General features: G+C 69.9%; 59 protein-coding genes, 1 tRNA gene and 1 riboswitch (2 of these 61 running past the window's edge). Of the genes, 39 read left to right on the top strand and 21 right to left on the bottom strand.

Features of this window, described 5'->3' with window-relative positions:
• Together fmt and truA are read left to right on the top strand one after the other, a co-directional pair.
• Positions 1-314 carry the 3' end of a methionyl-tRNA formyltransferase gene (gene fmt / locus A3862_RS16435; RefSeq protein ID WP_043758416.1) on the top strand. 616 nt of this gene lie to the left of the window's left edge, so only the last 314 of its 930 coding nucleotides appear in the window; its start codon lies beyond the left edge, outside the window; its stop codon occupies positions 312-314.
• A complete protein-coding gene (gene truA / locus A3862_RS16430; protein WP_043758419.1) occupies positions 314-1,075 on the top strand; it encodes a tRNA pseudouridine(38-40) synthase TruA in 762 nt (253 codons plus the stop codon). Before fmt ends, truA begins: the two co-directional genes overlap by 1 nt.
• Here truA and dapE read toward each other — a convergent pair.
• The 3 genes from dapE to A3862_RS16415 all read right to left on the bottom strand — a co-directional run bounded on the left by dapE (position 1,057) and on the right by A3862_RS16415 (position 5,942).
• A complete protein-coding gene (gene dapE / locus A3862_RS16425) occupies positions 1,057-2,235 on the bottom strand; it encodes a succinyl-diaminopimelate desuccinylase (protein ID WP_043758421.1) in 1,179 nt (392 codons plus the stop codon). The genes truA and dapE overlap by 19 nt on opposite strands.
• 82 nt (positions 2,236-2,317) lie before the next feature.
• Positions 2,318-4,663 (bottom strand): amylo-alpha-1,6-glucosidase, encoded by a 2,346-nt coding sequence (locus A3862_RS16420; protein ID WP_043378625.1) that lies wholly within the window; start codon positions 4,661-4,663, stop codon positions 2,318-2,320.
• Between the two features lie 148 nt (positions 4,664-4,811).
• On the bottom strand, positions 4,812-5,942 hold the full coding sequence (locus A3862_RS16415) for a glycosyltransferase family 4 protein (protein ID WP_043378628.1): 1,131 nt from the start codon (positions 5,940-5,942) through the stop codon (positions 4,812-4,814).
• A 646-nt stretch (positions 5,943-6,588) separates the two neighbouring features.
• On the opposite strand from A3862_RS16415, the gene rpmI reads away from it, so the two are divergent.
• The 5 genes from rpmI to A3862_RS16390 all read left to right on the top strand — a co-directional run bounded on the left by rpmI (position 6,589) and on the right by A3862_RS16390 (position 11,870).
• The gene (gene rpmI / locus A3862_RS16410) at positions 6,589-6,792 is read left to right on the top strand and encodes a 50S ribosomal protein L35 (protein ID WP_007561407.1); all 204 of its coding nucleotides are present in this window, start codon (positions 6,589-6,591) and stop codon (positions 6,790-6,792) included.
• Between the two features lie 51 nt (positions 6,793-6,843).
• Entirely contained in the window at positions 6,844-7,221 is a 378-nt protein-coding gene (rplT, locus tag A3862_RS16405; protein ID WP_043355811.1) for a 50S ribosomal protein L20, read from the top strand.
• Positions 7,222-7,377: 156 nt separating this feature from the next.
• Positions 7,378-8,460, top strand: coding sequence for a phenylalanine--tRNA ligase subunit alpha (gene pheS, locus A3862_RS16400; protein ID WP_043355813.1), 1,083 nt, complete (start codon positions 7,378-7,380; stop codon positions 8,458-8,460).
• 98 nt (positions 8,461-8,558) lie between these two features.
• The gene (gene pheT, locus A3862_RS16395) at positions 8,559-10,979 is read left to right on the top strand and encodes a phenylalanine--tRNA ligase subunit beta (protein ID WP_043758425.1); all 2,421 of its coding nucleotides are present in this window, start codon (positions 8,559-8,561) and stop codon (positions 10,977-10,979) included.
• A 9-nt stretch (positions 10,980-10,988) separates the two neighbouring features.
• Positions 10,989-11,870 carry a DUF1186 domain-containing protein gene (locus tag A3862_RS16390; RefSeq protein WP_043758428.1) on the top strand — a complete coding sequence of 294 codons (882 nt, stop codon included), beginning with the start codon at positions 10,989-10,991 and terminating at the stop codon, positions 11,868-11,870.
• Here A3862_RS16390 and A3862_RS16385 read toward each other — a convergent pair.
• The 3 genes from A3862_RS16385 to A3862_RS16375 form a co-directional block, all read right to left on the bottom strand.
• Positions 11,859-12,644 carry a HesA/MoeB/ThiF family protein gene (locus tag A3862_RS16385; protein ID WP_043758429.1) on the bottom strand — a complete coding sequence of 262 codons (786 nt, stop codon included), beginning with the start codon at positions 12,642-12,644 and terminating at the stop codon, positions 11,859-11,861. The two genes, A3862_RS16390 and A3862_RS16385, sit on opposite strands and share 12 nt — an antisense overlap.
• Positions 12,645-12,747: 103 nt before the next feature.
• Entirely contained in the window at positions 12,748-13,269 is a 522-nt protein-coding gene (infC, locus tag A3862_RS16380; protein ID WP_020092802.1) for a translation initiation factor IF-3, read from the bottom strand.
• Positions 13,270-13,477: 208 nt separating this feature from the next.
• Positions 13,478-14,764, bottom strand: a complete 1,287-nt coding sequence (locus A3862_RS16375; RefSeq protein WP_236961350.1) for a glycosyltransferase family 4 protein — start codon at positions 14,762-14,764, stop codon at positions 13,478-13,480.
• 107 nt (positions 14,765-14,871) lie between these two features.
• Between A3862_RS16375 and A3862_RS16370 the strand changes: the two genes are divergently transcribed.
• Positions 14,872-15,639, top strand: a complete 768-nt coding sequence (locus tag A3862_RS16370) for an alpha/beta hydrolase (RefSeq protein WP_043758431.1) — start codon at positions 14,872-14,874, stop codon at positions 15,637-15,639.
• Between the two features lie 21 nt (positions 15,640-15,660).
• Here the strand turns inward: A3862_RS16370 and A3862_RS16365 are convergent, their stop codons facing one another.
• Both A3862_RS16365 and A3862_RS16360 read right to left on the bottom strand, forming a co-directional pair.
• Positions 15,661-15,945, bottom strand: a complete 285-nt coding sequence (locus A3862_RS16365) for a DUF1150 family protein (RefSeq protein WP_043354930.1) — start codon at positions 15,943-15,945, stop codon at positions 15,661-15,663.
• Between the two features lie 98 nt (positions 15,946-16,043).
• Positions 16,044-16,472 (bottom strand): Hsp20 family protein, encoded by a 429-nt coding sequence (locus A3862_RS16360; protein WP_012320108.1) that lies wholly within the window; start codon positions 16,470-16,472, stop codon positions 16,044-16,046.
• A gap of 407 nt (positions 16,473-16,879) precedes the next feature.
• On the opposite strand from A3862_RS16360, the gene A3862_RS16355 reads away from it, so the two are divergent.
• The 7 genes from A3862_RS16355 to A3862_RS16325 all read left to right on the top strand — a co-directional run bounded on the left by A3862_RS16355 (position 16,880) and on the right by A3862_RS16325 (position 21,173).
• On the top strand, positions 16,880-17,371 hold the full coding sequence (locus A3862_RS16355) for a hypothetical protein (RefSeq protein WP_170861845.1): 492 nt from the start codon (positions 16,880-16,882) through the stop codon (positions 17,369-17,371).
• A gap of 74 nt (positions 17,372-17,445) precedes the next feature.
• Complete coding sequence (locus tag A3862_RS16350; RefSeq protein WP_043354914.1) at positions 17,446-17,919, top strand: hypothetical protein; 474 nt, start codon at positions 17,446-17,448, stop codon at positions 17,917-17,919.
• Positions 17,920-18,051: 132 nt separating this feature from the next.
• Positions 18,052-18,741, top strand: a complete 690-nt coding sequence (locus A3862_RS16345) for a MotA/TolQ/ExbB proton channel family protein (RefSeq protein ID WP_043354911.1) — start codon at positions 18,052-18,054, stop codon at positions 18,739-18,741.
• A 53-nt stretch (positions 18,742-18,794) separates the two neighbouring features.
• The gene (locus tag A3862_RS16340) at positions 18,795-19,277 is read left to right on the top strand and encodes an ExbD/TolR family protein (protein WP_043354910.1); all 483 of its coding nucleotides are present in this window, start codon (positions 18,795-18,797) and stop codon (positions 19,275-19,277) included.
• Between the two features lie 4 nt (positions 19,278-19,281).
• Positions 19,282-20,277 carry an energy transducer TonB family protein gene (locus tag A3862_RS16335; RefSeq protein WP_043354908.1) on the top strand — a complete coding sequence of 332 codons (996 nt, stop codon included), beginning with the start codon at positions 19,282-19,284 and terminating at the stop codon, positions 20,275-20,277.
• 299 nt (positions 20,278-20,576) lie between these two features.
• On the top strand, positions 20,577-20,906 hold the full coding sequence (locus A3862_RS16330; protein WP_052083634.1) for a hypothetical protein: 330 nt from the start codon (positions 20,577-20,579) through the stop codon (positions 20,904-20,906).
• 6 nt (positions 20,907-20,912) lie between these two features.
• Entirely contained in the window at positions 20,913-21,173 is a 261-nt protein-coding gene (locus A3862_RS16325; RefSeq protein WP_043378655.1) for a BrnA antitoxin family protein, read from the top strand.
• 31 nt (positions 21,174-21,204) lie between these two features.
• Here A3862_RS16325 and A3862_RS16320 read toward each other — a convergent pair whose 3' ends face one another.
• From A3862_RS16320 to A3862_RS16310, 3 genes are read right to left on the bottom strand one after another with little or no spacing between them, the layout of a single operon-like run.
• Positions 21,205-21,711, bottom strand: coding sequence for a YaiI/YqxD family protein (locus A3862_RS16320; RefSeq protein WP_043758436.1), 507 nt, complete (start codon positions 21,709-21,711; stop codon positions 21,205-21,207).
• Positions 21,708-21,911: a hypothetical protein gene (locus tag A3862_RS16315; RefSeq protein WP_043378658.1), complete on the bottom strand. Its 204-nt coding sequence runs from the start codon at positions 21,909-21,911 to the stop codon at positions 21,708-21,710. The genes A3862_RS16320 and A3862_RS16315 overlap by 4 nt, the downstream gene beginning before the upstream one ends.
• Positions 21,911-22,984, bottom strand: a complete 1,074-nt coding sequence (locus A3862_RS16310) for an adenylate/guanylate cyclase domain-containing protein (RefSeq protein WP_043758438.1) — start codon at positions 22,982-22,984, stop codon at positions 21,911-21,913. Before A3862_RS16310 ends, A3862_RS16315 begins: the two co-directional genes overlap by 1 nt.
• A gap of 281 nt (positions 22,985-23,265) precedes the next feature.
• On the opposite strand from A3862_RS16310, the gene A3862_RS16305 reads away from it, so the two are divergent.
• Entirely contained in the window at positions 23,266-24,105 is an 840-nt protein-coding gene (locus A3862_RS16305; RefSeq protein WP_043758440.1) for an aldo/keto reductase, read from the top strand.
• A 13-nt stretch (positions 24,106-24,118) separates the two neighbouring features.
• Here the strand turns inward: A3862_RS16305 and A3862_RS16300 are convergent, their stop codons facing one another.
• The 3 genes from A3862_RS16300 to A3862_RS16290 form a co-directional block, all read right to left on the bottom strand.
• Positions 24,119-25,669: a sensor domain-containing diguanylate cyclase gene (locus tag A3862_RS16300; RefSeq protein ID WP_043758443.1), complete on the bottom strand. Its 1,551-nt coding sequence runs from the start codon at positions 25,667-25,669 to the stop codon at positions 24,119-24,121.
• A gap of 252 nt (positions 25,670-25,921) precedes the next feature.
• Positions 25,922-28,114: a transglycosylase domain-containing protein gene (locus tag A3862_RS16295; RefSeq protein ID WP_111473809.1), complete on the bottom strand. Its 2,193-nt coding sequence runs from the start codon at positions 28,112-28,114 to the stop codon at positions 25,922-25,924.
• Positions 28,115-28,254: 140 nt separating this feature from the next.
• Positions 28,255-28,638, bottom strand: a complete 384-nt coding sequence (locus tag A3862_RS16290) for a hypothetical protein (protein ID WP_043758447.1) — start codon at positions 28,636-28,638, stop codon at positions 28,255-28,257.
• A 184-nt stretch (positions 28,639-28,822) separates the two neighbouring features.
• Here A3862_RS16290 and A3862_RS16285 point away from each other — a divergent pair, with 184 nt between their 5' ends.
• Positions 28,823-29,320, top strand: coding sequence for a hypothetical protein (locus tag A3862_RS16285; protein ID WP_111473808.1), 498 nt, complete (start codon positions 28,823-28,825; stop codon positions 29,318-29,320).
• A gap of 115 nt (positions 29,321-29,435) precedes the next feature.
• Positions 29,436-29,681, top strand: coding sequence for a pilus assembly protein PilZ (locus A3862_RS16280; protein ID WP_111474360.1), 246 nt, complete (start codon positions 29,436-29,438; stop codon positions 29,679-29,681).
• 11 nt (positions 29,682-29,692) lie between these two features.
• On the opposite strand, the gene A3862_RS16275 is transcribed toward A3862_RS16280, so the two are convergent.
• From A3862_RS16275 to A3862_RS16265, 3 genes are all read right to left on the bottom strand, one after another.
• A complete protein-coding gene (locus A3862_RS16275; protein WP_111473807.1) occupies positions 29,693-30,763 on the bottom strand; it encodes an acyltransferase family protein in 1,071 nt (356 codons plus the stop codon).
• A gap of 107 nt (positions 30,764-30,870) precedes the next feature.
• A complete protein-coding gene (locus tag A3862_RS16270; RefSeq protein WP_111473806.1) occupies positions 30,871-31,245 on the bottom strand; it encodes a restriction endonuclease in 375 nt (124 codons plus the stop codon).
• 13 nt (positions 31,246-31,258) lie between these two features.
• Entirely contained in the window at positions 31,259-32,089 is an 831-nt protein-coding gene (locus tag A3862_RS16265) for an alpha/beta hydrolase (protein ID WP_043378682.1), read from the bottom strand.
• Positions 32,090-32,208: 119 nt separating this feature from the next.
• Positions 32,209-32,314, top strand: a riboswitch (TPP riboswitch).
• 71 nt (positions 32,315-32,385) lie between these two features.
• Between A3862_RS16265 and thiC the strand changes: the two genes are divergently transcribed.
• From thiC to A3862_RS31100, 14 genes are all read left to right on the top strand, one after another.
• Complete coding sequence (thiC, locus tag A3862_RS16260; protein ID WP_111473805.1) at positions 32,386-34,272, top strand: phosphomethylpyrimidine synthase ThiC; 1,887 nt, start codon at positions 32,386-32,388, stop codon at positions 34,270-34,272.
• Positions 34,273-35,015: 743 nt separating this feature from the next.
• Complete coding sequence (locus A3862_RS16255; protein WP_111473804.1) at positions 35,016-35,354, top strand: hypothetical protein; 339 nt, start codon at positions 35,016-35,018, stop codon at positions 35,352-35,354.
• Positions 35,355-35,881: 527 nt separating this feature from the next.
• Positions 35,882-35,956 (top strand) — tRNA-Gly (locus tag A3862_RS16250).
• A 372-nt stretch (positions 35,957-36,328) separates the two neighbouring features.
• Positions 36,329-36,622, top strand: a complete 294-nt coding sequence (locus A3862_RS16245) for a hypothetical protein (protein ID WP_111473803.1) — start codon at positions 36,329-36,331, stop codon at positions 36,620-36,622.
• Between the two features lie 5 nt (positions 36,623-36,627).
• Positions 36,628-37,152 (top strand): hypothetical protein, encoded by a 525-nt coding sequence (locus A3862_RS16240; RefSeq protein WP_111473802.1) that lies wholly within the window; start codon positions 36,628-36,630, stop codon positions 37,150-37,152.
• 84 nt (positions 37,153-37,236) lie between these two features.
• Positions 37,237-39,816, top strand: a complete 2,580-nt coding sequence (locus A3862_RS16235; protein ID WP_111473801.1) for an AAA family ATPase — start codon at positions 37,237-37,239, stop codon at positions 39,814-39,816.
• Between the two features lie 9 nt (positions 39,817-39,825).
• Positions 39,826-40,062: a hypothetical protein gene (locus tag A3862_RS31110; protein ID WP_124262987.1), complete on the top strand. Its 237-nt coding sequence runs from the start codon at positions 39,826-39,828 to the stop codon at positions 40,060-40,062.
• Positions 40,063-40,088: 26 nt separating this feature from the next.
• Positions 40,089-40,607 carry a hypothetical protein gene (locus A3862_RS31105; protein WP_124262986.1) on the top strand — a complete coding sequence of 173 codons (519 nt, stop codon included), beginning with the start codon at positions 40,089-40,091 and terminating at the stop codon, positions 40,605-40,607.
• Between the two features lie 141 nt (positions 40,608-40,748).
• Complete coding sequence (locus A3862_RS16225) at positions 40,749-41,120, top strand: hypothetical protein (RefSeq protein WP_111473800.1); 372 nt, start codon at positions 40,749-40,751, stop codon at positions 41,118-41,120.
• Positions 41,117-41,365 carry a hypothetical protein gene (locus A3862_RS16220; RefSeq protein ID WP_111473799.1) on the top strand — a complete coding sequence of 83 codons (249 nt, stop codon included), beginning with the start codon at positions 41,117-41,119 and terminating at the stop codon, positions 41,363-41,365. The genes A3862_RS16225 and A3862_RS16220 overlap by 4 nt, the downstream gene beginning before the upstream one ends.
• On the top strand, positions 41,362-41,589 hold the full coding sequence (locus A3862_RS16215) for a hypothetical protein (RefSeq protein ID WP_111473798.1): 228 nt from the start codon (positions 41,362-41,364) through the stop codon (positions 41,587-41,589). The genes A3862_RS16220 and A3862_RS16215 overlap by 4 nt, the downstream gene beginning before the upstream one ends.
• Positions 41,590-41,796: 207 nt before the next feature.
• Positions 41,797-42,240, top strand: coding sequence for a hypothetical protein (locus A3862_RS16205; RefSeq protein WP_111473796.1), 444 nt, complete (start codon positions 41,797-41,799; stop codon positions 42,238-42,240).
• 38 nt (positions 42,241-42,278) lie between these two features.
• Complete coding sequence (locus A3862_RS16200; RefSeq protein WP_111473795.1) at positions 42,279-42,629, top strand: hypothetical protein; 351 nt, start codon at positions 42,279-42,281, stop codon at positions 42,627-42,629.
• Positions 42,630-42,674: 45 nt separating this feature from the next.
• A complete protein-coding gene (locus tag A3862_RS31100; RefSeq protein ID WP_124262985.1) occupies positions 42,675-42,878 on the top strand; it encodes a hypothetical protein in 204 nt (67 codons plus the stop codon).
• A 71-nt stretch (positions 42,879-42,949) separates the two neighbouring features.
• Here A3862_RS31100 and A3862_RS16195 read toward each other — a convergent pair whose 3' ends face one another.
• A complete protein-coding gene (locus tag A3862_RS16195; protein ID WP_111473794.1) occupies positions 42,950-43,270 on the bottom strand; it encodes a hypothetical protein in 321 nt (106 codons plus the stop codon).
• A gap of 530 nt (positions 43,271-43,800) precedes the next feature.
• Between A3862_RS16195 and A3862_RS16190 the strand changes: the two genes are divergently transcribed.
• Positions 43,801-45,963 (top strand): hypothetical protein, encoded by a 2,163-nt coding sequence (locus A3862_RS16190; protein ID WP_111473793.1) that lies wholly within the window; start codon positions 43,801-43,803, stop codon positions 45,961-45,963.
• A 41-nt stretch (positions 45,964-46,004) separates the two neighbouring features.
• Complete coding sequence (locus A3862_RS16185; protein WP_111473792.1) at positions 46,005-46,517, top strand: hypothetical protein; 513 nt, start codon at positions 46,005-46,007, stop codon at positions 46,515-46,517.
• Between the two features lie 112 nt (positions 46,518-46,629).
• Here A3862_RS16185 and A3862_RS16180 read toward each other — a convergent pair whose 3' ends face one another.
• On the bottom strand, positions 46,630-47,037 hold the full coding sequence (locus A3862_RS16180; RefSeq protein ID WP_111473791.1) for an AAA domain-containing protein: 408 nt from the start codon (positions 47,035-47,037) through the stop codon (positions 46,630-46,632).
• Between the two features lie 691 nt (positions 47,038-47,728).
• On the opposite strand from A3862_RS16180, the gene A3862_RS16175 reads away from it, so the two are divergent.
• Positions 47,729-50,734: an N-6 DNA methylase gene (locus A3862_RS16175; RefSeq protein ID WP_111473790.1), complete on the top strand. Its 3,006-nt coding sequence runs from the start codon at positions 47,729-47,731 to the stop codon at positions 50,732-50,734.
• Positions 50,734-51,393: a hypothetical protein gene (locus A3862_RS16170; protein WP_111473789.1), complete on the top strand. Its 660-nt coding sequence runs from the start codon at positions 50,734-50,736 to the stop codon at positions 51,391-51,393. The genes A3862_RS16175 and A3862_RS16170 overlap by 1 nt, the downstream gene beginning before the upstream one ends.
• Positions 51,394-51,899: 506 nt before the next feature.
• Here the strand turns inward: A3862_RS16170 and A3862_RS31835 are convergent.
• Complete coding sequence (locus tag A3862_RS31835; RefSeq protein ID WP_205782293.1) at positions 51,900-52,082, bottom strand: hypothetical protein; 183 nt, start codon at positions 52,080-52,082, stop codon at positions 51,900-51,902.
• Positions 52,083-52,127: 45 nt separating this feature from the next.
• Positions 52,128-52,604, bottom strand: coding sequence for a hypothetical protein (locus A3862_RS16165; RefSeq protein WP_205782291.1), 477 nt, complete (start codon positions 52,602-52,604; stop codon positions 52,128-52,130).
• Here A3862_RS16165 and A3862_RS16160 point away from each other — a divergent pair.
• From A3862_RS16160 to A3862_RS32125, 3 genes are all read left to right on the top strand, one after another.
• Entirely contained in the window at positions 52,603-52,815 is a 213-nt protein-coding gene (locus A3862_RS16160) for a hypothetical protein (RefSeq protein ID WP_111473788.1), read from the top strand. The two genes, A3862_RS16165 and A3862_RS16160, sit on opposite strands and share 2 nt — an antisense overlap.
• 140 nt (positions 52,816-52,955) lie before the next feature.
• The gene (locus tag A3862_RS16155) at positions 52,956-53,153 is read left to right on the top strand and encodes a hypothetical protein (RefSeq protein WP_111473787.1); all 198 of its coding nucleotides are present in this window, start codon (positions 52,956-52,958) and stop codon (positions 53,151-53,153) included.
• Positions 53,146-53,964 carry the 5' portion of a PAS domain-containing protein gene (locus tag A3862_RS32125; protein ID WP_236961348.1) on the top strand. The gene runs 72 nt beyond the window's last position, so only the first 819 of its 891 coding nucleotides appear in the window; it begins with the start codon at positions 53,146-53,148; the stop codon falls past the right edge of the window. Before A3862_RS16155 ends, A3862_RS32125 begins: the two co-directional genes overlap by 8 nt.

Raw genomic sequence — 53,964 nt, 5'->3', positions numbered from 1 at the left:
ACGACGAGGCGCGGATCGACTGGTCCCGGTCGGCCTGTGAAATCGCCAATCGGATCAACGGGCTGTCGCCCTTCCCCGGCGCCTTCTTCGAGGTCGATCTCGGCAAGGGACCCGAGCGCGTGAAGGTGCTGCGAGCCGCCCCGGCAGAGGATGCGGGCACACCCGGCACGCTGTGCGACACCGATTGCACCGTCGCGTGCGGCGACGGCGCCGTGCGGCTCATGGAGCTGCGACGCGCCGGGAAGGGCGGCAGCGCGAGCGGGGCCGAGTTCGTCCGCGGCGCCCGCCTGACGCCCGGCGCCCGCCTCGGCTGATGCCCCGCTACAAGCTCGTCATCGAGTACGACGGCAGCCCGTTCTGCGGCTGGCAGCGGCAGGCCGACGACCTCACTGTCCAGGGCGCGATCGAGACGGCGGTCACGCGCTTCTCGGGAGAGCATGTCCGACTCACCTGCGCGGGCCGGACCGATGCCGGCGTGCATGCCATTCATCAAGTCGCCCATCTCGACCTCGCCAAGGACTGGCGGACCGACACGGTACGGGACGCGCTGAACGCGCATCTCCGGCCACAGCCGGTGGCGGTGCTGTCCGCGGAGATCGTGCCGGAGAGCTTCGACGCCCGCCACTCGGCGATCCGCCGGCACTACCGCTACCGCATCCTCAACCGGCGCAGCCCCGCGGCGCTGACGCGGGCTCATGTCTGGCACGTGCCGTGGCCCCTCGATGTCGGTCTCATGCACGCCGCCGCCCAGCGCCTCGTCGGCCGCCACGACTTCTCGGCGTTCCGGGCCGCCGAGTGCCAGGCGAACAGCCCGATCCGCACGCTGGAGCAGCTCGACGTCGCCCGGGCTCCGATGGCGTTGCACGACGAGATCGTGGTGGCGACCGCGGCGCGCTCCTTCCTGCACCATCAGGTGCGGGCGATGGTGGGCACGCTGATGCTCGCGGGCTGTGGACGCCTCTCGGCGGACGACGTGGCCGAGATCCTCGCTTCGGGCGAGAAGCGCCGGTGCGGACCGCTGGCTCCAGCCGCAGGGCTGACCTTCGTGGGCGTCGACTACGCGTTCGGGAAATAAGCCTCGAGCACCCGCTCGTAGATCGCCGTGAGCCGCTCCAGATCGGCGACGGCCACGCATTCGTCGATCTGGTGCATGGTCTCACCGACGAGCCCGAACTCGATCACCGGGCAGGCATCCTTGATGAAGCGCGCATCGGAGGTGCCGCCCGTGGTCGAGAGCGTGGGCGTCAAGCCGGTCTCCGCCCGGATCGCCTCGGAGACGAGATCCACGAAGGCGTCCGGCCGGGTGAGGAAGGCCGGGGCGTTCGAAGGCTGAAGGTCGAGGCTGAAGCGCACCGCGTTCCCGGCCGCCTGCTCCAGGCGCCGGCGGATCTCGGCCCCGAGCGTTTCGGCCGTCCAGTCGTCGTTGAAGCGGACGTTGAAGGTCGCCCGCGCGGTCGCCGGGATCACGTTGCTGGCCGGGTTGCCCACGTCGATCGTGGTGAATTCCAGGTTCGAAGCATCGAAATGCGCGGTCCCACGATCCAGCGGCTCGCCGACCAGCGCCGAGGCGAGGCGCAGCAGGCCCGGGATCGGGTTCTCGGCCTTATGGGGGTAGGCGACGTGGCCCTGCCGCCCCATCACGGTGAGCTTGCCGGTCAGCGACCCGCGCCGGCCGATCTTCATCATTTCTCCGAGCCGGCCAGGATTGGTCGGTTCCCCGAGCACGCAATGGTCGAACCGCTCGCCCCGCGCGCGCGCCCAGTCGAGCAGCTTCACGGTGCCGTTGACCGCAGGCCCCTCCTCGTCGCCGGTGATCAGGAAGGCGATGGAGCCGGCGAAGCCGTCGCCCCGCCGCTCCAGGAAGGCGAGCGTCGCCGCCAGCATGCAGGCGACGCCGCCCTTCATGTCGGCGGCGCCCCGGCCGTACAGCATCCCGTCGGCCACCTCGCCCGCGTAGGGTCCGTGGCGCCAGGCGCCCTCGCCTTCCGGAACGACATCGGTATGGCCGGCAAAGACGAGGCAGGGACCGTCCCGTCCGATGCGCGCGTAGAGATTCGGCGTGTCGGGATAGCCGGGCTCCGAGAAGACCGGCCGCTCGACGGCGAAGCCGGCAGGCCGGAGCGCGTCGGCGACAACGTCGAGGGCGCCCCGGTCCTCCGGCGTCACGGACGGGCACCGGATCAGGGCCTGTGCAAGGCGCAGGGCCGCGTCGGGGGCGTGATGATCAGCCGGCATGAACCCGTCCTCGGCGGCGTGACGTGCCGCGCGGCCCGCTTACCCCGAAGCGGGCCGCCCCGGAACTCCCGTGTGCCCGGCCCTACTTGGTCACCACCACCTGCACGTCGCCGTGGCGACGCTGCACCGAGACGGTGACATCGTCGTCGTAGCGCTGAAAGCGGAGATCCAGGCGCGAACCGCCGAGCTTGACGTTGTAGAGCGTCACACCGTCGAGGAACGCCGGGAGGATCGGGTTCTTGAGCCGGACGCGGTTGCGCTCGTGGTCGAGTTCGAGACCGAGGCAGGCCGCCAGGAAGGCGAAGGGCGCCGCCGCCGCCCAGGCCTGCGGGCTGCAGGCCACCGGATAGGAGACCGGCCCGCGCTGCTTGCGGCGCATGAAGCCGCAGAACAGTTCCGGCAGGCGCTTCTGGTCCTGGTAGAGCGAGGTGTCGAACATGCCCTGGAAGATGCGGGCGGCCTCGTGCTTGCGGTCGTAGCGCGCCAGACCCATTGCGATCAGCGCGTTGTCGTGCGGCCAGATCGAGCCATTGTGGTAGGACATCGGATTGTAGCGCGCCTCGCCCTTGGCGATGGTGCGCACCCCCCAGCCGTTGAAGCCGTCCTTGCCGAGCAGGGTCTCGGCGACCCGTGACGCCCTCTCGGGCTTGGCGATGCCGGTGAACAGGGCGTGGCCCGCGTTGGACGAGCGCACCGCGCATTGCTTCTTCGCGCCGTCCAGGGCCAGGGCGTAGGTGCCGATCTCCTCGTTCCAGAACGCCGCGTCGAAGTTCTCGCGAAGCGCCACGGCTTCCTGCGTGAGACGCTCGGCCATCGGGTCGTGCCCCAGCAGAGCCGAGAGCTTCGCCATTCCGTTCTTGGCCGCGTAGACGTAGCCCTGCACCTCGCAAAGGGCGATCGGGCCCTTGGCCAGGTGACCGTCGGTGTGGAAGATCGAATCGTGGCTGTCCTTCCAGCCCTGATTCTCCAGGCCCTTGTCGGTGTCGCGGGCGTACTCGACGAAGCCGTCGCCGTCCCGGTCGCCGTAACGGTCCATCCATTCCAGGGCGAGTTCCAGCGCGGGCCAGATCGCCCGAACGGTGTCGAGATCGCCCGTGACGGCGTAGTACTCCCAGGCCAGCATCACAAAGAGCGGGGTGCCGTCGATGGTGCCGTAATAGTGCCGGAACGGCACCTCGCCGAGCATCGCCATCTCGCCGCGCCGGGTCTCGTGCAGCACCTTGCCGGGCTGGGCGTCGGCGGCCGGATCGACCGCCTTGGCCTGCGTCGAGGCGAGGTAGCGGAGCACGCCCCGGGCGAATTTCGGGTCGATCCAGAGCGCCATCATCGCCGTGATGATGCCGTCGCGGCCGAACACCGTGGAGTACCAGGGGATGCCGGCGAAGGGGTAGATGCCCTCCGGGGTGCGGCTCGCCAGCATGTAGAGGTCGGCCGTGGCCCGGCACAGGCCCTCGTTGAACTGGTCGTTCGACGAGATGATCGTGGTGATCCCGGCTGTGAGGCTGCGGAGGTCGCGCCGCGAGTCGCGATAGGCGCGGGCGAAGATCGTGCCCTCGGCGAGGTCCTTCGGCTCGCGCCGGGCGCCTCCGGCATTGGCCGCGAGCGTCAGTTTGGCGGCCGCGTCCTCCCCGACCATCGTGTCGGTCGGCGGCTTGGTGAAGGCCCGGTGCGCCTCGAAGGTCACGCGGATGAACAGCGAGGCCCGGCCCTCCGGCGGGAGCGAGACATCGAAAACCACCTTGCCGGGTTCGATCGAGTTGGGCTTCGGGCCGAAATGCAGCGCCGTCGTCCGGACGATCTCGTCCAGGCCGACATAGCGGAACTGCACCTCCCGATCGCTTGCCACCAGGACGCCGCGCTTGCCGCGCTCCTGGCGGTCGGTCCCGCGGACTTCGAACAGGTCGCGGAAATCCGCATCGAACGTCACGACGATGCGCAGGCGGCGGTGCTTCGAATCGTAGGAGCGCAGACCGATCCGGTCGTAGCAGGCCCCGCGGAACAGGAACTTGGTGCGCTCGATGGCGATCGTCTCGCGCGGGATCGAGGTCTCGTCATGGGCATCGAGACGGATGTCGGGCGTCGTCATGTCGACGCTGAGCGCGCCGTTGTCGTCCTGCATCACCGAGGAGAGCATCAGCGGGCGCTGACCCTCCACCGTCACTTCCAGACGCGACAGGTAACGCGTGTCCTGGAAATACAGGCCCTCCGGGCCGGGCTGGACGCCGATATCGCCGTAGGAATCGAGAACGCCGAAGGCCTCGCCGAACTTCAGCGAGCGGAGGGGCCGCTCCACAAGCGAGGTGTGCGCCTCGATGTGATAGGTCGGCAGGACGTCGTCCGCGTCCTGGAAACCGTGCGCCACGCTTCCGGCGCTCTCCGCGGTCCGGGCCTTCGCATCGTGGGCCGCTGCCGTGTTGTCCGCCGCCATGCAGGGCATCTCCGGGTGCAAGTGAGAGGTGCGAATCGAGAGGGCTGCCGCATCCATCCGATGCGGCAGCCCCTGTTCATCCTACGGATGAGTCGCCTTTAAGACGCTAGGCCGAGCCGGACCTGCCTCGCAAGCCCGGGGCCGGATTTCAGGCCGGCATGGCGGCGACCGGGATCGCCGGCCGTGCGGAGCCGTTCACCTCGCCGTATTGCGCCTTGTAGCCGGACTTCGGCAGCTTGATCACGTCGGCGCCACGGCCGAGCAGGTCCTCGTAGGCAGCGACGTACTTCTTCACCATGCACTCGGCGGTGAAGGCGCTCTCGAAGTGGCGGCGCACGCCGGCGCGGCTCATGGTCTTGACCTTGGCGACGGCCGCGACGGCATCGTCCATGTTCTCGCAGAGAACGCCGCCGACACCGTCCTTGATCACCTCCGGCACGGAGCCGTTGCGGAAGGCGATCACCGGGGTGCCGGCCGACATGGCCTCGATCATCACGAGGCCGAAGGGCTCCGGCCAGTCGATCGGGAAGGCGAGCGCCAGGGCGTTACCGAGGAAGTCCTTCTTCTGCTCCTCGTTGATCTCGCCGATATACTCCACGAGCGGGTGATGGATCATCGGCTCAATGACCTCGTCCCAGTAATCCTGGTCGGCCTTGTCGACCTTCGCGGCGATCTTGAGGGGCGTGCCGGAGCGGATCGCCATCTCGATCGCGCGGTCGGGGCGCTTCTCGGGCGAGATGCGGCCGAGGAAGGCAAGGTAGCCGCCCTTGGCGTCCGGGTAATACGGGCAGTTCTCGGCCGGCAGGCCGTGATGGATCGTCGCCAGCCAGTTGGAGGTCGGCGGCATGGGCAGGCGCTGGTTGTCGGAGATCGAGACCAGCGGCATGCCCGTGAAGGTGCGGTAGACCGGCATGAAGTCCGGCACGTCGAGGCGACCGTGCATCGTGGTGATGCACTTGTGGTTCAGATCCTCGAACATCGGATACTGAAGCAGGTCGATGTGGAAGTGCAGGATGTCGAATTCGTGCGCGCGGCGGTGCACCTGATGCAGCATCGCCAAGTGACTGGCGGTGTGATCCCGGTAGCCGAGCAGGCGCAGGCCCTCGGGCGTGCAGGCTGCGAGCTTGGCAGACGTCTCGGAGTCACCGCTGGCGAACAGCGTGACTTCGTGACCCTGGCGGACCAGTTCCTCTGTAATCCAGCTGACGACGCGCTCGGTGCCGCCGTAGAACTTCGGAGGGACGGCCTCCGACAACGGAGCGATCTGGGCAATGCGCACGAAGTGTCTCCTGGTTGGCCGAATTTGACGGGGGGTCTAACCCTGCCGGCCTGAGCGGGACATGAATGAAACAGACGGCCAAGGTTATGGTTCCTGGCGACCCCCGTTGTCGCTCACCGTTTTGTGCAGCGCGCTCGCTGTCCCCGAATTCCTCCGAATCAGCGGCCGCGACATGGTCATAGGCGCCCCTTCCGCTGCTGGCGGGCAGTCGCGCGGGGTTGGCCCCTCTCCGGTCTGGACACGCGCATCGCCTCCATGCGCCACAGGATCACGAACGCCGGCTATCGGGATCAGGTTGCGCCCGGACCCGACAAACCCGTACTCCGGGACGGCGCAGCAGATCCCGGACCTGGATACGGACCGGGCGCTGAAAAGGCTGTGTCGGCGCTTCTGGATCCCGGGCTCGCTCGCTGCGCCCCGGACCGGCGACGCGGATGTCCAGGGCCATCCGAACCCTCCGGCCCGCGTCCCGCCCCACGGGCGTTGCCGCCGCGTCAGCTTTCTGTCATAAGCCGCACCGCGTCGAACCGCCCGGCCGATAGGGCTGCCGTGGCGGCTCGTGCTGCTCCACCAGAAGCATCAGCGCGCGAACCCCATCCGACCCTTGCGGGGCGGTCCGGGATCATTTCGCGCAACGGAGAGCCAAATGCCCAAGTTGAAGACGAAATCGGGCGCGAAGAAGCGCTTCAAGATCACCGGCACCGGCAAGGTGATGTACGCCCAGGCCGGCAAGCGCCACGGGATGATCAAGCGGACGACCAAGCAGATCCGCAACCTGCGCGGCACCACGACCCTGTTCGAGGGCGATGCCGCCAACGTGAAGAAGTACTTCCTGCCGAACGCGCGGTAAGTCCTTCAACACCCGTTGCCACTGTCTTTCGTCGAATCCAGGAGATAACCGATGGCCCGCGTCAAGCGCGGCGTGACCAGTCACGCGAAGCACAAGAAAGTTCTGAAGGCCGCCAAGGGCTATTACGGCCGGCGCAAGAATACGATCCGGATCGCCAAGCAGGCGGTCGAGAAGGGCATGCAGTATGCCTACCGCGACCGCAAGAACAAGAAGCGCACGTTCCGCGCCCTCTGGATCCAGCGTCTCAACGCGGCGGTCCGCGAGCACGGCCTGACCTACTCGCGCTTCATCGACGGTCTGGCGAAGTCCGGCATCGTCGTCGACCGCAAGGCCCTGTCGGAGCTCGCGATCCACGAGCCGGCGAGCTTCGCCGCCGTCGTCGAGAAGGCGAAGGCCGCACTGCCGCAGACCACCGCCAAGGCCGCCTGATCCAGGCCTGAGGCGAGACGTACGGAAGGCGCGGTTCCCCGGGGAGCCGCGCCTTCGTCGTTTACGAGGTCCCCTGCCCCGCGCTTGCGTGCGGGCGCACAACGCGCGAGAGCACGGCCCGACGGCCGACTCCGCCAACCCTGCTCGAAGACAGCGATGACCGATCTCGATACCCTCGAACGCGATCTCCTGGCCCAGGTGAGCGCGGCGTCCGACGAGGCGGCCCTCGACGCGGTCCGCGTCGCCGCGCTCGGCAAGAAGGGCAGTGTCTCGGATCTGCTGAAGACCCTCGGTGCGATGACGCCGGAGGAGCGCAAGGAGCGCGGCCCGCTGATCAACGGCCTGCGCGACCGGGTCCAGGGCGCCGTCACCGCGCGCAAGACCGCCCTCGCCGAGGCCGCCCTGGAGGCCCGCCTCGCCTCCGAGCGGGTCGACGTGACGCTGCCGGTCCGCGAGGCCCCCGAGGTGCGCGGCCGGATCCATCCGATCTCCCAGGTGATCGACGAGATCACCGCGATCTTCGCCGATATGGGCTTCGCGGTGGCCGAGGGTCCGGACATCGAGACGGACGAGCTGAACTTCACCGCGCTCAACTTCCCGCCCGGGCACCCGGCCCGCGAGATGCATGACACCTTCTTCCTGGCGCCGGACCGCGACGGGAAGCGCAAGGTGCTGCGCACCCACACCTCGCCGGTCCAGATCCGCACGATGCGGGCGCAAACCCCGCCGATCCGGGTGATCATCCCGGGCCGGACCTACCGGCACGATTCCGATCAGACCCACACGCCGATGTTCCATCAGGTCGAAGGGCTGGTGATCGACAAGGCGGCCAACATCGCCAACCTGAAATGGGTGCTGGAGGAGTTCTGCAAGGCGTTCTTCGAGGTGGAGGGCGTGAAGATGCGCTTCCGCCCGTCCTTCTTCCCCTTCACCGAGCCCTCCGCGGAGGTCGACATCCAGTGCTCGCGCAAGGGCGGCGAGATCCGCTTCGGCGAGGGCGACGACTGGCTGGAGATCCTGGGCTGCGGGATGGTGCATCCGAACGTGCTGCGCAATTGCGGGCTCGACCCGGATGCCGTGCAGGGCTTCGCCTTCGGTGTCGGCATCGACCGAATCGCCATGCTGAAATACGGCATGCCGGACCTGCGGCCGTTCTTCGAGGCCGACGTCCGCTGGCTCGACCATTACGGCTTCCGCCCGCTCGACGTTCCGAGCCTCGTGGGCGGCCTCACGGGCTGAGCCGCACCGGCCTCACCGGGGCCCTCCGGCTCCGGTGACGGCCCCGCCATCCTGTTCCTCCGACGGTCGAGCCGATATCGGGCTCTCGAAGGTCCATCATGAAATTCACCCTCTCCTGGCTCAAGGACCACCTCGACACCGAGGCCACCCTCGACACCGTCGCCGAGACGCTGACGCGGATCGGCCTGGAGGTGGAGGGCGTCGAGGACAAGGCCGCCGCGCTGAAGCCCTACGTGATCGCGAAGATCCTGACGGCCGAGCAGCACCCGAACGCCGACCGGCTGCGGGTCTGCTCCGTCGAGACGGGCACGGGCGCGCCCGTGCAGGTGGTCTGCGGAGCGCCGAACGCCCGGGCCGGTCTCGTCTCGGTCTTCGCGCCGCCGGGCACCTACGTCCCGGGCAAGAACATCACCCTGTCGGTGGGCACGATCCGCGGCGTGGAGAGCCGCGGCATGCTGTGCTCGGGCGCCGAGCTCGGCCTCGGCGACGACCATGACGGCATCATGGAGCTCCCGACCGACGCACCGATCGGCCAGGCCTACGCCCTCTATGCCGGGCTCGACGATCCGGTCATCGAGATCAACCTGACGCCGAACCGGTCGGACTGCACCTCGGTCCACGGCATCGCCCGCGATCTCGCGGCCGCCGGCCTCGGCACGCTCAAGCGCGAGACGCTGCCGGGCGTGCGCGGCGAGGGCCCCTGCCCGGTCGCGGTGGAGCTGGCCTTCGAGCCGGCCGACCGGCACCTCGCCCCGCTCTTCGCCCTGCGGCTCGTCCGCGGGGTCACGAACGGGCCGTCGCCGGGCTGGATGCAGGCCCGGCTGCGGGCCATCGGCCTGCGCCCGATCAATGCGCTCGTCGACATCACCAACTACGTGACCTTCGATCGCGGTCGCCCGCTCCACGTCTTCGACGCCGCCAAGGTCGCCGGGCCGCTCACCGTGCGCCGTGCGCGCGAGGGCGAGAGCCTGCTCGCCCTCGACGGCCGGACCCACGCGCTCACCGACGACATGGTGGTGATCGCAGACCGGAACGGCGTCGAATCCATCGCCGGCATCATGGGCGGCCAGGACTCCGGCTGCGACGCCGGCACCACGGATGTGCTGATCGAATCGGCGCTCTGGGACCCGGCCAACATCGCCCAGACGGGCCGCCGCCTCGGCCTCATCACCGACGCGCGCTACCGGTTCGAGCGGGGTGTCGATCCGGCCTTCACGCTGCCGGGCCTCGATCTCGCGACGTGCTTGGTGGTGGACCTGTGCGGCGGTACGCCGACCGAGGCGCACATCGTCGGCGAGCCACCCGAATCCGAGCGGATCATCGACTTCCCGTGGACCGAGGTCCGCCGCCTGGCCGGCCTCGACGTGCCGCGTGTCGAGATGAAGGTGATCCTGGAGACTTTGGGCTTCCACATCTCGGGGACCGGCGACCGGGTGAAGGTGCTGACGCCGTCCTGGCGGCCCGATGTCGAAGGCAAGGCCGACCTCGTCGAGGAGGTCGTGCGCATCGCCGGGCTGGACCGGATCGAGGCCAAGCCGCTGCCCCCGCTCGAAGGAATCGGCCGTCCGTTGCTGACGGTGATGCAGAAGCGGACCCGCACCGCGAAGCGGGCCCTGGCGAGCCGGGGCCTCATGGAGGCGGTCACGTGGTCGTTCGTCCCGCATGGCGATGCCGAACTGTTCGGCGGCGGCGGTGCCGATCTGGTCCTGGCCAATCCCATTGCCGCGGAACTGTCGGACATGCGGCCGAGCCTGCTGCCGGGGCTCCTGCGGGCTGCGCAGCGCAATGCCGACCGGGGTTATCCGGACGCGGCCCTGTTCGAGGTCGGCCAGTGCTTCGCCTCCGATGCGCCGGAGGGTCAGACCATCCGGGCGGCGGCGGTCCGGCGCGGCAGTGCCGGTCTGTCGGGCGCCGGGCGCCACTGGCACGGCATGGCCGGGACCGTCGACGCCTTCGACGCCAAGGCCGACGCTCTGGCCCTGCTGGGCAGCCTCGGCGTTCCGACCGGCGGCCTCCAGATCACCGCCGGCGGCCCGTCCTGGCTTCATCCCGGCCGCTCGGGCACCCTGCGCTTCGGTCCGAAGACCGAGATCGGCTGGTTCGGCGAGGTGCATCCGCGGACGCTCCAGGCCCTCGATCTGAAGGGTACCCTCGTGGCCTTCGAGATCGTCCTCGACGCCCTGCCCCTGCCCAAGCACAAGCCGACCAAGGCCAAGGCAGCCCTGGTGCTGTCGGAGCTCCAGCCGCTGTCGCGGGACTTCGCCTTCGTGGTTGGCCGCGACGTGCCGGCGGGTGACCTCGTGAAGGCCGCACAGAACGCCGAGCGCAAGCTCGTCACCGGCGTCGACGTGTTCGATTTGTACGAGGGACCCGGCGTGCCGGACGGCGCGAAGTCGGTGGCGATCGCGGTGCGCCTGCAGCCCGTCGAGCGGACCCTCACCGACGCGGAGATCGAGGCGGTGAGCGCCAGGATCGTCGCCGAGGTGTCCCGCAAAACCGGCGCGACCCTTCGGACCTGAGGCGCCGCCATGGACCGGATCGCCCTGCTGATCGAAGACCTCGCGGCGGCCGAATACCGGCCGAAGGCAGCGTTGCGGGAAGCGCTCAAGCACCCGTCCGCCGTCGCGGAGGCGACGCTGCCGCTGCTGGAGGGCGCGGCCGACGGACGTGAGCTGACGCCGGAGGAGACGAACCTCCTCTTCTGGGGCCTGCACGTCCTGGCCCATGCCCGGGATACGCGCGCCCTGGCACCGCTGCTGAGGCTGCTCCGGCACGACGAGGAAACCCTCGACGCACTCCTCGGCGATGCCGTCACGGCGACCCTTGCCAAGGTGTTGGCGAGCCTGTTCGACGGCGATCCGCAGCCGCTGTTCCGCCTGATCCTGGACAGCACGGTGGACGATTACGTGCGCATGGCGCTGCTCAGCGCCTGCACCTTCCTGACCCTGGAGGGTCGGATCGACCGGGCCGCGATGCACGACCTGCTGGTCCGGTTCGACGACGCCCAGGCGGCCGTGGAAGAGGCGCCGGCCTGGGTCGGTTGGGAGGAGACGATCGCCCATCTCGGCTTCCGGGACCTCGCGCCCCGGGCGGCTGCGGCCCGTGCCGACGGACGCCTCACCGACGAGATCAGCGACGCCGGGTGGTTCAAGGACGCGCTGCGCAAGGCCGAGGCCAATCCGGACGACCGCGACCGGCTCGGCCCCTACCAGTACGGCTACCTCGACGAGCCGGTGGAAGCCCTCGACTGGGCCGAGGAGGGCGCGGGGGAGCCGCAGCGCAATCCGCTCAAGGACGTCGGCCGCAACGATCCGTGTCCCTGCGGCTCCGGGAAGAAGTTCAAGAAGTGTTGCCTCGGTGCCGAGACCGTCGAGGGCCCGTGGATGCCGCCGGGTTCCCTAGGCCGCTGAGGCGCCGGTGCCGCTGAGCGGGTTGTCGGGATCCCAGCCGTAGCTCAGCGTCTCGAACCGCATGGCGCGGGCATCGACCATCAGGAGGCGCCCGACCAGGGGCTCTCCGAAGCCCGCCACCGCGCGGAGCAGCTCCATGGCCATCAGCGAGCCCATCACCCCGGCCAGGGCTCCCAGCACGCCGGCCTCCGCGCAGGCCGGCACGCTGCCGGGCGGCGGCGGGTTCGGGAAGAGGCAGCGATAGGTCGGGTTCGGCGTCCCGTCCGGCCCGGTCTCGTGGGCGCGGATCGTTGTCAGCGTCCCGTCGAAGCGGCCGAGCGCCGCCGTCACCAGCGGGCGGCGCGCGCGGAAACAGGCATCCGACACCGCGTAGCGCGTGGCGAAATTGTCGGATCCGTCGGCCACGAGGTCGTAGCCGGCGATCAGGTCGACGGCGTTGTCCGGATCGATCCGGACCGGATGTGGGACGACGGCCACGTGCGGGTTGAGCCGGGCCACGGCGTCGGCGGCGCTCTCGACCTTCGGCCGGCCGAGATCGGGGGTCCCGTGGATTACCTGCCGCTGGAGGTTCGAAAGGGAGACCGCGTCGTCGTCGACGATGCCGATCGTCCCGATTCCGGCGGCGGCGAGATACTGGATCAGCGGCGCGCCGAGCCCCCCGGCCCCGACGACCAGGATCCGGGCGGCCTTGATCCGGGCCTGGCCGGGGCCGCCGACCTCGGCGAGGACGAGGTGGCGGGCGTAACGTTCGATCTCATCGGGAGCGAGGGCCATGGCTGCCCCTTAATCCGCGGTGCCGCCAATCGGAAGCGCTGAAAAGACAACGCCGCCCCGGTGAGGAGGCGGCGCGGGTCTCGCGTCTCGGGATCGGTGCCGCTCAGCGCGGCGCCAGGATCATGATCATCTGGCGGCCTTCGAGCATCGGCTCGCTCTCGACCTTGGCGATCTCCGCCGTCTCGCTCTTCACGCGCTCCAGGAGGCGCAGACCGATATCTTGGTGAGCCATCTCACGACCACGGAAGCGCAGGGTCACCTTGACCTTGTCGCCTTCCTCGAAGAAGCGGTGCACCGACTTCATCTTGGTGTCGTAGTCGTGCTTGTCGATGCCGGGGCGGAGCTTGATCTCCTTCACCTCGACGGTCTTCTGGCGCTTGCGGGCCTCGTTCTGCTTCTTCTGCTCGTTGAAGCGGAAGCGCCCGTAATCGAGCAGCTTGCAGACGGGCGGCACGGAGTTCGGCGCGATCTCCACGAGATCGAGACCGGCTTCCTCAGCCAGATTGAGGGCGTCGAAGAAGGGGACGACGCCGCGGTTCTGCCCGGTATCGTCGATCAGCTGCACTTCCCGCACACCGCGAATGTCGCGGTTGGCGCGCGGCCCGTCCTTCTGCGGGGCCGGCATGGCTCTCATCGGTCTACGAATGGCTTAGGTCTCCTGCTGCAACGGTGAAACGGCGGTTCCCAGAAGGATCTCCTGGCCGCCTGCCGCCCCGGTCTCTTCCGGACGTACAACGTTGGTGGAACCGCGACCAGAGTCAACCGCCTGAAGCCGCGGTGCCGAAAATAATCGGCCACGGCGTCTCGGTCCGCTTTCCGGGTCAGCCGGCCGCTCAGGGCAAGCGGCCGAGCAGCCCCGCATAGACCGCCAACGTGTCGCCGACCATGCGCTCGAGGGAGAAATGCGCCGCGACATGCGCACGGCTCCGCCGCCCAAGGGCGTCGCGGGCGCTGGCGCCAAGGGAAAGGGCCTCGGTCAGGGATGCGGCGAGCGCGGCCGCGTCGCCGGCCGGGACGCGCCATCCGGTACGCTGGCCCGCTGGCGTCTCCGGCGGCGCCAGTACGGTTTCCGGTACGGCCCCGAGATCGGACACCACCACCGGCGTACCGAGCGCCTGCGCCTCCACGGCCGAACGGCCGAAGGCCTCCGGCTCAACGGACGGCACCGCCACCACCGAGGCGGCCCGGAAGGCGGCCGGCATGTCGGTGCAGTGACCGACCCGCCGGACGATACCCTCAAGCCCGCGCGCAGCGATCAGCGCATCGAGTTCGCGCTCATAGGAGGCGCGTCCTTGAGGGTCTCCCGCCAGGACCACGGCCAGATCGGGAACGCCGCGGTCGCGCATCTGCGCGGCCGCCTCGATCAGCACCCGATGGCCCTTCCAAGCCGTGAGGCGGGCGGCCAGCAGGATCACGCGCTCGTGCGGCGCGACGTTCCAGCTCCGGCGCAGCGCCTCGACCCGTACGGCGCCGACGGCGACCGGGTTGAACACGCCGAGATCCGTGCCGCGGTGGATGACCCGCACCCGGTCGCCAGCCTGCTCGGCATGCAGCCGGTGGATCAGGTCTGCGGTGTAGTGCGAGTTGGCGATGACCACGTCGCCGCGGGCCATCACCGAATTGTACAGAACCTTGACGTTGGTCCGGCCGGAATAGCTGCCGTGATAGGTGGTGACGAACGGCAGGCCGAGCCGGCGCGCCGCTCCGAGGGCGACCCAAGCGGGCGCACGGGAGCGGGCATGGATGATCTGCACCTGCTCGCGGCGGCAGAGGGCCATGAGCCGCAGGACGTTCACGGCCATCAGCGCCGGATTCTTCGCGGCGGCCGGGAAGCGAAGCCAGTGGCCGCCCTTGGCCTGCAATTCCCCGACGAGCCGCCCCCCCTCCGTCGCCACCAGCGCGCGGGCGCCCACGGCCGCGAGGCCGCCCGCGACATCGACGGTGGTGCGCTCGGCGCCCCCGGCGTCGAGTTCGGGAATGATCTGCAGGACACGAGCGCCCGCAAGGGCCCCGACTTCCGCGGGAAAACCCGACAAGGCGTGTGTACCTTCGCCCGTCCGCGGTCCATCGGCGAGGACGCGCAGGCCCCCGACCGGTATCTGCCAAATGCTCGCTACCATTGATCCAGCATCGCCGCCGGGCTTTACGGTCCGGTAAACGAGAGTTGAAGCCGAACCGTTCAGGTCCGGACTTCTTCCACGTCGAGACAGGGATATCGGAGAGAACGATGTCGGATATGGCCCCCGAGTTCCTCACCGTCGGCACGGGCGAGGCCGCCCGGCGCATCGCCGTGCGGGTGCGTCAGGGGGGCGGTCCACCGGTCGTCTGGCTCGGCGGATTCCGCTCCGACATGACGGCCACCAAGGCGACGGCGCTGGATGCCTGGGCCTCGCAGAGAGGCCGCACGCTCATCCGCTTCGATTATGCCGCGCATGGGGCCTCGAGCGGCACCTTCACGGAATGCACGATCTCTTCGTGGCTCGAGGACGCGCAGGCCGTCTTGGCCGCCTACGCCGCGGAGGCGCCGATTCTCGTCGGCTCGTCGATGGGGGGATGGATCGCCTGCCTGGCCGCCCGCGACCGGGCGAACGGAGGTCAGGCGACCGCCGGTCTCGTGCTCATCGCCCCGGCCCTGGATTTCACCGAAGAGCTGATCTGGAACCGCCTCGGCGAGGCGGCCCGCGCCATGCTGATCCGGGACGGCATCCTGCGGAGGCCCAGCGACTACGGGTCGGAACCGGACCCGATCACCCTGAACCTCATCGACGACGGGCGGCGCCATTGCATGCTCGGCGACACGGTCGATCCGGCCTGCCCGGTCCACATCCTCCAGGGCATGCGGGACACCGATGTGCCTTACACCCACGCCCTGAAGATCCTCGGCCGGCTGCCGGCCGAGGGCACCGTGCTGACGCTCATCGCCGACGGAGATCACCGCCTGTCGCGGCCGCAGGACATCGCGCGCCTGGTCGCCGCAGTGGACGAGATCGCCTGACCGGTTCCTCGGCCGGAGCGGTCAGTGAAGGCTGACCGGCTGCAGGTCCTGCGCGACCGCGTTCGCCAGGACGACGTCCCGCGAATCGGCGAGCATGATCGGTGCGCCACTCGCCGAGAGGAGGGCAAACAGATCGAGGCCAGGCAACAGCTCGGGCGCCTGTGGGAAGAAACGGCGGACCTCGTCGGACCGGATGGGCCGGACATAGGCTATGTGACCCTCGCCCAAGGCCGCGAGATCGGCGGGCGCGAAATCGGCCGGGTCGAGATCGGCCGGGGTCAACGGAGACGGGTTCAGATTGGTCATCAAAGCCCTCCTGGGGTGGCAGAGCGTCCGCCGCCGATCCTGAAGGCTTCGGCGGCTCCCCGCTGATGTGGGGATCCGCGCCGTCCAATCAATCTGTCTCAGCCGCGGGCGCCGATATCGATCTTGCGCACGATGCGGTCCGGTTCCGGACGGACCAGATCGATCGACAGCAGGCCGTTGGCGAGGTCGGCCCCGAGGACCTCCATGCCGTCGGCGAGGAGGAAGGCCCGCTGGAACTGGCGCGCCGCAATGCCGCGGTGAAGAAAGTGCCTCTCGCGCTCGTCGACCTGGCGACCGCGCACGACGAGCTGGCTCTCCTCCAGCATGACGTCCAACTGGTCGCGGGTGAAGCCGGCGACCGCCAGCGTGATGCGCAGGCGCTCGGGCTCGCTCTCGGTGCGGGGCAGCCGCTCGATGTTGTAGGGTGGATAGCCGTCATTGGCGGCCTTTGAGACCCGGTCGAGAGCCTGTTCGATCTCGTCGAAGCCGAGCAGGAACGGGTGCCCGAAGGGCGAAGATCGGGTCATCGCGGCCATCATCCAGAAAGCGAGGCCTCCGACCCCGGGATCCGCCGCAATCCCGGGATGCCTGAGCACCTCGTCGACAGGGAGCCCACCGAGGTAGCGCTCCGCCGGACGAGACGTCGCCGGCAACCACGAGATATGGCCAAGGCCGTCCGGGCCATCAAGGGAAGCCGCGGGTTTCGTCAGGACGGCGTGGTCCGATCCAATCCAGGATGATTAGGCAAAAATTACCGGGACGCATAGGCAAAGACGTGAACGGCCACGCTTTCCTCTAACAGTTTGGAACTGCTCTGATTTTCTCGCTGGGCCTTGATCCGGGCGGCCGGCCTGGATACTGCCGCGAAAGAAGATGATCCGACCATGACGGTCGGTCTATGCAAGTTGTCCTGCGACGCGAGGCACCGCAGTCCATGAGCGCGCCCCTGACCCGGACTGATCATGCGGCGATGCGGCGCGTCGCCGATATCTGCGGCGATGAGGCTGATATCCTGGCCTTGTCGGTGGCCCGTTTCGTGGCCGCCGGCTACATGACCAGCGACGTCGCCTGCTGGAACGCGGCCTTCGACGGCGCCGAGCAGCTGCTCGGGCCGACCGAAGGCTGCCGCTTCGTCGCCTGTGTGGTCGCGATCATCCGGGCGCTGCGGGCGGAGCGCGACGGCGACTGGTCGTTCATGCCGGCGAGTTGCTGCCGCGTGACCGGTCACGAATGCGCCTTGGTGACGCTGATCAACCGCGGGCGTCAGCGCCTCTGGACGGATCTGGAGGCGGCCGCCGCCGAGATCACCGGACGGGAGGCGGCGCCCCGCCTCGTGGCGGCGGTCCGCGCGGCCGTCGGGCCGCTGGATGCGGCGGCCCAACGCCTCGCCCCGGCCTCCTGCCCCGCCGGCGCGGTGCTTCACTGATCCGGCCCCCAACCCGCCCGGCCGGCGCGGCGCGAAACGCCGGCCGGCAGACACTTGAAAAGGACTTGGTCACGGTGATTGCCCTGCGCGCCCCCCTGTACCGTCGGCGGATCGGGCGTATCGCCCTCGACACGGCGGCCTGCTTCGCGCTCTCGGCGCTCCTCGTGGTATCGGCCCTGGCGCAGGATGCCGCGGAGAAGTCCGCGCCGATCAAGCTGCAGCTCAACAAGGTCGAGACTGCGGGCGAGGCCTGCCGGATCACCATGGTGATCGACAACAAGGGGCCCGGCCTGAAATCCTACAAGGTGGATCTCTTCGCCTTCGACCCGGAGGGCGTCGCGCAGAAGCGTGTCGCGGTGGAGCTCGGTCCGCTGCCGCCGAAGAAGACCACCGTCAAGATCTTCGACTTCCCCGGCATCGCCTGCAACAAGGTCGGGCGCGTCCTGTTGAACGACGTCCTGGCCTGCGACGGCGGTGATTCCGCGCGCGAGGCCTGCCTCGAGCGGACCGAGACCGACAGCAAGGCCGGCCTCCCGTTCGACCGCTGATGCGGATGGTTTGACGGTCGATCAGACCAAACCGCCCGGCGGCGAGGGTCGCCGGGCGGCCTGCGGCTTTCGCCGCACCCCGAGATGACGGCGGCGCAAGGCCGCGTGAGACCAAGACGCCAGGAGCCCGCGATGGACCCGACACAAGCGCCGATCGAGGCGGCCCACGACTTCTCCTTCCTCGGTCTGTTCCTGCAGGCCGACCCGATCGTGAAGGGCGTGATGATCTTGCTGGTGATCGCCTCGATCGCCTGCTGGACGGTGGTGTTCGAGAAGATCATCCGGCTGGCCGCCGCCCGGCGTCAGGCCAAGGCCTTCGCCACGCTGGTCCGCTCCGGCGGCAGCCTCGACGGCGAGCATCGCGGCATCGCCGGCCACGTGGTGAAGGCGGCCATCGACGCGTGGCGCGATCAGGATTCCTCCGAGACCCGGGCCGAGCGCCGCGACCGGATCGAGCGGGCGATGAAGGGCGCCCTCACCCTTGAGGTGAAGCGCCTGCGCACCGGCCTGTCGCTGCTGGCGACTTCGGGCTCCACGGCCCCGTTCGTCGGGCTGTTCGGCACCGTCTGGGGCATCATGAACTCGTTCTCGTCCATCGCCCGGAGCCAGGACACGTCGCTGGCCGTGGTGGCCCCGGGCATCGCGGAGGCGCTGTTCGCCACGGCGATCGGTCTCGTCGTCGCGATCCCGGCGGTGATGGCCTACAACAAGCTGTCGAGCGACGTGAGCGGCATCCAGAGCACCTTCTCGTCCTACATCTCGGTTCTGGGCAATCGTCTCGCGCGCGACCGCGCCGGCGCCCATCGGGCGGCTGCCGAATAGAGCCGCCGCGCCCGCCCGCACAGAACCGAACGTAACGGTACCGGAGACGCCCCATGGCGATGGGATCCCTTCGCGCGAACGACGACGACGACCTCGACGACATGCCGATGTCCGACATCAACGTCACGCCGATGGTCGACGTGATGCTCGTGCTTCTGATCATCTTCATGGTCGCCGCACCGCTGATGACCACCGGCGTGCCGGTCCAGCTGCCGAAGACGGCGGCTCCCAAAGTCGCGCAGTCGAAGAAGCCCGCGGAGGTGACGGTCGACAAGGACGGCAACCCGTCCATCGCCAAGGAGGTGTTCACGATGGACAGCATCGTGCCGCGCCTGCGCGAGATGGCGGCTGCCGACAAGGATCAGGTCATCCTCGTGCGCGGCGACCGCGACGTCCCCTACGGCAAGGTGATGGAGGTGATGGGCCTCGTCGGCCAGGCCGGCTTCACCAAGGTGTCGCTGATCGCGCAGTCGCCCGGCGGCGCCGCTCCGGCAGCGGCCGCCGCTCCGGCCGCCTCCGCAGGGACCGCGCGCTGAACCGATGAGCACCTTCACGTCGACGGATCTGCCGGTCGGGGCCGGCGAGCGCCGCCCGTCCGGGCTGGTCGCCGCCTTCCTGGTCGCCCTCGGGCTGCATGCGCTTGCGTTGGCCGCGATGATGTTCCTGCGGCTGGCCCCGCCCGCGCCGCCCGGCGAGCAGCAGATCACCGTCGACCTCGCGCCGCTCATGACGGATGCGACCACCGAAGCTCCGGCGGAGCAGCAGATGAGCCAGGAGGCCCCGCCGGAGACGAAGCCGGTGGACGCACCGCCCGACGAGGCCGTCCAGCCCCCGCCGCCGACCGAGATGACCGAGGTCAAGCCGGAGGACACCCAGCCGGTCGAAGCGCCGGCGGAGGCTCAGCCCGTCGAGGCGCAGAACCAAGTGATCACCTCCACGTCGGAGGCGGCCGAGCCGCTGGCGGCGCCGCCCACCGAGGTCGCCAAGACCGAGGAACCGCCGAAGCCCACACCGGACCCCGCCAAGCTCAAGGCGGAACGGGAGGCCAAGCTGCGGAAGATCCGCGAGGAGAAGCTCCGCGAGCAGAAGCGCGAAGAGGCGCGTCAGGAGCGCCTGGAGGAGATCCGCGAGGCGAAAGCCAAGGCCGCGCGAGAGGCGAAGGCGCGTGAGGCCAAGGCCCGGGCGGGCGCCGAGCGGAGTTCGGCCTCGGCCTCGCGTCAGAATGCGGTCGGCCGGGCCGCCGCAGGCAACGATCCGAGCGCCATGCGGCAATGGCAGGGCGCGATCAGCGCAGCGATCCACAGCCGGATGAACGTGAACGCGGCCGTCGGAACCGGGGGCGGGACCGCGGTGGTGCGCTTCACCGTGATGCGCTCGGGCCAGGTGACGGGCGCGGGCCTGGCCCGCTCAAGCGGGATCGGCCAGATCGACAGCGCCGCCCTCGCGGCGGTGCGCGGCAGCATGCCGGCGGCGCCGCCCGGTGTTACGCTGTCGAACCTGACGGTCTCCATCCCGCTTCGGTTCGGCGTGCGCTGATCGAACGACGATCGGGGTCGACATCTCTCGTCAGATCGCGGACCCGGGCCGCATGGACAGGTGGACCCGCACGAAGGGTGTGCGCGGTCAGTCCCGACCGTCGATCCGGATTCGCCATCGGCGTCGCGGGCATGCTAAAGCCTTCGCGAAGCTGCTCTCCTTGCGCGCCTGACGGCGGTGCGGGAGGGCGAATGATCCGGCCTTGCCCTCCGCCCGTCGAACAGGCCGGACCCGCTCAGACACCGTCTCGCGCAGGATGCGTCGGGTCGGATCCGTCGAGCCGGGGTGAAAGGGACAGGATGAGCGACGAGACTGAGTTTGACCTCGACGAGGTGAATGCCGTCCGCGACGCGGAAGCGGAAGCGAAGACGCGTGCCGAGAATCGCGCCGAGCGTGCGGAACGTGCGGAGCGCATGGCGCGCGAAGGCGCCCAGGCGATGGCGGAGCATCACGCGGCCATCAAGGCTGTGGACGAGCGGACGCTTCGGCTGCGCTCGCTGCGCCTCGCCAAGGAGGCCGCAGACGCGCAGGCCAAGGCGGCCGAGAAGGAAGCCAAGGCGGCCGCCAAAGGCTCCGCGAAGAAGGCCGTGAAGAAGGCGGCACCGAAGAAGACGACCGCGAAGGATTAGGGGTCGATGGCCGAGGACCGCAACCGCCGCCGCTTCACCGATCCGCGCGCGACCGCCGAGGCGGCTTTCCGGGCCGCCACGACCCCGAAGCCGGCTGCCCCGCCGCCGCAACCGGCCGCACGGCCGACGACGATCCCCGGCTCGCGGGAGGTGGTGAGCTTGCGTCTCGACAGCGCCGTGCTCGCGCATTTCCAGAAGGACGGGCCGGGCTGGCAGGACCGCATCAACGAGGCGCTCAGAAGCCTCGTACCGGCGGACGACGCCTGAATCGTCCATTTGATCGGAGGGCGGCCGGGTCTCAGCCCGGTTTCGGCCGGTCACGCAGGATCCGGTTCACCGCCCGGTCAAGGGCGGACAGAAAGGCCGATCGGTCTGCGCGCGAGAACGGCTTCGGCCCGCCCGTGATGGTTCCGGCTTCGCGCAACGATTGCATCAGGTCGCGTGTGGCGAGCGCGAGGCCGATCCCGGACTCGCTGAACGGCTTACCGGTGAAGGCCAGAACCGTGGCGCCGGCTTTCACGCAGCGCGCAGCCAGCGGAACGTCGGCGGTGAGCACGATGCTCCCGGGTCCGGCCCGCGCGGCGATCCAGTCATCGGCGGCGTCGAGTTCCGAACCGACCACCACGCGCTCGATCCAGGGCTCGCGCGGGAGGTTCAGCACGCTGTTGGCGACGACGTGGACGGTGAGGCCGTAGCGTGCGGCCACCCGGTAGGTCTCGTCCTTCACCGGGCATGCATCGGCGTCGAGATAGATCGCCGGGCCGGTCGGGGTGGCACGCGTCGGGTCGCTCGTGGCAGTGCTCATGACCGGGGCACAACCTTTGAGATGAAGCCCGCCAAAATCAGAAGCACACCCAGGCCGAACTGCCAGCGCTCGATATCGCCGCCCACCGACAGCACGATGGCGCGGCCGAAGACCACGACCCCGATCAGCGGCAGGCCAAAACGGAGCGCCATCTTGACGGCGATCAGGGTGTTGGCGCGGGCGGCGCTGACACGGGCCATCAGCGGGCGACCGCAGCGCGGCGCGGCGCCAGATCCGCCACGGCGGCACTCTCGGCAGGACCACGCTCCAGAGTCGCCACGGACAACGGCGCGCCGCGGCCGCGGAGGGCATGGGCGCCGAGAGAGCGCGCCCGGACGCCGGCTGGCAGGCGCGGAAGACGGCCGAGGAGATCCTGCGAGATCAGGATGCCGACCCCGAGCGGGCGGCACAGGGCCTCGATCCGCGACGTGACGTTCACGGCGTCGCCGAAATACGCGATCTTGTGGCGGTCGACTCCGACTTCGGCCGTGACCACCGAGCCACCATGCAGCGCCGCCCGCAGCCGCGGCACCGTCCCGAATCGGGTGGTCCAGGCCGCGGCATCAGCCTCGATCCGGTCGAGCACGTCGAACAGGCAGGTGATGCAGCGCGCGTCCTTGAGGCCGCGGGCCATCGGCCAGGTCACCATGGCGAGATCGCCGACATAGTCGTCCACGGATCCGCCGTTGCGCCGCACCGGCTCGGCCAGCGTCGCGAACACGGCCCCGAGATACTCCTGGGCGCGCAGGTCCCCGTGCGCCTCCGCGAAGGCGGTGGAGCCGACGACGTCGAGGAACAGGAAGATCCGCTCCTCCGCCACCGGCTTGTGGTAGCGGCCGATCATGAAGTTCACGAACACCTCGCCGCCGATCAGATCGCGCATCCGGATCACGAAGACGAGGAGGCCGGACACGGCCAAGGCGTAGGCGAGGACCCGCGCGGTCATCCGGGTCGCGGTCGGCAGATCGTCCGGTGTCAGGGCGAAGGCCCAGACGACCAAGCCGCCGAGGGCGTTGCCCGCCATGATCATCAGGACGTAGGCGAGTTCCGCGGCCAGCACGTAGAGCCACGCCGGCAGGCGGCGGATCCGCGTCTGCAGGCCGGCCAGGATCAGCCCGCGGTCGAAAGCCAGCACCGTGGCACCCATGCAGAGGCCGTAGGTGAATCCGGCGAGGGGAGAGGCGCCAGCCGCGAAGATGATGTTGTAGAGCAACCCCGCGCCGGCCGCCGCCAGCAGGATCAGACCCCAGAATATCCGATGGGCCGGCAGCATCGACACATCTCCAGCATGGCCACTGACGGACCGGGTGTCGCGTGGCCGGGCGCGGCGGCGCCCTGCGGGAGGCGCAGGCTCGGCATACCCGCGCAGCCTGACCTCGAGCCTGGGCCTAAAGTTTAGCGTCGCGGAAGGCCGCCAGCCATTGCTCAACGCCCCAAGATGGCGCGAGTAAGGCGTGCCGGGGAGTTGAACGGCGGACCCATGACACGTCGGCGGCCCGATCCCGACCGGATCGCCGTCAGCAACCCCTGTGACAGCGAAAAGGGAGCGCTGCCATGTATGCCAGGAGCTTCGGCGCGATGCGCGTCTCGGTCCCGGTCATCGGCCAGGGCACGTGGCACATCGACAGTTCGGACCGGACGGATGCGATCCGCGCGTTGCGGGCCGGAATCGACGCCGGCATGACCCATATCGACACTGCGGAGATGTACGGCGACGCGGAGGCAATCGTCGCCGCCGCCATCGCGGATTGCCGCGAGGAGGTCTTCCTCGTTTCGAAGGTGGTCCCTGGCAATGCGACGCGCCGCGGCGTGGCGCGGGCCTGCGAGGCTTCGCTCCGACGCCTGCGGACGGATCGGCTGGACAGCTATCTGCTGCACTGGCCGGGCCAGCACCCCCTCGAGGAGACGATCGCGGGCTTCGAGGATCTGCGCCGGGCGGGCAAGATTCTGTCCTGGGGTGTCAGCAATTTCGACGTCGAGGATCTCGATCGCACCCTCGCCATCGCGGGGCCGGACCGGATCGCCTGCAATCAGGTCCTCTACCATCTGAACGAGCGGGCCATCGAGCATGCCGTGCTGCCCTGGTGCGAGAAGCACGGCGTCGCGATGGTCGGCTACTCGCCCTTCGGCAGCGGCGACTTTCCCGATCCGGCCAGTGCTGGCGGCCGCGTCCTCGCGGGCATCGCGCGGAGCCATGGGACAACGCCCTACGCCGTGGCCCTCGCCTTCCTGACCCGGCTGCCCGGCACCTTCACGATTCCGAAGACCGGTCGCCCGGACCGGGCCATCGAGAATGCCGGCGCGGCGGACCTGCATCTGGGTGCGGCCGAGATCGCCCTGATCGACGCGCATTTCCCTCGGGGGCCACGTCCCCGGATCCTGCCCATGCTCTGAGCCGCGGGCCGGCTCAGGCCCGCATCGCCAGTGTCGGGGGGGCAGGCGGCGGTGCGGCCCGCACCCGATTGCGGCCGGCCTTCTTGGCGGCATAGAGGGCCGCGTCCGCCGCCGTGAAGAGGCCATCGGGCGGATCCCCGCTGGCCGGATCGGCGGAGGCCACGCCGATGCTGACCGTGGCGCTGCCGCCGACGTCCGGAGCATGGGGGATCCCGAGGCTCACCACCGCGCGGCGGATGCGCTCCGCCGCCGCCCCCGCCGCCGTCGCATCGAGTCCCGGCAGCAGCGCGACGAATTCCTCGCCGCCGATTCGGAAGCTCAGGCCGCCGGTATCGAGCGTCTGCTGCAGACACAGCGCCACCGCCTTGAGCACCTCGTCGCCGCGCTGGTGGCCGAAGCGGTCGTTGAACTGCTTGAAGTGGTCGGCATCGACGATCATCAGGGCCAACGGAGTCCGCAGTCGCGCGGCACGGGTCCACTCCACGGCGAAGTGTTCGTCGTAGCTGCGCCGGTTCGGCAGCCCGGTTAAGCCGTCGGTCCGGGCGAGCACCGCGAGCGCAGCATTCGCTTCGCGCGTGGAGGCCTCCGCAGCCGCCCGGCGACCCACCTCCCGGTGAAGCAGAATCGTCAGCCCGAAGGTGAGGACGCAGAGACTGAGGATGAGGATACCAACGATCGCCGCCTTATAGATCCAGACCTCGCGGATGCTGTCGACATCCGTAGCCACCGTCACGATCAGCGGTAGGTCGTCGAGATTCGCGAAGCTGTAGACCCGGTCTACGCCGTCCAACGCCGACCGTCCCTGAAACTCGCCGCGGGCATGCGCCTGATAGAACGCATGGGCCGGACTTGCACGGATGCTCTGCCCGAGCAGTTGCGGCCGGGCCGGCGCGCGGATCAGGAGCGTCCCGTCCCGATGGAACACGTTCAGGGCGATACCGTCATCGAAGCGCAGCCGGTCGAAGAGCGCCCGGAAATGCGCGAGTCTGATCGATCCGTACACGATCCCCGCGAAGGAGCCGTCTGCCGTCTGGATCCGCCGGGTCATGCGGATAATGGGCTCCCCGGTCAGACGGGACTGAGTCGGTCCAGTGAGGATCAGACCCGCATCGGGATTGGACTTGTGGATCTGGAATTCCGGCAGCGTGCTCAGGTTGGGCCGGTTCTGCAGGTTGGGATCGCTCGTCAGTTGGACATCACCCGCCGCATCCGTGACGGTGATCGGGCCGAGACCGGAGCCCGCGACGGCGGTGTCGAACACGGCCAAGCGTCTGAGTTCCGGGTCCAGAATTATGATATCCGCGCGGTGCGCCAAGCGTGCGGAACTCTGCAGGGAGAGATCGTAAACCCGCAGGCTGTGGCCGACCCCCTCCTCGATCACGGCCAGGAGGTTCGCGGCGTTGCGGCGCGCATTGTGCCAAGCGACATCGCGCAGATCGAGGCAGAGATAGACCCCGAGCAGCGTCAGGCAGAGCAGCAGGCACGTGCCCCCCAGCGCGATCAGACGCGAGGCGCGATCGGCGAGGTGGACTCGGATCGCTGTGGCAGTCGCGCGCGGGACCATGGGCTCGATCGGGTTGCCGCCGGCCCCGGCAACCGGAGAGCGGACTTGCTATCGACCCGAATTCTGAGTCCCGAATATTGAAAAAGGAGTTATTTTATGAATTAAGAAGCGTCCGATTTGCGCCAATATTGATCAATCGGCACCAGGTCTGTAAGTGCTGCCGCTTCAAGTCAGCGGTCAGCCGGATTTCGAGCACCGTCGATCAAGCCCGCGATGGGGTGGCGAGCGCCGGGCCGTCACCGATCGGCGGCGTCAGTCGCCGATCCCGAACAGCTTTTCGATGAAGTTGCGGTCATCCTTCTGAGCGCGCCGTGCCGGGGCGGACTGGCGCGGCGCGGGTGCCTCCGGTTCGCCCAGAATCTGCCCGAGGAGCCCGCCCGGTGCAGGCGGCGCGGCACTCGCCACCGAGGCGGTCGTCTCCGGCTGCCTGCGCCAGCGGTTGAGGCCGGGGAGCGGGACCGGAGTCTGCCCCTTCAGCGCCTGGGTCATATACGACTTCCAGATCTCCGCCGGCAGATTGCCGCCGGTGACCTTCTTGGTCAGCTCGCCGTCGTCGTTGCCGAGCCAGACCCCGGTGACGAGGCTGCCCGAGAAGCCGATAAACCAAGCATCGCGGTAGTCCTGCGTGGTGCCGCTCTTGCCCGCCAGGTCCCAGCCCGGGATGTCCGCCTTCTTGCCGGTGCCGCTGACGAAGACCTCGTGCATCATCGCATTCATCATGCCGTCGGCATTGGCATCGATGACCCGGCCGAGACCGTTGTCGGAGCGCTTGTACAGGACCTTGCCGCCCTGGCTCTTCACGGCGGTCACCACGTAGGGGATCACGCCGGTGCCGCCGTTGGCGAAGGCCCCGTAGGCGCCGACCATCTCCAGCAGCGTCACTTCGGACGTGCCCAGGGCGATGGAGCCGTTGGCCTGGAGCGGCGAGGTGATGCCGAGCCGCTGGGCGGTCTGCACCACGGTCTTCGGGCCGACCTCCTGGCCGAGCCGCACCGCGACGGTATTGAGCGAATGGGCGAGCGCCGTCCGCAGGGTGACAGGCCCCTCGTACCGGTGCGAGTAGTTCTCCGGGGCCCAGTTGCCGATCCGGACCGGCGCGTCCTCGCGGACCGTGTCGGGCGTGGCGCCGTGCTCCACGGCAGCGAGGTACACGAAGGGCTTGAACGAGGAGCCGGGCTGGCGCTTCGCGGTCGTGGCACGGTTGAACTGGCTCTGGGCGTAGTCGCGCCCACCGATCAGCGCCCGGATCGCGCCGTCGGGCCGCATCGAGACCAGCGCGCCCTGGCCGACATTGAAGCGCGCGCCCTTGGCGTTGAGCTCGTCGGTGAGCACCTTCTCGGCGGCGGCCTGGAGGACGGGATCGACGGTCGTCTGGACCGTGATGTCGGTGTCGAACTTGCCGACGTAGTCGTCGAGCACGTCCATCACGAGGTCTGCGACGTAATTGGCCGAACCGCCGCCGCGGGCATTGGTGGGCTTCGCCGGCTGGGCGAGCGCCACCTTCACGTCCTGCGGCGCGGCGAAGCCGAGTTCCTGCATCGCGGCGAGCACCTGGGCGGCGCGGGCCTGGGCGGCCGGGAGGTTGCGGTTCGGAGCGAGCCGCGACGGCGCCTGAACGAGGCCGCCGAGCATCGCGGCCTGCGCAAGGCTCACCTCCTTGGCGGGCTTGCCGAAATAGCGCTGCGCGGCCGCCTCGACGCCGTAGGCGCCGGCGCCGAAATAGACACGGTTCAGGTAGAGCTCGAGGATCTCGTCCTTGGTGTACTTGTGCTCCAGCCAAAGCGCGAGGATCGCCTCCTGGATCTTGCGCGAGGCGGTCCGCTCCTGCGTCAGGAACAGATTCTTGGCGAGCTGCTGCGTCAGGGTCGAGCCGCCCTGCGCGACGCCGCGCCGGGTCAGGTTCTGACCGATGGCGCGCAGGATGCCGACCGGATCCACGCCGAAATGCTGGTAGAAGCGCCGATCCTCGATCGCCACGAAGGCGCGCGGCAGGTAGGGCGGCAGCTCCTTGATCGAGACCACCCGGCCGCCGGTCTCGCCGCGATTGGCGAGCAGCGAGCCGTCGCTCGCCAGGATGGCGATGTTGGGCGGCCGCTTCGGCACCGCGAGCTGGTCGATCGGCGGCAATTGCGACGCGTGGTAGGCGATGAGCCCGACAAGCCCGATCACCGCCCAGAGACCGAGGACGACGGTGCCGTAAACGATGCGGCCGAGCCAGGACCGCCGGCGTCGGCCGCGACCCGAGGCCTTCGTCCGCCCGGTGGTCCGCGGCGGCGCCTTGTTCGGCTGCCGCGCTCCTCCGCCGCCCGATCGCTTCGCCACGCCGTCTCCTGCCCCCCCGGGACGGTCCTCCCGGGACAGGCGCAGATCGAGTTCGCCGCGATCCCGGACACGCCCCTCGGGCACGTCGAAGTTCGGCTCAATCCTGCCCCGACCCTTGGCCATGCATCCCGTCTACGAATGTTCCGCCGCAGCGCGTCTGTCGGGCGCGCCGCAGGACGGTTTCCGCACGCTAAATGCGGCGGTTTAAGGGGCCGTTATCGAAGCGTTCGGCGCCCGTTCCTCATCCCGCGCGCCGATACGCCCTAGCGTTGGGCAGGGGGCTGGACGGCCGGCGCGCCGAGCACCCGTCGGGCCTCCGCGAGCAGCACGGAATGGCGGGCCGATTGCGGACCTGAGTCCGGCGTCTCACGGCCCAGCCGGGCGATGCGCGACCGGAACAGGCGTCGGCGCAGGCCGAACCAGCCGATGCTCATCAGCAGCGCCTGAAGCACGAGACGGACGGCCTCCGTCCGCTCGCGCTCCTCGGCGACCACCGCCGAGAGCGCCGCCTCGCGGCGAAGGGCAGCCTCCAGCTCCTCCCGGACGGCGGCGCGGGCGGCCTCGTCCTTGCGCGCCGCGTCGAGCTGGATCCGGCATTCCTGCAGCGCGCTGAGCAACAGAAGCTCCTGCGCGGACGCATCCCTCATCAAGGCCTCCTGGGGCGCCCTATCCCGTTCGACCACGGGTGGCTCCGCCCGATCATCGTCATGGCGGTGCCAAAACAGCCCGCACAGATCCGTGCGCGACGCCATAGCGAGCGCGGCCGCTGGCCGGAAGCCGCCGACCGGATTATTCGGCACGCGGACCGCGACGCAATGGGGAATCGGGGACGTGCAGATTCGGATCGCTCTGGCCTTCGGAGCCATCACGCTGGGAGCCGGCACGGTGATGCCCGCACCGGCCCGGGCCTATCAGCTCGACACGGTGAATCTGGTCGGCTGCGCCCAGGAAGGCGGCGTCTGCCGGATGCCCTACGCGACCAACGTCTATTACGGCGTACCCGGCCGGACCAACGGTCGGCCGTTTCCTCAGGGCGGCGCCGTGCCCTGCAACAGCCAGACCTTCGGCGATCCCGCACCGGGCCAGGCGAAGAGCTGCTGGTACGCACCGCGCATCACTGCGGGCGGCTCTGGCGGTGGCGGCTACGGCGGTGGCGGGTACGGCGGTGGCGGGTACGGCGGTGGCGGGTACCGGAGCGACGATTACGACGACCGGCGCGAAGCCTATCGCTATGGCCGCGACTACGACCGGCCGCGCGCACGCCGCCCGTACGACGACGACTATGAGCCTGGGCCGCGCCGCTACAGGGGTGATCCGGACGACTATTGATCTCGATCTGAGAGCGCAGGCAAGGGATCGTATTTGCCCTGTTAACCCCCATCCGGCATCGTCCCGGACCGCGGAGATCGTCTCCGCGGACCCGCGGGTGCGGATGGGGGAGTCGATGAGGGAGAATCGCCGCGGCGTCTTCCGGAAGAACGCCTTCACCTTCGGCGCGGTCCTGCTCGACGGCGGCGAAGTCAGTTGCCTGGTCTGGGACGCGACCGAGGTCGGCGCCCAGATCGAGGTCGACGGCGATCATGTGGTGCCGGACCGCTTCCCGCTCCGCGTGAGCGCCGGCGCCAAGCCGCGCGCGGCGGCCGTTGCATGGCGGCGCAGCCGCCGGATCGGCATCGCCTTCGAGGGCTGAAGCCGCCCGTCTCAGGTCGCCTGCAGGACCGGGCGGGTCCGGGACTCCGACCCCACGAGCCGGCACCAGCGCGGCCGCACTAACAGCAGATCGAGCGCCGTGCCGCGAACCAGCCGCTCCAGGACCAGCGGCAGCAGCACCGCCACGGTCATGACGATGAGGCTTGCAAGTCCGATATCGGCGATGGCTCCGGTGCGCACGAGGATCTCCCGGGTCGCCGCCATGGGTAGCGAAAAGGCGAGATAGATCACGATCGAGCGCTGCCCGCAGGTTCGGACCGCCTCGGCGATCGGCCCCCCGACGCGGCCGAGGAGCGACGCCGCCACCACGATCGCGAGCGCACCGGCGGCGCCGAGGGCGAGGCTCACCAGCGGCAGGCTGGCGAGGGTCGGGTGATTCGGAAGGCCCGACGGAGTCAGCGCGAGCCAACCTTCCACGAACGCCCATGCGGCGAGGCCGCACAGGGCGAGCCGGACCCGGTGCCGGGCCGCGTCCGCGAGGGCGAAGATGCGGCCGGCGAACAGATAGCCGGCGACGAAGAAGACGTATCGGGCACAGAACTCCTCGATGAGGGTCGACTCGCTGCGGATGTCGGCAATCTGCAGCACGGCGGCACCGGCGAGCAGCACGGCGTCGGGCACGCGGCGCAGAGCCTTGGTGACGACCGAGAACACCGCGAGCAGATAGATGAACCACAGTGTCGAGTAGGGTTCGATCAGGGCATGGGCGAGATGCGCCGCGAAGGCCGTGGGGCCGTCATCGCCGGCGATCTTGCCGTATCTGGCGGCCGACTGGATCACGAGCCAGAGCAGGTAGAAATAGGCGAAATGGACCACCCGGCGGTCGGAGAACAGGCGCCAGTCGCGGTCGATCACCCGCCCCATGAACAGGCCGGACAAAAGGAAGAAGTCCGGAATCCGGAACGGCTTCGCGAAGGCCACGACCGGATGGAGGAAACCTTCCCCGCCCATAGCGTCGCCGGTGCCCGTGACGGAATGCATCATGACCACCAGGAGGATGCAGATCCCCTTGGCGATATCGACCCAGGCGAGCCGATCACCCGTATCCCCGACCCCGGCCATCGTCCCACCCTCGCGATCGAAGGGATCCTGGACCCGTTTGGGTTGACGGCGATGAACGTGATCGCCGCAACCTGCGGATGTGACGAACGGTCGGTAAACGCTGGCGGTCAGACCTTGCGCCGCGCCGACCGCCGCGCGCGGGTCATGCGCGTCGCGGCGTGAAAATCGTCCGGCCGGCCGCGCACCCAGGCGAGGAAGCGGGCTATCTCCGGATCGGTCCGCAGGGCTTCGAGATCGGCCAGGCGCTTGGCGATCTCGGCCTCACTGTAGCGTGCATGGATCGCCGAGTGGCAGATCTGGTGCAGGCGGACGGTACCGCGATGGGTTCCGCCCTTGAGCTTCGGGGTGAGGTGATGGAGGCTGGAGCGAGCGCGATGTGGAATCGGGCGCTCACAGAGCGGGCAGACCGGCTCGGGCCAGCCCTGCGCACCCGGTGCGTCCGGATCCTCGGCGCTCCAGCGCTGCGAGCGCCGTCCGACCACGCGCCCCCCTCTCCTATCCTTGCTGATCGACCGGCTGCGGGCAGGTCGGACCGACACGCTCTCTGAACATCGCCTCGGCCTCTCGGTCCCGCCCCCCCAGGATGGACACGTGGTCGCCCGGGATCACGGCGATCCGCGCCCGCGGGCCGGCTGCTGCGGCGAGGCCTTGCGCCAACTTGAGCGGCACCACCGTGTCGTCGCGTCCCTGCACGATCAGAACCGGCGCAGTTCCGCCACGGATGCGCGTGTCCGAGCGGTATGTGTCGCGCAGGAGCCAGATGGGGACTAGCGGGACATGCAGCCGCACGGTGTGGATCATCGAGTCGAACGGGGCCTCCAGGTAAAGCCCGATCGTCGGCACCCGTTCGGCGACTGCGACCGCGACGGCCGCCCCCAGCGAATGGCCGTGCAGCAGGATCGGCGCATCGGGCGCCTGTGCCCGCGCGGCGTTCACGGCCGCCAGGCCGTCGCGGATCAGGCCGTCTTCGCTGGGGCTGCCGGTCGAGCCGGGATAGCCGCGATAGGCCACGGTCAGCAGACCCCAGCCGCGCGCCCGCCACGGCTCCGCGGCGAAGCGCTCCGCGTGCGGTTCCGGGCGGGATCCATTGCCGTGGAAACTGACGATGACGCCGCAGCCCGGCCGCGGCGGCCGCCACAGTCCGTGCAGGGTTTCGCCATCCGAGGTCGCGACCGTGATCGTCGCGACCCCGGGCGGCACCGGCCAGGGTGTCGGCGGGCTGAAGGCGCCCGGATAGAGGAAGCGGCGCTGTCCGAGGGCGAGCGCGGCGCAGGCCAACCCGCAGAGCAGGAGCACGGCGAGCAGGAGGCCGGCGAGGAGTCGCATGCGATGCGGGGGAGGCCGTGGGGTTGAGAAGCGGATGCGTTCGATCGAACGGTTTTCGGGATGTGTTTTCTAGGGCGCCCGGTCAGCATTGACAAAGCCGTCCGCGCGCCTGAGTCTGGAACCGTTCCGAGGGGAGCCCCGCAGGGGGCTGAGATTGGGCACGCTGCCCTGACCCTTGAACCTGATCCGGCTCATACCGGCGGAGGGACGGGAACCTGCGGTCGCATGTCGCGCGGCCCCATCTCATCTCGGCCATCGCGTGGACCGGACTGCTCCAGCACGAGTAGAGGCCCACGATGAACGCACCCGTTCTCCCCAAGGACGTGAAAGGCAGCCCGGAGACCGTGACCACGGGTCCGGTGACCGGATCGCGCAAGGCCTATGCGAGCCCGGCTGGACGGCCGGACATCCGCGTCCCCTACCGCGAAATCGTCCTCTCCGATCCGAAGGAGGAACCGGTGCGGGTCTACGACCCGTCGGGCCCCTACACCGAGACCGACGCGCGGATCGACCTCAATGCCGGCCTCCCCGGCGTGCGCGAGCGCTGGATCGCGGCCCGCGGCTACGCAGCCGTCGCCCCGCGGGCGGTGAAGCCCGAGGATAACGGCTTCGCGGGCGACAAGCTCGTGGCCCCCTGTCCCGCCGAGCGGACCATCCGCAAGGCGGCCCCGGGCCAGAGGGTGACCCAGTACGAGTTCGCCCGCGCGGGGATCATCACCGAGGAGATGATCTACGTCGCCCATCGCGAGAACGTCTGCCGCGAGAAGATGCTTGCGGGCGCCGAGGCCGCACTCGCCGACGGCCAGAGCTTCGGGGCCTCGGTCCCGCCCTTCATCACCCCCGAATTCGTGCGCGACGAGATCGCCCGCGGCCGGGCGATCATCCCGGCCAACATCAACCACACCGAGCTGGAGCCGATGGCGATCGGCCGGAACTTCCTGGTCAAGATCAACGCCAATATCGGCAACTCGGCCGTGACCTCCTCGGCCGCCGACGAGGTCGAGAAGCTCGTCTGGTCGATCCGCTGGGGCGCCGACACGGTCATGGACCTGTCCACCGGCCGCAACATCCACAACATCCGCTCGTGGATCATCCGCAACAGCCCGGTCCCGATCGGCACGGTGCCGATCTATCAGGCGCTGGAGAAGGTCGGCGGCGACCCGCTCAAGCTCGACTGGGAGGTCTTCAAGGACACGCTGATCGAGCAGGCCGAGCAGGGCATCGACTACTTCACCATCCATGCGGGCGTGCGTCTCGCCCACGTGCCGCTGACCGCCCGGCGCGTCACCGGCATCGTCTCGCGCGGCGGCTCGATCATGGCGCGCTGGTGCCTGGCCGGGCACCGGGAATCGTTCCTCTACGAGCGGTTCGACGAGATCTGCGACATCATGCGGGCCTACGACGTGTCGTTCTCGCTGGGCGACGGCCTGCGCCCGGGCTCGATCGCCGACGCCAACGACGCCGCCCAGTTCGGCGAGCTGGAGACGCTGGGCGAGCTGACCAAGGTCGCCTGGGACAAGGGCTGCCAGGTGATGATCGAGGGCCCCGGCCACGTGCCGATGCACAAGATCAAGGTCAACATGGAGAAGCAGCTGAAGGAGTGCGGCGAGGCGCCGTTCTACACCCTCGGCCCGCTGACCACCGACATCGCCCCCGGCTACGACCATATCACCTCGGGCATCGGCGCCGCGATGATCGGCTGGTTCGGCACCGCGATGCTTTGCTACGTCACCCCGAAGGAGCATCTCGGCCTGCCCGACCGGGACGACGTGAAGACCGGCGTGATCACCTACAAGATCGCTGCCCACGCCGCCGACCTCGCCAAGGGCCACCCGGCCGCGCAGCTGCGCGACGACGCGCTCAGCCGCGCCCGGTTCGACTTCCGCTGGGAGGACCAGTTCAACCTGGGCCTCGATCCGGATACGGCCCGCCGCTACCACGACGAAACCCTGCCGAAGGACGCCCACAAGGTCGCGCATTTCTGCTCGATGTGCGGGCCGAAATTCTGCTCGATGAAGATCACCCAGGATCTGCGCGCCGAGGTGCTGGCGATGGAGGAAGCCGGCGAAGTCGTGGGCGCGTCGCCCGCGATGTCCAAGGCCGAGGCCGAAGCCGGCATGCGGGCCAAGTCGGAGGAGTTCCTGGCCGAGGGCGGCAAGCTCTACGTCGACGCCGCCGAGTGAGGCCAAGGCACGCCCGGTCCGATCCGGATGCGGGCGTGCCGCCGTTCCGCCCCGGCGTTCCACCGCACGGGGCCTCGATGTCGAGGACCGCTCCGGGTCGGGCGCCATTGGTACCGCGCATCGCCGCACGCATCTGATCCGCGGCGATGCCGACGGCCCGCGGGGTGCCCAGTTCGATGATCGGGGCGCAAATCCTTCTCTGATCCGCCTGGACAGAGCGGAGCGCTTCCAGTCGCAGGCGCTTCCTGTCAGGTGCCCCGTTGGCGCCCGACGCGGCCTTGCTGAGCAAGCGGGTATCCCGAGCCTGAAAATGGGCACCGGATGCAGCACTGCGGCTGCGCATGCGATCACGATGATACGGGCGCGTCCGTGGATGGCATGGAGCCGCGCAACGATCTCGAAGCGAGGCTTGCGGACAAACGGGTCACGCTTCCCCGATCCTCTCCGGTCTCCTGCACGGCGAGCGCGCGCATCGCGATGGCGAGCATCGGAAGATACCTGCCTGAACCGCTCTCCGGACGACACGGGATGGCCCGCGGTACCGTGGCGACTGAATGGATCAGATGCGCCACGAGCCGCCTCTCGGGGAGAAAGCCGCACGGATTTGTGTCGCAACGCTAACGGGATGTTCATCGCATCTCGGACCGCGAGCCACCATCCGGTGGATCTCCTGCTGCCGTTAACCGCTGGTTAGGCAGCCGCCCGTCTCAATCCTTCGATCACAGGATCGCAGGAGACCGGCCATGGAGATCCGTCCGCTGACACCCCCGACGCCGGGGCCGCAGGGCCTCGACGCCCTCGGCGCGACGGCCGCCGCCGCCGTGACGCAGGAGGCCCCCGTGCCCCAGAGCACATCCGCGCCCCTCGAACCCGCGGTGAAGCTCGACATCGGCGCAAACGGCGGTAAGGCGCGCTACATTCAGGACCCGGACACGAGCACGATCGTCTTCCAGGTGGTTGATCCCGCGTCCGGCAACGTGATCGATCAACTCCCCAGCGAAACCGCTCTGCGCAATCGCGCCTACGATTCCGCACGCGGCACGCAGGGGGCACAGACTGGCAGCCTCTCCCGCGTCGCCTGAATACCGTCGGTCAGACGCGCAGCCAGCGGCCCGACGCAGCGGGCGGGGCCCGGGCTGAACCGCGAAGGGGCCAGGAGAGCCACCAGAGCAAGCCGCCACGCGACGAGGAGGCTGTTCTCGACAGGCGGCGCCGGGGCCGGGATTGCGATCGACCGGCTTCGAGACGACGAGTTCACTGCCGTCCAGGGCACACAGAAATCGCGCTGATTCGCGCGCATGGCCATGCAGGGGTCGGATGCCGGGCCGCGAAGTCTGTGATCCGGGTCAGCGCCTCCACCGGATCGCAAAGCGTATCCGAACCCATCGCGCCTTCGCCGGGCAGCACAAGGAAGATCGCCCTCGGAACCGTGATCCTTTTATGTGCCGCGGACAGTTCGCGTGAGATTTTTCGGGACTCGGAGCCGCTCTGAGAGGTTCCCATGCGTTTGACGCCATCACCGTCGAACTGCTAGACGGTTGGCGCACATGAAGGCCTGGGACCGGACGGATCGACCGTCGTCAACGCCGGATCCGGACCAGTCATGTGGGCGGGCGTAGTTCAGTGGTAGAACGTCAGCTTCCCAAGCTGAATGTCGTCGGTTCGATCCCGATCGCCCGCTCCAATCTCTTCAGGCACTTAGCTGGGGTCGGTGGTATCCCGGAAACGAGGGATACCACGGGGATACCACCCCCAGCCTTCCGACACGGCCCTTGCGGCGCCCCGATTCGAGGGCGATCTTCGCCTCGACCCGTGCGGGCGCAGGCGATTGCCGAGGCCCCTCGCGAACGCCGCAAGGCTTGTCGGGACCGCCTACGCCAAGGCTAGGACACCCGGCATAAGGCACGGGCCGCAAGACCGTCGACCGCCAGCGTCAGGGTCCCCGGCAGCCGTCAAGTCCGGCCGGGACACCTCAAGGGCGGGAGCGCCGCGGCGGCGCCCGGGGACGTTCGCGAGCTCCTTTGACGGTCCCGGCGCGAGCTGACACGGCACCGGCATGACCGGTCCCCTCTATCCCTCCCAGGACGGCCCCGGCGCCGGCGCGGTCGTCGAGGTCGCGGTCCGCGTCATGGTCGGCCCGGACCGGTCCACGGTCGTCGTCCGCCGCGGCGGGGAGCCCGTCGTCCTGCACGAGGTCCGCCCGCACGGGGCGGAGGCGGACGGCCTGGGCGCTTCCGTCGAGGCCGCCGTCCGCGAGGGGCTGGCGCGGCTGCTAGAGCCGCCTTCCGCTCGGACCGGCTGGCGCGCCGGAGCCACCGTGCTATCCCGGGCGCCATGGATATCCGCCTAGAATACATGCGCGACGATCTGTGGCCGTGCCCGGACGGCTGGACCGTCGTCGGGCGCGTCGGCCGCCAGTCCCTCGCCTATGACCCTGAGCGGCGACCGTACCTGCTCAGCGAAGGTGAGCAACCGGTGCCGCTCGACCCGGCCGTCGTCAACGCGTCCCTCTACGCGGCCATCGAGGCCGCCGCCTTACGGCTCTGGCCTGGTGGATGGGCGGTGCCCCTCAGCGACGTCTTCAAGCTCGACAGGCGTGCCGTCACGCCAAGCCGGATAGCCAAGAAAGGCCTGCACCCGCGCGTGCTGCGCGCCCTGGGCCGCTTGGCCGAGGATCACTACGGCGAGGCTGCAAGCCGAGGCTATCTCCTCGTCGCCCTGGCCCGCTACGTCGACCGGTACCATTGGCCTCGCGACAGCTTGCATGGGAGCCGCGAGGACGTGAGCCGTGACGTCGAATTCTGCATGGACGCGCTCATCAACGCGCGGTCACGCGGACCGGTATTCCCGTCCAAGCGAACGGAGGCCGACGAGGACTGAGCCCTTAACGCTTTCGCAAGGATTGGCGGTGTATTGTTTGGGTATCGACGCGCGCTTCCGGTGCGGGTCGTTCGGAGAAATCTGATGACGCAGCCCCTCTCAAGGGGTGCGGCGCCGCTTGAGCATGTCCTGGCCGGGAAGGCCGGGCTGCATCGCGGCCGCATCCCCAGCGACCTCTCAGCCCGCATCCTCGCCATCGCGCCCTCGACGGCGCGCCGCAACCGCGCCGCCGTCCTGCGCGAATGCGGCGGAGACGCGTTCCTCGCCGCCCTCTGCCTGTCCCTGCACGCGACATGCCTGGACACGCTCGCCTCGCCCGAGGGCACCGTCGACGACGGCATGCTGGAGCCCCTGTTCCTCGCCTGGAGCTCGCTCCGGCGCACCGAGGCCACGTGGCGCGACGAAGGAGCGGCTGCCTGGCTGTCCACAGCGGGCGTCAATGCTTCGGCGCGCGCCATCCTGCATGACGCCCTGACGCTGTATCTGCACATGCTCGGCCACCGCGCGGCGACGCCGGTCCTCGTCGACACGCTCTGGGCCTACGCCCGGAGCGGGAGCGATTACGCCGGTGCCTTCGTCCTGCGCGCCTCCGGAGTGGCGCTGCTCGACGAGGGTAGCGACGACGAGCTTCCGGAGATCGTCCCCTACTGGGACCCGGCGGACCCCCTCGGCATCGCGGAGGTTCACGCCAAGACGTACTTCCGGTCGACGAACGCGGCGACCTTGCTGTCGCGTCCGACGCACGCCGAGGAGGTGGACGACGACCGCGTGGGCGTGAACCGCGAGGAGGCTCCGGACGCGGCCGACGAGGCACTCTCCCCCGTCGAGCTCGCCGTCCTCCGCCAGCTCGCCCGCACGCTCGACGCGGTCCCGGGGCTGCGGCAGGCGCTCGCGGAACGGGACGTCGTCGTCACGGTCGACGTCCCGGAGGCCCTGTCGCTCCGGGCGTTGGACGACGTGCCGGGCGCCGCGCCCGGCCTGCCGACGGGGCTGCGGAAGCACCTCGTTAAGGAGCCGCCCAAGGCCCACGAGCGGGACCGGCGCGCGCGCGAGTTCCTGGCCCTGCTGCGTAAGCCGGGCGCGATCCTGTGCCTGTCCCCGGACGCGGCGTCCCACCTGCCGGCGGCGGCGCTGCTGGCGGCGGAGCACCGCCTGACGCTGTCCCCCATCGACGCGTCCGACGTCGCCGCCGCGATCCGCTCGACGACGGGCGCCGCCTGCTCTCCGCAGGACAGGCGCGCTCTCGACGGGCTGCGCGTCTCCGCGGAGCACTTGGCTGTCTCCGTCCGTCCCGGGCGGGCGCCGGCGGACTGCGTCGCCCACCTTGTCCGCCTGGCGGCACCGCCGGCGCCGACGGGTCGCGGGCGGAACATCACGCTGGACGAGCTCCACGGCTGCCGCGAGGTCGTGGCGTACGGCCGGGAGCTGATCCGGGATCTCCAGGCGTGGAGGGACGGCGCGCCCTGGTCGTCGGTCGCAAGTGGCGCGCTTCTGGCCGGCGCGCCTGGAACCGGCAAGACCCTGGCCGCCCAGGCCATCGCCGCCAGCGCGGGGATTCCCCTCCTGGCCGGGTCGCTGGCGCAGTGGCAGGCCGAGGACCAGGCCCATCTCGGGACGACGCTCCGGGCGATGAGGCGCTTCTTCGCCGAGGCCAAGGCGCTTGCGGCCGGGGGGCGCGGCTGCCTGCTCCTCGTGGACGAGTGCGACGTTTTCGTCGACCGGCGCACCGTGCGGCACGAGCATGCCGACTACGTCCTGGGCATCGTCAACGGGTTCCTCGAATGCGTGGACGGCGTAGGCGGCCGGGAGGGCGTCATCGTCGTCGGCACGACCAACGACGCCAACCGCGTCGACCCCGCCATCCGGCGCCCGGGACGGCTCGGACGGCACATCGAGATCGGGCTGCCGGACGCCGGGGAGCGCGTGGCGATGCTGCGCGTGCGCCTGGGCGACGACCTGGCGGGGGCCGACCTGCTGCCGGTCGCGTACCGGACCGAGCGCTACACCGGCGCCATGATCGAGGCCGTCGTCGAGGACGCCCGCCGCCGGGCGAGGCACGCCGGGCGCCCGCTGGCCCTCGAAGACCTTCTCGCGGTGGCGGGCGCGGGCGACGAGGCGACCCCGGCTGCCGTCCTCGACCGCATCGCCATCCACGAGGCCGGGCACGCGCTGATGGCGTCGCTGGCCGGGACGGGACGGGACATCGTCGTCGCACTCCAGTCCGGCGGCGAGGGCGGCTGGGTCTCGTTCCGCGACGGGAACCGGGGCGTCTGGACGCGCGCCGCCGTCGAGGAGCACGTGCGGATCATGCTGGGCGGCCGGGCGGCCGAGGAGACGCTGCTCGACAGCGCGAGCTCCGGGGCCCGCCAGGACCTGCTGACGGCGACCCGCATGGCCGTCAGCCTTGTGGGCGAATGGGGGATGGGCGGCCGGGGCCTCGTCGCCGTCGAGCAGGACCCGGCCATGGCCATCGCGGCGGACCCCCTCCTGCGCCGGGACGTGCAGGAGATGCTCGACCGGCTCTACGAGGAGACCCTGGCAACGGTCCGCCCGCACGCCGACGCCGTCCGCCGCATCGCCGACGCCCTGGTCGAGCGGCGCAGGCTCGATGGCGCCGAGGTGGCCTGCCTGGTCGCCGAGCCCGCCGCGGTCACGGCCCGCTAAGGGCCCACCGTGACGCTCCTCCAGCCTCCCAGCCACGCGGGCCAGCTCCGCGTCAGCAGCTTGCTGCTCGCCTCTGCGCTCTCCCGCGCCGGCGACGACGCCCTCCTCGCCGACGGCGTCCGCGTCGTCGCCGACATGGCGGCCCGCGTGGCCGCCGGCGAGCTCGACGCCGAGACGGCCGCCGCCGACGCGGGCCGCCTCGCCCGCTCCCTTACCCGTTCGGTGTCGCATCGCGACCCCTTCTGACGACTTTCACCCACAAGGAGAAACCCATGGCCGAACCCAACAGCACCAACAGGAAGCGGCAGCGGGCGCCCCTCGTCACGTCCGCAGACTGCGAAGCCCTGCAGGCAGTCTACGCCCTCTCCGCCAACGCCGTTCATCGCATCGACGCCGCCGCGCGGGCGGGCATGATCTGCGAGCTCCTGGCGGGCGCGCACAGCAAGCGCGTCGTCCGCGCGATCCGGCTGGCCGTCCGCGGGCAGATGCCGCCGGCCCAGGCCGCGCTCGAAATCGCGCAGTCCGAGTACGAGGCCTTCCGCAAGGCCCCGCTGCATGTCCATGACGAGGCCACCAGGCCTGCCGTTCGCGAAGCGGTGCGCCAGAAGCCCGTTCAGCAGCCGCCGTGCCCGCCCCAGCCCTTGTGTCGGCCGCATCTGCCGACGCCCAACCCGGCTTGGCACATGAAGGAGCAGGGCGACGAATACGACCAGGCCATGGAGGAGTACCTCGCCATGGCCCCCGACGGTCCCCCCGAGGACGACGAGCCCGGGGCCCCCGATGCCGCGTAGCCCCGCCTCCGCCGGGGCCGCCCGAATAGGACGGCCGATCCCGGGCGCGCACGAACGCGCGCCCCGACCCGGCCAAGCCGGCATGCCCGTCCCCGGCGCGTCCCCCCGCGCCGCCGTCGTCATCCTCCCGGAACGCCCGCCATGACCGAGCAGCCCCCCGTCCACGTGCATTTTCACCGCCGTCTGAAGATGTGGTCGATCCTTCGCAAGCGCCGCCTCATCGGACACGCGCCCTCACTGGTCCTCACCGGGTGCATCATGCGCGCGAGCGAGGCGGGTCGCCTCCGGTGCCTGGCCGCTGCGCGCCGCGAAGTCGTGGCGACCATCGAAGGCATCCTCGCCGACGGCGCCCGGCCGGCCGACGCCGTCCGCATCGGGTACAGGCCGACCGAGCAGGGCTTCCGGCGCCGCGACACCGGCGCCGTCGTCACCGCTGCCGCCGCCGTCTGGTTCGAGCCCGACGGCACCGCCTGGGCGGCATCCCCCATCCCCTCCATGGAGACCCTGTCATGACCGATCCCACCCTTACCGCGGTTGCCGACCGCATCCAGGCCGCCTGGGAGAGCGGCGAGGCCTGCTCGCTCGTCGGGCGTGGCGCCCGGGCGCGCGTCCTGCGGGCGGCCCGCCTCGTCGAGGCCGGGCTTTTGCCGCTCGACGAGGCCCACCGCGTCGCGGCGCGGGCCTGGTCCCTCGCCGCGGGCGTCGAGCCCCTCCCTGCGCCGCCCGTCGGCGATGAAGCTTCGGAGGCGCTGTCGTGATCGCAACTCGATTCCTCATCGCTCTCCTCGCCCTCGCCGCGGCGGCCTCGGCCCTTGCCGCCGAGGCCCCGTTCCCTTCGCGCGGGGACATCTGGCGCTACGGCGTACAGGCCCCCGGGGACCGCGGCGTCACGCGCTACGCCACCGTCGAGGCCACGCCGGCGGGCGTGGACTGGACCGTCACGGTGACGTGCGGCACGACGTCAGGACCGGCAAGGTCCTGACGCGCCACGTTGGCCGGGGCACGAGCGGCCGCGGCCGCGGCCCTGGCCTCGGCGGCACGTACGTCGTCGAGGGCGTGAGGCAGAATTTCATCGTCACGCTCAAGGGCGACGCCCTCGACGTGCCCGGGCAGTTCACCGATAGCCGCTGCGCCTCCGGCGTGGGCCAACTTTCGACGGGCGACTAGCCCCCGTCCGCGGAGACCACCCATGACCGCCATCCGCATCCTCGCCACCGTCCTGGCCGTCCTCGCCACCGTCCCGGCCGAGGCGGCCCGCCAAGCCAAGCCCGCGCCGGAGCCGGGGCCGTTCCCCCAGGCCGGCGACCGCTTCCTCCTGGCGGTGCGCGGCCCCACCGTAGGCGGCCGCGCGGGATTCGCGCGGGTCTACGCCTCGCCGGCCGGCCGGGACGGCTGGACGACGACGGTGACGTGCGGGACCGTCGACGTCCGGACCGGGCGCGAGCGGATCGAGCTCCAGGCCCCCGGGAACGCCTACCGCGACCGCAACAGCTTCACCGGCACATGGACGCCCCTGGGCGGCGGGCAGCTGCGTGTGTGGAGCATGACCCGGCAGGACGGCCTGGACGTGACGGTCGCGATGAGCGGCCCGTGCCCCGACCGCGGCACCGGCGACGTCTCGTCTGGTGACTAGCCAGGGCGAGGGATAGCCTCGGCCGAAGGAGACGGGACATGCGCAGCAGCCGGTGGGACGACGAGACGACGGACGGTCCGGAGCCGTCGTCCGAGGAGCACGCCGCGACCGAGGCGGCCCGGCGCCGGCGCGAGGTCGGCGAGGCGGTGCGCCACGTCCGGCTCGCGCGCCGCATGCCAGTCCGTCGCCTGGCCATCGTGACCGGCATCCCCGAGCGCACCATCGACGACTTGGAGGCGGGCCACCCGGTCGACGTCGGCACCGCCATCCTGGTGACGGAGGCGGTCCGCCTCGATGTTGTGTCGGCCATGACACGGCTCGCCAGGAACGTGCCCGAGGCCACTCCGCAGGTCGACGAGGACGCCCTTCTCCCGTCCCCGCTGGACTAGCGCGGCCGTTGGGATCCTCGATCATCCCGCCAGGAGGACCTCGTCATGGACGGGACATTGGCGACGTGGGCGATCTGCGCCATCGGCCCGGCGATGGCCGGATGGGCCGCCGTGGGCACGCCGCGGATCGCGGTGAGCACTTCCGAGCATCGCGGCGGCATACCGCGTGTGCGCGCCGAAACCCACAACGGGGAAATCGACTCTTCGGCGACATTCGTCGTCACGCGGGCTGCGACATCTGCGCGCTGAGCCCCCAACGATTTCACCAACAGGATGGTGTCGAAGGCGTTGTTGAACTGGCGTCCCGTGTTGGGGGTTCGCTAAGCGGCGATGCCGGCGGTGTGCAGGGCGAAGATGAAGGCCGAGGTCAGCGCCATCTCCAGGTCGAGCAGGTCGCCCTCGTTCCGGACGGTCCAGTGGGCCACGATCCGGGCCTGCTCCTGCTCGGACGGATGCTCCCCGGCGACGAGCCCGGAACGGTCGACGCGGATGAGGAACCCGCCCATCGCCTCAATGGCGTCGGCCTCGTTAACGAACCGAACGTCGTTGACGACCACGCGCTTGCCCTCGCTCCAGGCCCGCTCGACCTGCGCCCGGGCGAGCCGGAGCCGGAGCCAGAGGCCTAACCTCCGCTTCCCCATCCCGAGCGACGACGGTCCTTGCCGGACGGCGATGGCGGGCGGTCAAGGCCGGCCCGGGATCGGCCCTTCGTCCCGGGGACGTGACAACCGGAACGGGGGGTCTGTCGAGAGGAGCGGCCCATCCTATGCGGATGGAGTGGTATAAGGATCGGGGGGAAGGACTGACCGTTTCGGGTCCCACGGTCCGGGCTACCGTCCCAGGGGTCACGTGGGGCTGCGCGGGAGGGGGCTCGGCAACCAGCGTGACAACTCGAACGGGGGTCGCGTCGAGTGGACCGGGGCGTCCCATGCGGATGGAGGGGTATAGAAGTCGGGGGAGGAATGGGACGGTCGGGGGACCTGCGGTTCGGGTTTCCATCCCCGGGGTCTCGTCAAGGCCTCCGGCTGGGGGCTATCGGCGAAGCGGCGTGACAACACGAATCCTCGAAAAACCTGCCCTTCGCGTAGACGAAATGCGCGATTGGCCGTTGCGGTATGCGGATGCACCCGTATAGTAGTCGGTGGGGAATGTTCCCCGGAGCAGCGTCGCCGTGTCAGCGTCGGTCGAGATCTTCGACGTCCTCCGCCTCCAGGCCTACGCCTTCGTGGGCCGCGTCCACCGGAAGACCGGCGCCCCGGTCACGGAGGAGGCCATGGCGTCGTTCCTCGGCGAGGCCGTGAAGCGGTACGTGGCCGGCGGCGGCGTCGGCGAGCTCACCGACGCGGTCATCGAGGACACGTGCCGGTCCATCACCCGCTTCTGCGTCGCCATGCCGGTGCGGGTTCAGAGCGCTGCGCGGAAGCGCCTGTTCGACGCCATGAGCCCGAGGGGCAAGGCTTGGGCGAAGGCGGACCTGCAGCGGCAGGCTCGGGCGACGAAGGGCCGGAAGGCACACAGGAGCCTACGGGTCGACCGCACCCGGCTCCGGTCCTACGTCGAGCGCGAGGCTGCGCTGTTCTGCGCCGTTCCCGGGCAGGCGTGCACCGACGAGGAGCGGATCGCCGTCGTCGACGCCGTGACCCAGTTTTCGGGGAACATGAGACCGGGCCGCCCCGCCGCCGTCCGTCCGAACCGCACCGCGGAGGGGATGCAGGAGACGGACTTCCAGATCGGGCAAGTCCTCGGCTACGAGAAGGCGATGGCGGAATATGAGGGGCGCGAGCCTCGCCGTCTCTCCATCGACGTCATCCACTCCCGTCTGCAGACGGAGTGGGTCGTCCTGGACGGCGGCCGGACGTCGAAGGGGCTGCCCGGCGTGACGCGGGCCTCGGTCCGCGGCGCCGTCGAGCGGTCGCTGGGGCAGCCTCGGCGGGCCGCCGCCCTCGACCGCCTGCCCCCGACTGCACGCGACCTCGCCGGCGCCCTGGAAGCCGAGCTCCCGCGGAACCGCATCTCGGTCGTCGAGACCGACGCCGTCGCCCGGAAACTCTGGGCCCCGGCCAGGACGCCCGAGGGCCGTCGCCAGCATGTCTGCCGCCTGCGCGTCGCCACCGCGGCCATCGAGGACGCGGGCATCGGCCTGCACCTCGCCGTCGTCGGATCGCATGTGGTCGTCGGGCGCGGCCGGAAGCTTCCCGAAGGCGACGCACTCCAAGCCCTCGTCGACGGCGCCGTCAACCCGGTGCGCGGGCGCCGTCGCGTCACGGTTCTGTCGAGGGGCCTCGTGCCGTCCCGCCAGGGCCTGTGGGGGACCGAGGAAGGCGACATCGCCAAGTCGGTGTGCCGCGTCGCCGCGAGCCAAGGCGGGCACGACGACGTGTACGTGACCCTTTCCGCCGCCGGGCAGGGCGGGGCCGCGGACGACTTCTCGGCCGTCTGGGACGGGGCCGGCGAGCCCGTGCAGCACGACAGCCTCGTCCTGGCCGACGCCGTCGAGAAGGCGGCGCAGAGCTATGCCTACGGGAAGCTCTCGCCCCAGGCCTCGTCCGGCGTCGAGCTCGTCCGCACCGTCGTCACCAAGGCGCGGGACGCGGGGCTCGACCAGGCTTGGGCCGCCTACGTCGCCAAGGGCGCCATCGCCGACCGCCTCCTCCGCAGCACGAACGGCGCGCGGGAGCGTGTCCGGCGCATCGGGGCGGCCCTGTCCCGGGCCACGTGCCCGGAGGCCTGGGAGGCGGCGATCTTGCTCGATGCCTATTCCGTCCGCCCCGGCCGCCGCCACTCGCACCCGGTCGTTACGATGCCCCGCGCGCCCAAGCCCGTCGCTGCCCCCGCGCCAGCCCCGCAGGCCGAGTTCTACCCGACGCACGTCAAGGACGCCTCGCTCTCGAAGGACATGATCGACGAGATCAAGGCCCACTGGAGCGTCAACGCGGTGCGGCCGGCGATGCAGGCCATGCGGGCCATCTACCTCGGCTACGACATTGAGGACGCGAAGCAGTTCGACCTCGACGAGCTCGCGGTCCCGGCGACTGTGGATGAAGTCGCGGAGGGACTCCGGCGCGTCTTGAGGTGGTGGAAGACGCCGGAGCTCGCGATGGTCGCGAGCCTCGACGAGGAACTGAGGGGCGCGCTGCGCCAGGCCATCGTCAACGCGGGCGTCGCCCTGCGCGAGCACGGCAGCCTGGCGTTCCGCTACGCCGCCGGCGTTGTCCTGGTCATCGCGGCCTATGCCGGTTCGGTCGACGGTGCGCGCAGCCTGCCCCGTCGCCTCACCGAGGCGGACGAGCGGTTCCGGTGGGGGATCACGCGCATGGCGGACGCAGCCGCCTGACGCCCTAGTGGGATGCATGGTCGAGGGGCACGATGCTCTCCATGACCGAGCCCCGCACCCGCGAACGCGAGACGTCCGCCGCCCGCCGCCGCGCCGCCGCCGCCGACCGCGCCTGCCGGTGGCGCGAGGAGCAGCGCGAGGCCGAGCTCGCCCGCGAGGCCGAGAACGCCACCCTGCGGACCGAGGTCACCGCGCTGCGGGCCGAGTGCCAGGCCGCCGCAGTCCGCGAGGATAAGGCCGCCCGGCTGCGTGCGGAGCTCTACACTCTGCGCGCCGAGCGTGACTGGCTCTGGACGCACTTCGACCGTCTGGCCAAGGCCGACACCGTCGACGAGGACGTCATCAGGGCCCTCATCAAGATGGGCGCGATCCGCCGCTCCCCGGCCAGTCCGCTCGCCATCGGCCGGCCCACGGTCTCGGTAAGCGACGCCATCAACGTGGCGGGCCTGGTTCGGTGCGGCGGACAGGAAGCAGGGCAGGCAGCGTACGACGCGGCTCGCGCCCATGTCCTTGAGCGCGTCGCCATGCTCGTCCCGACGTCCTACGATGCGTAGGGGCACCGCCTGCGTCGCGCGGAGGCGTGGGAGGGTGTCACCGAGATCAAGAGCCGCTTCCATCTTGGTGGAGCCGGCATCGGCGTTTGGACAGCTTTCCACCTCGCGGTCATTAGGTTGGCTCGCGCAACTCCAACGATGCGGGCCAGCTCCTCGCCAGGTGGGCGAACGCGCCGGCATCGGCCCAGGCCGGGCGGGACCCGACCACGTAGAGGTTCTCCTGGGCCCGGGTCGCGGCGAAGTTGAGGATGTTGTGCGCCTCTCCCGCCCATCCCCGAGTACCCCGTTGGGCTGGCATCGGGGTCCCAAGGACGAGGATCACGCTGTCGGCCTCGCGGCCCTGAACGGTATAGACGGTGCCGATCCGCTCGCGCTTCCAGCGGTACGTGTCCTGGGTCCACTTCGACACGACGCCCGATGCCAAGATGCGTTCGCGAAGGCGCCGGGCCACAATGAGGAAGGGGCTAATCACGTGGAGGTCGAGGTCCGGCAACCCGGCATCGGAGAGGCGGCGCAGCATGTCGAGACCACGGCCCCTCGGCGTCCGACCACTTGTCCTCGGTGTGCCCGCCGGCCAAGTCGAGCCATTGGGAAGGTCCCAGGACGTCGCGGATGGCGGAGGCCCGGCTTGGCGTCGCCCGGGCACGCTCAAGAAGATGGACGTTCGGGTCGCGTTCGGGCGCTGTTTCGAACCCTGCGATGAGGGCCGCTACGCTCGCCGGGCCCGCTGAGGACGGGAGGCCCGGACGGCCCGGGCGCTTCCGGTTCAGGCCATGCCTTGAGGATGCGGACTTGGGGCGAAAGCCACACGCCAGGGCCCCTGCGGCATCGGCCGAACGCGGGACAGATGCGCCCTCTCCGTGCAGAAGGCTCGTCGGCGCCGGGGTGGCGCGGCCCCGATGCTGTGAAACGCCAAGCCTGGATCCATAATGGCGTCGGCCCCTCGATCCGTTCACTCCATCGCAAACCCGACGCCTCACACTCAAGCTTCCCCGGCCGGCGCAAGCCGTCCCATCCCCTCGTGCCCCGCCTTCCATGCAGAGCCACGCCACCTCTCCCAGACGCCGGGACGACCGTGCCGCGACCTCACTCGGGCGGGCGGCGTGGGAAGGCGTCGCGCCCGTCGTCCGCATCCGCAGCCCGGCCCGCGCGGCCGGCCGTCGCGGCGACTTAGCAGGCGCCAGGAAAGCCGCCCTTTTGGGAGGGTCGTCATGAGCGACCTCCTCGAACGGGTCCTGTCGCGGACCGGCTTCGTCGATGCCGGCCGCGGCGACATGCCGGGGCTCCGCCGGCATGCGGTCGGCAACCCGCACCTCGAAGCGGCCTTCTCCCCCAGGGCTGGCCTCCAGGCGGACGCGGTCTACGAGACCGATGACGGCGCCAAGCTGATCGTGAAGGAGACCGACGCCGGTGAGGCCGGGGAGATGCACGAGCGGGCCTGGAACCTCGGCTTGGCCCCGCTCCTCTGGATCGTTACGCCTTACGAGGTCCGGGTCTACGACGCGTTCCGCGGCGTTGGGACCGAGGAGGACCGGGGGCCGGTCGCGACCTATCGTACGGACGTCAAGGCCGAGATGGCGGCCCTCGACGAGTTCTGCGGCCGCTTCTCGCTGGACACCGGGACGTTCTGGGCCTCCGACCTGGCGAAGGGCATTCATCGCGCAGGCAAGGTTGACCAGGTCCTGCTCCAGGAGATCCAGTCCCTCGAACAGCACCTGGTGGAAGTCTCGGTGGCCCAGCCGGGAGGCATGGGCATGGCGGAGGCCCGGGGCGCCTGCCAGGAGCTTGTGACCGCGACCTTGTTCGCGAGCTACGTCACGGACAGGGGCGACATCGCGACGCCCTTCGACGGGTCCCATCGCCTCGGGGATGTGGGCCTGGCCGAGCTCTTCCGCTCGCGGTCGTCGGCCCTGGCGCTGTTCGACTGGCTGCACGAGACCTTCAACGGCGACGTGTTCCCGCAGGGCATGGGGGAGAGCCTGCGGGACGAGCACCTGCCGCTGCTTGAAGACTTCGCCCGGGGTACGAGCCTCAGGAAGCGCGACGCGGGGCAGATGCGGCTCTTCCGCTTCCGGTTTGACACGGTCCCCATTGAGCTTATCAGCGCGGTCTATGAGGCGTTCGCCCGGCGGGCGGCGTCGGATATGGCGCGCGAGCTGGGGCTTCACTACACCCCGGTCGAGCTCGTCCACATGGCGCTCGACCCCGTCTTCGAGGACCTCGACGGCACCGCGCGCATTCTCGATCCCACATGCGGCTCGGGCCTCTTCCTCGTGCAATCCCTGCGACGCTTGGCATGGAAGTGCTGCGGCGACGGCCCGAGGCCGCGTTCCGTGGTGCGCGACATCCTCTACCGGCAGGTGCACGGCATCGACATCCAGAGGGCGGCGCTGCGGATCGCGGCCTTCAGCCTCTACCTGGCCGCCTTGGAACTGGAGACTACGGCCGATCCCGGGGAGAGTATCCGGTTCGAGCCGCTCATCGGCCGCACCCTGCACGAGATGGACTTCCTCTCCGCCGCGGCGCGCGACCTCGCGCGCGGGCTCGGCGTCGACGCGGTCGTCGGCAACCCGCCCTGGACGCACGCCGCCAAGGGCGGGGACGAGGGACGCACCAGGAAGGCCAGAGCCAAGGACGACGACGGCGGCTCGGGCCGCTCGCCCGACCATCGGTTCCTGCTGGCCGCGGTCGACGTCGTCGGGCGGGGCGGGCGCATCGCGATGTACCTGAAGGCCACGCCCTTCATGTCGAGGATGTGGTCGGCCCGGCTCTTCCTGGAGCGGCTGCTGAACGGCCTCGACCGGGTCGCGCTCATCAACATGTCGCCCCTGCGCATGTCGGGGCTGTTCTCGGAGGCCAAGGCCCCGGGCCTGTTCCTCTGCGCCAATTGCGGGAACCTGCCGCCGTCCGACAGGATCCTCGTTGGCACGTTCCCTTGGACGGACGACTTCGAGCGGAGCGGCGCGCTCGCCCTGTCCTCCGCAGACATCGCCGAGGCCGGGAAGGCCGACGTCATCGCGAACCCTTCGTACCTCAAGGCGTCGTCGCTGGGCACGCCGCGCGACATCGCACTGATCGAGCGGTTCGAGCACGAACTCGTGCCCCTCGGGTCCTTCCTCTCGGAGGCGGGCGTCGTCTCCGGGCAGGGCTTCCAGGTCAAGGGTGAGGCCCGCGACAAGCCCAAGGCCGTGCCGGAGGCCATCCTGGACCTGCCGTCCGTCAAGCCCGAGGATTACGCGCCCCTGAGCCTGGAAGGACGGCCCAAGCCGAGCCTGCGCCAACGCGGGCACCTGGAGCTCCTGCATGCCCGGAGCCGTGATCTGTACCGCGCGCCCCTAGTGGTGTTCCCGAAGTCCGCGCACAGGCTTGCCCTCCATCCCGGCAGGACTAGCGCCGCGCTTTCCGGTGAGGACCTCGCCTTCTCGCACGGCTTCTACGGGTTCTCGTTCGCCGAGGCCGACCCAAGGCTGCCGGCCATCGTTTGCGCCCTATTGAACTCAGCGATGCCGAGCTACCAGTTCCTCCTAGGGGCTGGTCCCATCGGCATGGAGCGACCAAACGTGCTGCTGCAGGACCTCCGGGCCCTGCGCATCCCGCGGTTCGTCCCAACCGACGCCCTGGCGGAGAAGGCGGGACGCGCCCTAGCGAGCGCCCGATACGACGGCTGTGAGGCCGTCGACGCACTCGTCGCTGACCTCTACGGTCTGAGGGGCGACGAACGCGCTCTCGTCCGCGACGCAGTGGCCCGCGGGCGCTCGACGCTCCTTGGGACCGCCTTGGCGCGCCTCCAAGACGTCGAGCCCCCGGAGGGGCGGCAACTCGTCGATTACGCCGCCGCCGCTTGCCGCACTGTGAACGCCGTCCTCAGGATCTCCGGCCGCCAGCACCTCGTCGCCGAGGTCGCGCCCGGCTCGAAGCTCGGCGACGACCGGCTCGACCGGTTCGCCACCGTCCGGTTCCGGACCGAGCCGGGGCGCGCCCCAGCGGACGTGGTGTCAGCGATGCCGGACACGGAGGCCGGGCGGCTTCTCCACGACCTCCGCCACCATCTCCTGCGGTCGCCGACCCCCTACCTGCGGGAACGCCGCTCCGTCCGCATCTACGACGGGGCGCAGGTCACCATGGTCAAGCCGGCACAGCGACGTTACTGGACGGTCGCCGCCGGGTTGCAGGATGGCGACGCCATCCTCGCGGACCATGCCCCGGGGCGCGCCTGATGCCGTTCCAGCGACAGGGCGTCCGGCCGGTGGGGCGCGGCGACCTCGGCATCTCGGACGACAACCTAGTCCTGATCGTCCAACTGGTCGTGCAGGCGGCTCGGCGCACGCGCCGGCGCCTGTACGCGCGCGGCGTGACTTTCGACGAGAACAAGATCACCATCGAGCTGCACAAGGAGATCGTCCGCATCATACGGCGGCGCGGCTTCTACCACCTCGCGTTCATGCTGGAGGCGAGCCTGAACAACCCGGACGGCGAACTCGGCAAGGTGGACGGCCGGATCGACCTGCAGGTCGTATTCGCGGAGTGGCTGCGACCGGAGGAGTATTATTTCGGCGTAGAGTGCAAGAGGCTGCGGCCGGGGGATTCCGGCACGTTCCGGTACTACGTCGACGCGGGCGTGGGGAAATTCGCTGACGGGACCTACGCCCCGGGCCATCCCGCGGGGATGCTCGTGGGCTACCTCATGGCCGACGCTGAGGGGGCCGTGATGGACGAGCTCTCGCGCAGGGTGTCCTCGAAGTATCCCGGGGCTGTCCCGCTGAACGGCTGGCCGGACAAGTCGTACCGCGATGCCGACATCGTCGCCGGGGATGTGCCCCGCGCCGCCGGGCAGCCCATCAACATCCTGCATACCGTCGTGCGGATGCACGGCTGAGGCGGTTGGGCCCGCGGAGGGTTCAAGCCCTCCTGTCGCCGGCACGGTCGACTTTGCTGGGACGCGTAACACCTTCGAGCCGGAGAGTCGAAATAGCAGGGCAGCAGTTCGCCAACCGCTTGTTCAGCTATGCGCCATCAGCGGCCCTTCGAACAGGGCCGCTGGAATGGCCGCTTACCCTCCGAAAGCTGCCATTGGCATGAGATGACAGGTCCCGGCGGCCACAACGTCCTGACTTAGAGATTGTCCGAACGGCGTCCGTCCCAGCTACGACGCGGACCCAATGAGGTTAAAGCTTTAAGTCCGAACGGGATCACATACAGGCGCGATGGCGACGTCGACTTCTATGCACAGCCGATCAGCGCCGGATGGAAACGGGTATTATTTCGGATCGTAGTGTCACTTGCCTTTGCAGGCCGATAAAGCAGAGCAAGTTCTGTGGGTGCCGTATAGTGGCTACGCTTGATCGGGAAAGCACATTTCGGTGGAGTGCCTTGTCCGGGCCGTCACCGATCCAGGAGTGTCCCGGTGCGCAACAGGTGACAAACATCGTCTGCGACCTGATTGAGGGCACCAAGCTTTTCAATCAGTTGAGCCGGACGGCTACCCCGCAGGCCGGCGAGCGTCAACTGCCTGTCGCGGACGTAGGTGTAGACGCCGCTGACGGCGAACGGGGAGGCATGGGCCACGTCGGTCTTCAGGTTCTCGCTGGCGCGAAGGAAGGCGTCGGACGCTTAGACCATGCTCCTTTCCAGGGGAGAGGCGAACGCAAGATCGACAATCGCGATCAGGCGGCGTTCGGCGGGGACTTCGTGCCCGACGTTGGGCGCCGGGGGGGCCGGGTGGGCGTTGTCGTAGGGCTCCGGCAGATGGAGGCGGACCCGCATCACTGCGTCCTCGGTGGCGAGTGCCCGAGCGAGGCGATCCACGCGGTCGCCGAACGCCGGCACGTCGTCGTGAGCGGCCCCGAGATGGAGATGGATGCGGTCCAGCCCGTCATCGGCGTTCGGGGATGGGTCGGCGACCCGGTCAACGAGCGTCGTCGACCCCTTTGGCAGCGCGTAGGCGACGGTGGCGGCGAACATGTTCTGCTCGTCGGCGAATAGGATCGGGCAGGCCTCGTTGAAGTCGGCCTGATCCTGCGCGGTGTGGAAGCCGATCTCGACGCCACCGTCGAGGTCGTAGTCCGGGAAGGGCCGGATGCCGTCCATGGTGCACTCCGCCCAGATCGTCGAGGACGAGGACCAGGCCTTCTACCTCGCCGAGAGCTCCGGCGACGAGCTCCAACTGGCCGAGGACGGCAAGACGCAGATGCTCCCCGAGCCGGCCGTGCCCGAGCACCACGTCGCGATGCTGCTGTCGGGTCGGCTCAAGGCCACCAACGGCCTGAGACCCGTCAAGGGCGGGACGGAGTGGGTCTAGGGTCCACGCTCAACCAGCTTGACCACGCGAGCGGCAGCTTCCGCGCCGTTTGGGAAAGGTCGGAAGGTCCGCTCCCATGCTTTGCCGGCGCGGCGAATACGTGACTTGTGAGGAGTCCCCCCACAGGGCAAATCCCGGCCATGACCGTGCGCAAAAGCATCATCGTCTCGATCACCCGGGAACAGGACGACCCCATCCGGTCGTGCCTGCAATCCGGCCGCGTCGCGAGCACCCGAGAGACTGTGCGCGCCGGGCAACGGCTGCTCGACCGCGACGATGCGGTTACGCCGAGTGAGACGCAGGTCGAGCGGGAACGGGGCGGTACAGCTCATGCCTGAACTCATGGCGCAGGCCGCTGCATCTGTGAACGGGGGCGGATTGGGTGCGCTCATGCGAGCGCACGACTGGGCGGCCACCCCCCTTGGCCCATCGGCGGACTGGCCGCAGCCGCTGAAGACGCTCGTGGAAGTTATGCTCGCCGCCGGTCAGCCGATGTTCGTTGCCTGGGGGCCGGAACGGACCCTGCTCTATAACGACCCCTACGCCGTTCTGATGGCTGACCGCCATCCGGCCGGGCTCGGCCGGCCCTTCTTCGAGGTTTGGCCGGACATCGCTGACGTGTGCCTGCCTCTTTTCGCGCGGGTGTTCTCCGGCGAGCCCGTCCACATGGATGAGATCGAGCTGCACATCGACCGGCCCGGTCGCGCGAGGGAGGCGTTCTTTTCGTTCTCCTATACGCCCGTCAGTGATGAGGGGGGCATGGTAGCTGGCGTATTCTGCGCATGCAGCGAGATCACCGCGCAAAAGGCCGCCGAGCGCGCCGAGAAGCGCAGCAAGGCCCGACTGGAAACGGCGCTCCGAGTTGCACGGCTGGGAACGTTCGAGTGGTTTCCCGCGACGGGGCTGGTCGATCTCGATGCCCGCTGTCGCGAGATCTACGACGCGCCCGAGGCTGGCGACGTTCAGGCCGGGGACATCTTCAGTCGCGTCGCCCCGGAGGATTTCGACCGGGTCGTGACACGCTGCACGGAGGTCATCGAACGCGCGAGCCATCCCGATGCCGACCCCCTCAGGGAACGTATCTCCCTCGACTATGACGTCCTGGTTCCGGATGGCTCGCGGCGCGCGATTTCCAGCAGCGGCGTCGTT

It is taken from the genome of Methylobacterium sp. XJLW, assembly GCF_003254375.1.
GTDB classification, from domain to species: Bacteria; Pseudomonadota; Alphaproteobacteria; order Rhizobiales; family Beijerinckiaceae; genus Methylobacterium; species Methylobacterium fujisawaense.
The sequence above is the reverse complement of the archived record's forward strand: the minus strand, read 5'-3'. Positions and strand labels throughout refer to the sequence as shown.

What these genes read in the sequence shown, in the direction of transcription:
- truA (WP_043758419.1), top strand. Translation starts at nt 314, where the DNA reads ATGCCCCGCTACAAGCTCGTCATCGAGTACGACGGCAGCCCGTTCTGC.
- dapE (WP_043758421.1), bottom strand. Translation starts at nt 2,235, where the DNA reads ATGCCGGCTGATCATCACGCCCCCGACGCGGCCCTGCGCCTTGCACAG.
- A3862_RS16420 (WP_043378625.1), bottom strand. Translation starts at nt 4,663, where the DNA reads ATGGCGGCGGACAACACGGCAGCGGCCCACGATGCGAAGGCCCGGACC.
- rpmI (WP_007561407.1), top strand. Translation starts at nt 6,589, where the DNA reads ATGCCCAAGTTGAAGACGAAATCGGGCGCGAAGAAGCGCTTCAAGATC.
- rplT (WP_043355811.1), top strand. Translation starts at nt 6,844, where the DNA reads ATGGCCCGCGTCAAGCGCGGCGTGACCAGTCACGCGAAGCACAAGAAA.
- pheS (WP_043355813.1), top strand. Translation starts at nt 7,378, where the DNA reads ATGACCGATCTCGATACCCTCGAACGCGATCTCCTGGCCCAGGTGAGC.
- pheT (WP_043758425.1), top strand. Translation starts at nt 8,559, where the DNA reads ATGAAATTCACCCTCTCCTGGCTCAAGGACCACCTCGACACCGAGGCC.
- A3862_RS16390 (WP_043758428.1), top strand. Translation starts at nt 10,989, where the DNA reads ATGGACCGGATCGCCCTGCTGATCGAAGACCTCGCGGCGGCCGAATAC.
- A3862_RS16385 (WP_043758429.1), bottom strand. Translation starts at nt 12,644, where the DNA reads ATGGCCCTCGCTCCCGATGAGATCGAACGTTACGCCCGCCACCTCGTC.
- infC (WP_020092802.1), bottom strand. Translation starts at nt 13,269, where the DNA reads ATGCCGGCCCCGCAGAAGGACGGGCCGCGCGCCAACCGCGACATTCGC.
- A3862_RS16375 (WP_236961350.1), bottom strand. Translation starts at nt 14,764, where the DNA reads ATGGTAGCGAGCATTTGGCAGATACCGGTCGGGGGCCTGCGCGTCCTC.
- A3862_RS16370 (WP_043758431.1), top strand. Translation starts at nt 14,872, where the DNA reads ATGTCGGATATGGCCCCCGAGTTCCTCACCGTCGGCACGGGCGAGGCC.
- A3862_RS16365 (WP_043354930.1), bottom strand. Translation starts at nt 15,945, where the DNA reads ATGACCAATCTGAACCCGTCTCCGTTGACCCCGGCCGATCTCGACCCG.
- A3862_RS16360 (WP_012320108.1), bottom strand. Translation starts at nt 16,472, where the DNA reads ATGACCCGATCTTCGCCCTTCGGGCACCCGTTCCTGCTCGGCTTCGAC.
- A3862_RS16355 (WP_170861845.1), top strand. Translation starts at nt 16,880, where the DNA reads ATGAGCGCGCCCCTGACCCGGACTGATCATGCGGCGATGCGGCGCGTC.
- A3862_RS16345 (WP_043354911.1), top strand. Translation starts at nt 18,052, where the DNA reads ATGGACCCGACACAAGCGCCGATCGAGGCGGCCCACGACTTCTCCTTC.
- A3862_RS16340 (WP_043354910.1), top strand. Translation starts at nt 18,795, where the DNA reads ATGGCGATGGGATCCCTTCGCGCGAACGACGACGACGACCTCGACGAC.
- A3862_RS16335 (WP_043354908.1), top strand. Translation starts at nt 19,282, where the DNA reads ATGAGCACCTTCACGTCGACGGATCTGCCGGTCGGGGCCGGCGAGCGC.
- A3862_RS16330 (WP_052083634.1), top strand. Translation starts at nt 20,577, where the DNA reads ATGAGCGACGAGACTGAGTTTGACCTCGACGAGGTGAATGCCGTCCGC.
- A3862_RS16325 (WP_043378655.1), top strand. Translation starts at nt 20,913, where the DNA reads ATGGCCGAGGACCGCAACCGCCGCCGCTTCACCGATCCGCGCGCGACC.
- A3862_RS16320 (WP_043758436.1), bottom strand. Translation starts at nt 21,711, where the DNA reads ATGAGCACTGCCACGAGCGACCCGACGCGTGCCACCCCGACCGGCCCG.
- A3862_RS16315 (WP_043378658.1), bottom strand. Translation starts at nt 21,911, where the DNA reads ATGGCCCGTGTCAGCGCCGCCCGCGCCAACACCCTGATCGCCGTCAAG.
- A3862_RS16310 (WP_043758438.1), bottom strand. Translation starts at nt 22,984, where the DNA reads ATGCTGCCGGCCCATCGGATATTCTGGGGTCTGATCCTGCTGGCGGCG.
- A3862_RS16305 (WP_043758440.1), top strand. Translation starts at nt 23,266, where the DNA reads ATGTATGCCAGGAGCTTCGGCGCGATGCGCGTCTCGGTCCCGGTCATC.
- A3862_RS16300 (WP_043758443.1), bottom strand. Translation starts at nt 25,669, where the DNA reads ATGGTCCCGCGCGCGACTGCCACAGCGATCCGAGTCCACCTCGCCGAT.
- A3862_RS16295 (WP_111473809.1), bottom strand. Translation starts at nt 28,114, where the DNA reads ATGGCCAAGGGTCGGGGCAGGATTGAGCCGAACTTCGACGTGCCCGAG.
- A3862_RS16290 (WP_043758447.1), bottom strand. Translation starts at nt 28,638, where the DNA reads ATGAGGGATGCGTCCGCGCAGGAGCTTCTGTTGCTCAGCGCGCTGCAG.
- A3862_RS16280 (WP_111474360.1), top strand. Translation starts at nt 29,436, where the DNA reads ATGAGGGAGAATCGCCGCGGCGTCTTCCGGAAGAACGCCTTCACCTTC.
- A3862_RS16275 (WP_111473807.1), bottom strand. Translation starts at nt 30,763, where the DNA reads ATGGCCGGGGTCGGGGATACGGGTGATCGGCTCGCCTGGGTCGATATC.
- A3862_RS16265 (WP_043378682.1), bottom strand. Translation starts at nt 32,089, where the DNA reads ATGCGACTCCTCGCCGGCCTCCTGCTCGCCGTGCTCCTGCTCTGCGGG.
- thiC (WP_111473805.1), top strand. Translation starts at nt 32,386, where the DNA reads ATGAACGCACCCGTTCTCCCCAAGGACGTGAAAGGCAGCCCGGAGACC.
- A3862_RS16255 (WP_111473804.1), top strand. Translation starts at nt 35,016, where the DNA reads ATGGAGATCCGTCCGCTGACACCCCCGACGCCGGGGCCGCAGGGCCTC.
- A3862_RS16245 (WP_111473803.1), top strand. Translation starts at nt 36,329, where the DNA reads ATGACCGGTCCCCTCTATCCCTCCCAGGACGGCCCCGGCGCCGGCGCG.
- A3862_RS16240 (WP_111473802.1), top strand. Translation starts at nt 36,628, where the DNA reads ATGCGCGACGATCTGTGGCCGTGCCCGGACGGCTGGACCGTCGTCGGG.
- A3862_RS16235 (WP_111473801.1), top strand. Translation starts at nt 37,237, where the DNA reads ATGACGCAGCCCCTCTCAAGGGGTGCGGCGCCGCTTGAGCATGTCCTG.
- A3862_RS31105 (WP_124262986.1), top strand. Translation starts at nt 40,089, where the DNA reads ATGGCCGAACCCAACAGCACCAACAGGAAGCGGCAGCGGGCGCCCCTC.
- A3862_RS16225 (WP_111473800.1), top strand. Translation starts at nt 40,749, where the DNA reads ATGACCGAGCAGCCCCCCGTCCACGTGCATTTTCACCGCCGTCTGAAG.
- A3862_RS16220 (WP_111473799.1), top strand. Translation starts at nt 41,117, where the DNA reads ATGACCGATCCCACCCTTACCGCGGTTGCCGACCGCATCCAGGCCGCC.
- A3862_RS16205 (WP_111473796.1), top strand. Translation starts at nt 41,797, where the DNA reads ATGACCGCCATCCGCATCCTCGCCACCGTCCTGGCCGTCCTCGCCACC.
- A3862_RS16200 (WP_111473795.1), top strand. Translation starts at nt 42,279, where the DNA reads ATGCGCAGCAGCCGGTGGGACGACGAGACGACGGACGGTCCGGAGCCG.
- A3862_RS31100 (WP_124262985.1), top strand. Translation starts at nt 42,675, where the DNA reads ATGGACGGGACATTGGCGACGTGGGCGATCTGCGCCATCGGCCCGGCG.
- A3862_RS16195 (WP_111473794.1), bottom strand. Translation starts at nt 43,270, where the DNA reads ATGGGGAAGCGGAGGTTAGGCCTCTGGCTCCGGCTCCGGCTCGCCCGG.
- A3862_RS16185 (WP_111473792.1), top strand. Translation starts at nt 46,005, where the DNA reads ATGACCGAGCCCCGCACCCGCGAACGCGAGACGTCCGCCGCCCGCCGC.
- A3862_RS16180 (WP_111473791.1), bottom strand. Translation starts at nt 47,037, where the DNA reads ATGCTGCGCCGCCTCTCCGATGCCGGGTTGCCGGACCTCGACCTCCAC.
- A3862_RS16175 (WP_111473790.1), top strand. Translation starts at nt 47,729, where the DNA reads ATGAGCGACCTCCTCGAACGGGTCCTGTCGCGGACCGGCTTCGTCGAT.
- A3862_RS16170 (WP_111473789.1), top strand. Translation starts at nt 50,734, where the DNA reads ATGCCGTTCCAGCGACAGGGCGTCCGGCCGGTGGGGCGCGGCGACCTC.
- A3862_RS16160 (WP_111473788.1), top strand. Translation starts at nt 52,603, where the DNA reads ATGGTGCACTCCGCCCAGATCGTCGAGGACGAGGACCAGGCCTTCTAC.
- A3862_RS16165 (WP_205782291.1), bottom strand. Translation starts at nt 52,604, where the DNA reads ATGGACGGCATCCGGCCCTTCCCGGACTACGACCTCGACGGTGGCGTC.
- A3862_RS16155 (WP_111473787.1), top strand. Translation starts at nt 52,956, where the DNA reads ATGACCGTGCGCAAAAGCATCATCGTCTCGATCACCCGGGAACAGGAC.